Raw genomic sequence first — 56245 nt, forward strand, 5'->3', positions numbered from 1 at the left:
CGAATTTGCGCCATGGTGAATTCTCTCCCTAGGTAAGCTCCTTAATCATACTCGTTATGACTTTGCTCTAGCAAGGCTTGCAGAGGGGGTGGATTCTCAGGTCAGAGCATGGCAGGATAGCACCATCCCTCGCTGCCCTTTCGCTCAGGAGCCAACTTAGCCATGTGGCAACTCCTCCAGGCTTTATGGGGAAAGATCGCCGGCAAGGCTCCTCCCGTACCCCCTGCCGTCAGGACAGGCAAGGCCCCACAAACCTCCCCTGGCAAGAGGCCGCCGCAGTCATCTTTCACCTGCCCAGCAGAAGCCTCTCAGCCCACGCTGGAACCTTCCACTCCAGCGGTAGCCCGGCAGGGTGGGGAAGCGGCGGTGTTGATCGCTTCCCAGGAGAAATCCCCCGACTCTGAGACAGTAGAATCTCCCCTGGGCACCTCTACGGCCAAAAGCATCGGCAGCTTCTGGGCCATGGCCGATACAGGATCCCGGATTTCCCGCATTGCTTCCGCCACCGACAGTGGCCGCGCGGTCAGTTCTATTTCAAGAAAACGCGCGGGATTCCCCATCGTCTGTACGGTGGGGAGGGATAGCGCCTAATATAACCTGCATGACCCAAGTCCTGACTGTCTTCTGCAAGCTCAAGGTATCTGCCTCGCAAGCCACAAAGCTGGATGCAACTTTGGATGCCTTTGCCCAGGCCTGCCAACCAAAACACGCCAGAGAAGATAACCAACGCTCTTCAGCTTCAGTCTCTGAGCGACCGCGAAATCCATGCACGGTTTGGGCTGTCCAGCAACTTGGCTGTGCAGGTATGTAGGTCCATCCCCCCGTATACGGGGGGTGTGGGGGCGGGGGATCCAGAAGCGTGTCAACCAACAGCGGCGCAACCAGACAGATCCGAAGCAAGCAGAACTTTGAGGTTATGCCTCAAAAGACTGTCTGGGGGCGTCTTGACAGCGCCTTTACGAGTTCATTTTGGGCTGCGTAAGAATCCCCTGGGTGGGAGTGTCAAACAAAAGCTCGGTAAGCAAATGCTCAAGCTTGCTTCCGGGGCAGCAGTAGAGACCTTTGGGCCCTGCCCGTCCAAGACCCTGTCTTAGGAGGCACTTGTGGCGGCCAGGGATCGTTGCACGATCCGAGACAAACGCGCCTTCCGACGGGCGGCTGTGTTTTTGTGGAGAACCCCTGTTTTGGCCGCTTTGTCGATGCGGCTAAAGGCAGCGCTCATCGCCGCTTGAATCTCCTGCAGGGTTTCCGGTTGGGGGTTGGCGGCGTAAGCAGAGGAGAGAGAAATGACTTTTTTCATCAGCGCGCGCACCATGGCTTTGGTAGCTTTGTTGCGCAGGCGATTTCGCTCCGCAATCTTGACGCGCTTGATGGCAGATTTGATGCGTGGCATGGTTGAAAGGGAAGCGACAGCGAGGATCTAGCATACCATTAGAGTCTGGAGCCCCACCAGTTCCTGCCTCTCCTACGACGGGATCCCCATGTTCCAAGATTGCAGCTCCCTCATCCAGTTCAACCCGCCTGCTTTTTCCTATGGAGTTGCCATTTGCGATGTGGATCGGGACGGGGCTTTTGAGCTGTTTGTGTGCGGCTTCCGCGGCCCGAATCGGGTTTTGAAGTGGAACGGCCAGGCGCTGGTGGATTTGGTGGACGATACTCTGGCCGATGCAGGGCGGATGGCCATTGGGGTGGCTGCCGGCGACTTCGACGGCGACGGGCAAGAAGAACTCTACGTCTTGAATACTGATACCTTCGGCGGGCGCAAGCGCTTTGGGGATCGCCTCTTCGACTGGCAGGGATCCCGTTGGGTGGATCTGTTCTCTCTGCCCCACAACCAAGATGCCCTCAACTTGACGGCAGGTCGCTCGGTGGCCTGCGTGGATCGCTTTGGCCAGGGGCGGTACGGGTTTTTCGTGGCCAACTATGGCGGCCCCATGCGCCTTTACGAGCTGTCCGCCGGCCAGATGATCGCCGATGTGGCGCCAGAGGCGGGGGTAAACCGGGTAACGGGAGGGCGGGGGCTGGTGGCCGTGCCCCTGGTTTCCCAGCGGATGGACATTTTTGCCGTCAACGAGCAGGGGCCCAACTTTTTGTTTCGCAACCGCGGGGATGGCACCTTTGAGGAAATTGCCGCCGAGGTGGGGTTGGCGGATCCCGGCGAGCACGGACGGGGGGTGGCAGCGGTGGATCTGGATGGGGACGGGCGGTTGGACCTGGTGTACGGCAACTGGGAAGGGCCGCATCGCCTCTGGATCCAAACTTCCAGCGGCGTCTTCAAAAATGTGGCCCCTCCCGAGCTGGCCAGGCCCTCCCGCATCCGCACGGTGATCGCTGCCGACTTCGACAACGACGGTTACCCAGAGCTGTTTTTTAACAACATCGGCGAGCCCAACCGGCTGTTTGGCTGGCGCTCCGGCTGCTGGCAGGCTATCGACATGGGAGATGCTGTCGAGCCGCAGGGACTGGGGACGGGAGCGGCGGTGGCGGATGTGGATGGGGACGGTTGCCTAGAGCTGCTCGTTGCCCACGGAGAATCGGGCGCCCAGCCCCTGAGCTTCTACCGTCCGCTGGCCCCTGGCAACAACTGGCTGAGAGTTCTGCCCCTCACCCGCCAGGGATCCCCAGCCCGCGGCGCCTTGGTACGCCTGGTTACCTCTACCCGCACGCAGATCCGACCCATCGACGCCGGCAGCGGCTACCTCTGCCAGATGGAGCCGGTGGCCCATTTTGGCCTGGGATCCGAGTCGGCAGTAGAAGCCATCCAGATCCAGTGGCCGGACGGCAAACAGGTGCAGGTGGCTCACCCACCGGTCAACCAGCTCCTGCGGATCCCCTATCCTGGTTAGCTCCCCTGAGAGGGGTTTTGTCTCTATCTACTCAGCCGAGCCCGAGATCCCTGCCCATTCCGGCTGTACAGGGCGCTGCCAGTGCTCCCACCAGGCGGTCGCAGGCTCGGGTGGGCCGCTGTCGCGGCTGCCGTTGGCATGGCCGAGGAGCGGCGGGGATGGGGGCTGCGCCGGCCAGCTCACGGGGGTGGGGATCAGACAACTGGGGTAAGGAGGGCGCAAATCGCGGTAGTGGCTGCTGCGGATGGCCAGAATCTCCTGCTGGATGACCTCCAGGGGCTCGTCCAGCTTCAGCAGCACATGGCTGCACAAGCCCAGGCTGGCCTCAAATTCCGGGTGGACGACTTCCCTGGCCCCCAACTGATAGAGCTGTTCGATGTCCTCTTCATGGGTGGCCCGCACCACCACATCCAGGTGGGGCGCCAGTTCCAGCGCCCGTTTCAGGCAAAGGCGCATGCTCAGGCGATCCGGCAGGGCGATCACCAGGGCGCGGGCGCGGGGCAGGCCAGCTTTCTCCAGCACCGGGGCGCTGGCGGCATTGCCGTAGAGATAGGGGATCCCACGGGAGCGCAGGTGTTGGATGACCCGTTCCGACTGGTCGATCACCAAGACGGGATGGCGACGGGCTTCCAGGATGCGCACGATGTCCTGCCCCACCTGTCCATAGCCGCACACCACCACGTGATCCTGTTGGGGAGCGTCGGGGGACAGGGCGCGGGGCCGCTCGCTCGCTTCCAGCCAACGGGCAAAGAAAGGGATCCCTTGTAATTTTGCCAGCAGCCGCGGCGCGCCCCTGAGCAGAAGGGGAGTGACCAGCAGGGTAACGGCGGTGGTGCTGACGACGAGCAAATACAGTTGCCGCGACACCAGCCCCAGCGCTTGCCCTTCGCTGGCCAGGACAAAGGAGAACTCGCCGATCTGCGAGAGGCCCAGCCCCACCAACACCGCTGAGGGGAGCGGGTAGCCGAACAGACCGGCCAAAGGGGCCACCAGGCAAAACTTGCCCACCATCACCAGCCCCACTAACCCTAAGATTAAGGGCAGGTGGGCAGCGATAAAGCTGGGATCGATGAGCATGCCGATGGCGGCAAAAAAGAGGGCGGCAAACACATCCCGCAGCGGCTCCACATAGGCCAGGGTCTGGTCGGCGTATTCCACTTCTGAGATCATCAGCCCGGCCAGGAAGGCCCCGATCTCGCTGGAAATGCCCAGCCGCTCTGTCAACAGGGCAATCCCCACGCAGAGGCTGATCACCCCCAACAAAAACACCTCCTTGCTCTCCTGCTGCGCCAAAAGGCGCAGGAAAGCGGGCACCAGCCACATCCCGCCCACCACCGCCCCCAGCCCCACCAGGCCAATCTCCGCCAGCGCCTTGGCCAGGGATCCCGCCAGCTCCGGCAAAGGACAATCCAAAGCCGGCAACACCGCTAGCATCAGCCCCACCGCCAGATCCTGCACAATCAAGATCCCCAGCATGGCGTGAGCCTGGGGCGTGCCCATCTGGTTGGTCTCGGTGAGGCTTTTGAGCACCACCGCTGTGGAAGACAAAGAGAGCACTGCCCCCAGGAAGATCCCCTGCACCGGCGTCAGCCAGCCGCTGGCCACTGCCAGCGCCGCCGTGATCGCGATGGTCAGGCCGATCTGCAAAGCGCCGCCGCCAATGGCGATCCCCCGCACCTGGCGCAACTCTTTGAGGGAAAACTCCACTCCCAGGCTGAACAGCAAAAAGGTCACCCCAAACTGGGCCAGGGTTTCCACCTGCACCAACTCCTTGATCCACCCCAGCCCCGTTGGTCCCACCAGGATCCCTGCCAGCAGGTACCCAAGCAACACCGGCTGCCTCAGCAGCGCTGCCAGAAAACCACCCGCCGCCGCTGCCGCCAACACTGTCACGATGTCCAGAATCAGGCGAAAGTCTTCCTGCACAGAGACACCCCACCAGGAGTATGAACTTTTGTAGCCAATCCTGAGGATTCTTCCACGATAATGCTTTCTTCGGCCCTGCGGACAGAGTGGAAGGCTGGGCCCAACCCAAAGCGCTGCAAACCGGCTCCCGCAGGGGATCCCGCCTCATTCAGGCTGGGTTCTTGGCCAGCCAAAGGGAGGATCAGTGGAAATTTTCGTTAAAAGTTGGTGGCAATACCTCAAAACCGTAGCTTATAATACAAAATGTAGAAAGAAATCGTTCATCCTCTCGCCTGCTGTTTGGCTTATCGTGGAGCAAGACGGCAGCCGGAGGACGGAAGTAGGGAGCTATCCCGAAGGAACGCGCCTTAACCCTTGGGACTGTCCACGGGACATCTCGGGTCACTCCTCAGGAAGTGAAGTGGATACAGACCATATACGTTTGGAGGCGAAGATGAAGATCATGGAACTCTCTTACCGTGGCGTTGGTTACACCCACTCGCCGGCGACGGTGACTGTTTCTCCGGGCAAAGTGGGGGGTCGCTATCGGGGGCTGGACTGGCGATTTCGCCACCTGAGCAAGCCGGTGGTTTTGCCCACCAAGCTTGACCTGCTCTATCGGGGCGCGGCCTATCGTTCCGAAGCTGCTGCAGCGCCGGCTCAAACCGTTCAGACAGCCGAGGCACCTGCTCCTGGCCGTTCTCACGTTCTGGATGAGCTGGCTCGCCGCCTGATGATGGGCCACCAACGGGCGATTCGGGTTCGTCAGCAAGCCATGTTGGTGCGTGGCACGGAGCGGGTTGGCCTGCAGGCCAATGTGCGCAACTTCTGGAACCGCATCCAAGGAAAGGTGCATCCCACCTTCCGTCTCACCTATGACCGCAGCCGGGTCAGCATGAGCTAGTTTGCTTTGCCCACCCCAGTTCATCTTCTGGTATGGCGGGAGAGGGATCCCTTTGGATCTGGATGGGGGGTCAGGGGAGGAGAAAAGGCGCGGCTACTTCATCGAATTCAGGTGACGGAGGGCGAGTGCCGAGAGAGCGCCGAGAGCAATTGACACTCCCTCCGCCGGAAGGCGGGGGATGCTTAACGTAGTTCACAAACGGGCTCGTAAAGGCGCTGCCAAAGCGCCTCTAGCTAGACAGTTCCTTGAGGCAAGGCCCCAAGGTTCTGCTGACTTTTCTGATCGCGTCAGGGGGCAGAGTCCTTGCAGGTTGGCTGAGACGTTGGCATCTCCCAGACGCTGGCCACCGGTCGAGTTTTTCATCGTGATGAGGTGCTTGCCTGGGAACGGCACGCCTCGGTAACAACGATACCATTATGAGCAACTCAAGTTGCCTACGGGCTTTTCCGCCCCGCCCTAAAGTACGAGGCTACCGAGCTATCCTTTTGTGTTTGCAGGTTGGCCAGCGGTTGCGGGGTCACTCTTGCACGTGGGCGGGAAGGGGATGCGAGCTCCAACGCTGCCCCCCGCGTTAGTGGGCCGTAGGCCTATGTTATTTGAGGCTGCCCTTATCAACCAGCCCAGGGATCCGCGGCTGGCTTGCCGGCTACAGGATTTCCCAAAGCCCCCGGCTACCGCTTCGCGGAAGCAAGCTATAGCCATGGGGTAGTTTACTGTATTGGATGGGTTGGTTCTGTATGCGTTCATTTTGGGCTATTGTCGTTGCGGAGGAAGCCTGGCCATGAGTCAGCATTTGCCGGAACCCACTGCCCCGGAGGAGGATCCCAGCCTGTTGATGGGCCGGCTGCAGCGCAAAGAGGGGGGGTGGCTGGATTGGGCAAAGGCCTGCCAAAGCTTGCAACGACAGAAAATGACTCCCCAGGCCATCTTCGAGGCGACCGGGTTTGAGCCCGCCCACCAAAACCAGATCGTTGTCGCCGCCCAGGTTTACGAAGGAATGGCGAAAGCAGGAGCCAGCTCAGCCGTTTTGGAGCACTTTGCCCACAAAGGCAGCGATATTCTCTACGAGTTGCGCATCCTCTCGCCTCAGGATCGCGTCCGGGTGGCGGAGCTGGTTGTCAGCCGCAACCTGGGTGCCGATGAGGCCCACGAGATCGCCCGGGCTGTGAAAAACTATGCCCAACTGCGGCAGCTCCCGGAAGGGTTCACGGATCACCCCGGCGATGCGGTGGCTTACCAAGCCTGGAAAACTGCCCAGGAAACCCGCGATCTCCAGGAGCGAACCCGGGCCATTGGCCGCGCCTTTCAGTATGCCCACAGCGAAACAGCCCGCCAACAGGTTGAGCGGCTCTTGTCGACGTTGGCTCCCGGCTCCCAACCCCAGCGCAAGCCGTTGCCCAGGCTTTCGGTGTTTCGCCCGGAAGAGGATCTGCCCCGTCTGCTGCCGGTGGCCGGATCCCTGCCTCTTTCTACCGCCACCTGGGAGCAGATCCCTGCCGTTGAGCCTCAAGGCCTTTTTGGTTGGGTCACCAGCGTGGCTGGGCAGACGTGGATGGCCTTGCCCGCTTGGCCGGCCATTCAAAGGGCCGCCGACCCAGTCGCCCTGCAGGTGGACAATGGTTTGCTGGGATCCCTGTTGGGCTGGCCGGTGGCCCCTGAAGAAGAACAGGATCCGATTTTGCTGGTGGCGGATCGCGCCGTTCGCACCTGGGAAGGGAGGGCAGGGGTTTTCCTGGTGGATCGAGGGGGAGCTGTGGCGGTGGAGTGGATAGAGGATTCGCCCCCCTCTCCCCTGCTGGGCCAAGTGCTGATGGCGGTGCGTCCCCCCCGCATCTTCGACGAGGAGTTGGCGCAGGATCCCTGGCAAATAGAGGAGTAACTCCGGCCAGCCAGACGCACCGCCGCAAGCCCCCGGCCAGGAGCAGGTGGCAAAGCGGCTTCTGGCTTTGCTTCCCAACTGCTCTCTTATGCCGGCATAAGGGTTGGGGGCGGGAGAACCAATCCTCACAGTTGTGGAGGCCGTCTCTCAAGAACCGGTGTAGAGCCACAGGGGCAGGCCTGAGGTGCTTACCTCAAATTGCAGACGCGCCAATGCCTCTGCCGCCGGTAGCAAGCGGGCCCAACCCCTGCGCCGTGGGAGCAGATCGCAGAACTTCGCATCGGGCGGCAACCCTGACAGCTCCGCGGCCCAGAGGCGGGCATCCTCTTCTGTGCCCAGGCGATCCACCACGCCCAGGTGCAGAGCTTGTTCGCCGCTGAAAATGCGGCCATCGGCAAAGGTTTTGACCACATTCACGCTTAGCCGGCGAGCGGCAGCAACGGTTTGCACAAATTGGCCGTAGGTGATGTCGATCAACTCTTGGAGGATGTTGCGCTCTTCTGGGGTCAGCTCGCGGTCAAAGGAAAGGATATCCTTGTAGGGGCCGGACTTGATGACCTTAAAGGAAATCCCTATCTTGTCCAGCAGCCGTTCGAGATTGTTGCCGCGGATAATGACGCCGATGCTGCCGGTGATGGTGCCGGGGTTGCTGACAATTTTCTCGGCTCCCATGGCAATGTAAACCCCTCCAGAGGCAGCGATGTTGCCAAAGCTGGCCACAATGCGCGTGCCCTTGCGTTCCCGCAGACGCGAGAGGGCATTGTAGATTTCCTGGGAGTCTGCCACTGTCCCACCGGGGCTGTCGATGCGCAACACCACGGCAGGGATCTGTCTTTCTTCCACCTCTTGCAAGGCTTTGAGAACCCGCTCTCGGGTTCTGCCATCGATCACCCCTGTTACCTCAATGCGGCCAATTTGCTGACGCCAGCCCCCCAAGAACCATCGCTTCAGCATAGGAAAACGGCACGAAAATAAGCCTCTACCCTCGTATCATGAAGGCCGTCTGGGGGCGCGGTCAACCAAGCAGCTCAGACATTGCCGTACACCGGGATCGCCGCCCCTCTCAGATCCCGCGCCGCTTCCGAGACCAAAAAGGCGATCACCTGCCCGATCGACTCGGGCTTTACCCACAGCTCCGCCTGCTCGGAGCCCATGGCAGCCCGGTTGGCCGGCGTGTCGATGATGCTGGGCAGGATGACGTTGGCGGTGATGTCGGTGCCTTTGGTTTCGGCGGCAATGGTGCGGGTCAGGGCCACCACCCCCGCTTTGGAAGCACAGTAGGCGGCCAGTTGGGATCCCGGCTCTACCGCCCCTCGGGAGGCCACCGTCACGATCCGTCCATAACCCTGTTGCCACATCTTGCGCAGGCTGTGCTTACAGGCCAGGAAGGTGGTGGTGAGGTTGAGGTCAAAATCGCGCCGCCAATCTTCTAGGCTGTACTCGTGAGTGGGGCCCATGGCAAAGCCGCCCACCAGGTGCACCAAACCATCGACGCGGGGCAGATCGTCGATGAGCCGTGCCACAGCGGCTTCGTTCAGCAAATCCACCTGCACAAAGCGCACCTGATCCAGGCTATTGGCCGGCAGGCGCTGCCGCAAAACAGCCAACTCCTCCTCTTGGCGGTAGGTCAAGGTCAACTCTGCCCCTGTGTCCAGGAGCACGGGGGTTACTCCCAACCCGAGCCCACCGGTACCGCCAGTTACAAGGATCTGTCTGCCTTGGTTGTTGAGCATAGGTTGTTTTGGGGTCTGGTGAAAAACCCTTGAGGACTTCCTCTCACCCTACCGCGGTTTTCCCTCGCCGGAAACGGCAGCCATCCTAGGTGTCTGCTCCAGCAGCAGATCGCTCAGGGCCAGCCAATCGGGCAGATCCAGCTCTTCGGCACGGGCCGTGGGGCTGAGGCGGAGCTGAGCCAGAGCGGCGGCCACGGTCTGGCGATCCACGAGGCCTCCCAGAGCATTGACAAGTTGCTTGCGGCGGGCGGAGAAGCCCTGGCAAACCAGTTGGGAGAACCAGCGGGGATCGCGGGCGGGGGTGGGGGCGGGGCGGGGAGTGAGGCGAACCACTGCCGATTCCACTTGGGGAGGAGGCCGGAAGGCGCTGGGGGGCACGCGGCAGATGAGCTCGCACTCGGCCAAGTAGCGCACCCGTACACTCAGAGCGCCGTAGGCTTTGCTGCCAGGGCCGGCCTGCAGGCGCTCGGCCAGCTCTTTTTGCACCATCAAGACGATGCGCTCAAACTGCCTCACCGGCTGGGCCGGGGATCCCAACACTTTCTCCAAAATTGGGCCAGTGAGGTTATAGGGGATATTGGCCACCAGCAGGCGGGGCTGAGGCGGCAGCGGCAGGCGAAGAAAATCTCCTTCCACCAAGTGAAAGCGGGGTTGGTCGGCGAAGCGCTTTTGCAGCAGCCGACACAGATCCCGATCGATCTCTACCGCCACCACATGTACGCCCTGGGCCAGCAACCGCTGCGTCAACTGCCCGGTGCCGGGGCCGATCTCCAGAACCCACGCAGGATCCCTCTGAGGAGGCGGCAACTGGGCGGCCCGCACAATCGCCTCATGAACCGCGGGATCCTTAAGCCAATGCTGGCCAAACCGTTTGCGGGGATAGGGCATCGGTGGATCAGCACTGGGCCGGATAGGGCATTAGGTTGGGATTCGTAGCCTCTGGGGGGCCTTCTTGAGCTGGGCTCGCCTCCCCCCCTGGGAGCGGCTGGCGGTAGAGGGGCACGGTAAAAGTGACGGTGGATCCCAGCCCTTCGCCCAGGCTATAGAAGTTGATCTCTCCCCCCATTGCCTCCACCAGCCGTTGGCTGATGGCTAGGCCCAAGCCGGTGCCGCCGTACTGGCGGGTGGTGGAGCCATCCACCTGGGTGAAGGCCTGAAACAGCTTCTGCTGCTTTTCCAGCGACACGCCGATCCCGGTATCGATGACGCGGATGCGGGCCATCCCCGGGTCGCCGGGAAGGAGGTCGGCTCGTACCGTCACCGAGCCTTTGGGGGTGAACTTGATGGCATTGCCCACCAGATTGAGCATCACCTGCAGCAGGCGTTGGTAATCTCCGTACAGCCAAATCCGATCCGGCGTGGGGGGCAGGTGGAAGCTAAGTTGCAATCCCTTCTGTTTGGCCTGCAGGCCGGTTTTGGCCTCCACATCCTTGAACAAGGCGCGCAGGTCGCAGGGCTCAAACTGCAACTGCATTTTGCCCGCCTCGATCTTGGCGATGTCCAGCACGTCGTTGATCAAGGCCAACAGGTGCAGGGCCGAGCGGTAGGCCTCCTGCAAAAAGTCCAGCTCCTCTTCTCGGCTTTCGGCCATCCCGTCCAGCACCAGCCTAATAAAGCCGATGATCCCGTTGAGAGGGGTGCGCAGCTCATGGGAAGTATTCGCCAAGAATTGACTTTTCAGTTGGTTGGCCGATTCTGCTTGGGCGCGGGCCTGCTCCAGCTCTTTGTTTTTCTGGCGCAGTGTCTGGTTGGCCAACTGCAGGCGAGTGGCCAGTTGGCGACTTTGATCCAGCAAAATGGCGTGGGCAATGGCGGTGCCCAGGTAGGTGGCGATGCTCTGCAGCACCTGAAGGTGGCCGGCCTGCCAGAGGGGGGCTTCGTTGGGGGGCAACACTTCCAGCCAGAGCAGGCTGTTGGCATAGCCCCGGTAAGACATGGCGATGGCCAGATGGCGTCCCATCACCACCGGCTCTTCTTGACGAAGGGCTTGCAGCAGAGGCGGGTGATCCGCCAGACGCAAGGTCTGGTTCAACAGCGAGGGATCCCCCGGGTTGCGGCGGTACTCAGCATTGACTGTGAGGGAGTCCTGCCCCATTTCGTAGAGGGCCAGCAGGCAGCGATCCGCCCCGAACAACTGGCCCAACTGCTCCACCGTCTGCTGGCACAGCTCGCGGATGCCGAGGGAGTGGCCGATGTTGCGCAGCAACTGCGCCGTGATCCCCGGCACCGGCTCGGTCAGGAGGGGATGGCGCTGGGCAGGGGGGCTGCCGGCTCCGCCGGCCAAGTTGAAAGGCGTCGCCCCCAACACCTTGCCCACTACCGACACGGCCACCACCTCCCCCTCCATGTCCCGCACCGGGTTGAGGCAAAGATGCAAGTGCAACTTGTAGCGGGGAGAAATCACCTGACACTGATGCTGCAAGGGATCCCCGCTCGCAAACACCTGCCTGAGCTTGGCTTCGTACTCCTCCGCATTGGCCACCTCCCAGCTTTGCTGTCCGCTCAGGATCTGCTGCGGGTAGATGGCGTAGTTCTCAGCACCCTCCCAATAAAAACTCCAGAAACGCTGCTGGCGATCCTGGGTGTAGAAAATCAGATCCGGTTGGAGGACGCCCATTGGGGGAGAGGCCATCATTGCGTCGGGAAAACAAAGCTCTTCGGCCTGAAGCCTCAGGTTTTCGCAGAGGAAGCTGGGCTGGAGTCCTTGTTGAGGCGGGCGAAGAGCATCCGGCCCGCCGAGGTTTGAATGGCGCTGGTCACCACAACCGAGCGAGTCTTGCCCAGAGAGCGCTGTCCCTCTTCCACCACCACCATCGTGCCATCCTCCAGATAGCCAACCCCCTGGCCCGGCTCCTTCCCTTCGCGGGTGATCTTGATATCGAAGCTGTCGCCGGCAATGTAGATGGGCCGCAAGGCTTCGGCCAGCTCGTTCACGTTGAGCACCTTGATCCCCTGCAGTGTGGCCACCTTCTTCAGGTTGTAATCGGTGGTCACCAGCGTTCCCCCCACATTCTGGGCCAGGCGCACCAGCTTCTCGTCCACGGTGGCCAGATCCGGGTAGTTGGCTTCGTGAATCACAAAGCGGTCGGGATAGGCCTGGCGCAGGGCTTGCAGCGTATCCAACCCTCTGCGGCCTCGCTCCCGTTTTTGCGGATCGGCTTTGTCGGCGATGGTTTGCAGCTCCGCGATAACAAAGCGAGGGATCACCAGCGTTCCCTCCAAAAAGCCTGTCTCGATCAACTGGGCCACGCGCCCGTCGATGATGGAGCTGGTGTCCAAAACCTTGGGGCTGGCCGCCACCACACTGCCCTCTGCGGCCGCCTGCAGGGCGTAGTTGGGGTTGAACAGGCGCAAGAGCGCAGGGCCATGGGTATCGGCCAAACTCACCCCCAAGTAGGCAAAGGACAAGCTAAAAAAGACGGAGGCCAGCGGCTCGATAAAGCTATTGAGCTGCTGAGGCAGGGGCAACAAATAGACAGGAGCCATGGCCAAGTTGGCAATCACCAGGCCGATCACCAACCCCACCGAGCGGCTGATCAACACATCCGGCGGCAGCGAGCGTACATTGGCCTCGAAGCGGCGGTAGCCCCAGCGCACCAAGGATCCAAAAGCCAAACCCGCTAGGACACCAAAGCCGCTGGTAACCACGCGCGCCCCCTCCACATTGGCCCCCTGAATGGCGGCAGGAGGGAGCAGATCCAGGCCGTAGAATCCAAGACCCGCCCCGGCCAACATGAAGATCACAATCAGTAAGACATCTAACATGGCGAAGAAAGCGCCCCTGCTCAGAATAGGCTTGGGTCTGCTGCTCGCAACAGGCAAATCTGAGTCCTATTCTAGTCTTCTGGCTGAAGAGAGGGATCTCATCCCCCACCCCGAAAGAAGGAGACTATGCTGAAGAAGGGCGATCCCTCCCTGGCTTGAGGGGTCTGGCGAGAAATCGCTACAATCAACATCTCGACATCCCAGGCAAGGTCTCAGCAGAGCTGGAAGCAACTATGGCACAAGCACTGGAACTAACGGCCGAAAATGTGGAAAAAGTCCTCAACGAGCTGCGCCCCTACCTGCAAGCCGATGGCGGCAACGTAGAGCTGGTGGAAATCGACGGCCCGGTGGTGAAGCTGCGCCTACAGGGGGCCTGTGGCGCCTGCCCCAGCTCCACCCTGACCTTAAAAATGGGCATCGAGCGCAAGTTGCGGGAGAGCATTCCCGACATCCTGGAAGTAGAACAAGTGTTCTGAGGGCTCTGCCGCTTCTGGTCTGTTATCTTGGTTCCTTAAGGCGGCAGGTGCAGCCGTCGCTGTGGCTCTCTGCCTCTTGCTCTTTTTTTCCTTCTCTCCTTCAAGCCAGCCCATGCCTGTTCTCCTCTCCATCGCCATTCTCGCCCTGCTGATCCTGGTGCATGAGGCGGGACACTTCGCCGCAGCCAAACTCCAAGGGATCCACGTCAACCGCTTTTCGCTGGGATTTGGCCCGGTGCTGTGGCGCTACCAGGGCAAGGAGACGGAGTACGCCATTCGCGCCCTGCCGTTGGGGGGCTACGTGGGCTTTCCCGACGATGACGAGCGCTCTCCCTACCCGCCCGACGACCCGGATCTGCTGAAGAATCGCCCTGTCGCGGATCGCCTGGTGGTGATGAGCGCGGGGGTGATGGCCAACCTGGCCTTCGCCTATCTGGTGCTGGTGCTGATGTTTGCCACGCTGGGGATCCCATCGGTGACGCGCATCCATCCCGGCATTCTCATCGCCCAGGTGATGCCGGATAGCCCGGCGGAGCGGGCCGGCTTGCAGGCGGAAGATGTGGTGTTGCGGGCAGCCGACCACGATTACAGCACGGTTGCCGACGAGGCCTCGGCCTTGGCAGCTCTCAATGATTTTCAGGCGTTGATCCGCCGCCGCCAAAACCGGCCCGTCCCCCTGCAGGTGCAGCGAGGGGAGGGGGATCCCATTCTGGAGATCACGGTGACTCCCGAGATGCGGGGAGAGGTGGTGGCCATTGGGGTCAACCTGGCCCCCAACCAAGAGGTGACACTGCGCCCGGCTCAGAGCCCGGCAGAGATCTTTGCCGAAGCCGGGAACGCCTACCAGCGCTTGGTGATGATGAACCTCAGTGGCCTGCAGCAGCTCCTGCAGAACTTCCAAAACACCGCCACCCAGGTATCCGGCCCGGTGGGGATTGTCAAGCTCGGCGCGGATCTGGCGCGGGACGATGCTGCCAGCTTGTTTAATTTCACCGCCTTGATCAGCATCAACCTGGCTATTCTCAACCTGTTGCCCCTGCCCGCCTTGGATGGGGGACACATCGCCTTTTTGATCTTGGAAGCGATCCGCGGCAAGCGGCTGCCCAAAGAACTGGAGGAACGGGTGATGCAGACGGGCTTGGTGCTGCTGCTGGGGCTGGGGGTAGTGCTGATCTTCAAGGACACCCTTGCCATCGTCACCGGGTCGGGCTAGTTGCAGATGAGCGGCAAGCGGGCTTTGCGCCAGCGGGCTTTGGAGATCCTGATCCGGCTGAAGCGCCATTACCCCAACTCTACCTGTGCCCTCCACTACGAAACGCCGCTGCAACTGCTGGTGGCCACCATTTTGTCTGCACAGTGCACCGACGAGCGAGTCAACCAAGTTACGCCGGAGCTGTTTCGCCGCTTTCCCGATGCCCAGGCGCTGGCGGCGGCGCCGCGGGAGGAGATCGAGGCCCTGATCCGTCCCACCGGCTTCTACCGCAACAAGGCTAAACACATCCAAGAGGCCTGCCGCAAGATCGTGACGGACTTCGGCGGCCAGGTGCCCCGCACCATGCCGGAGCTGCTCACTCTGCCGGGGGTGGCCCGCAAGACGGCCAATGTGGTCCTGGCCCATGCCTTTGGCATCAACGCTGGCGTGACTGTCGATACCCACGTCAAGCGCCTCAGCCGTCGCCTCGGCCTCACCGAGCACGAGGATCCCGTGCGCATCGAGCGGGATCTGATGCAGTTGTTGCCGCAAGCCGACTGGGAAAATTGGTCCATTCGCCTGATCGAGCATGGGCGGGCCATTTGCACCGCCCGCAAGCCCCTTTGCGAACAGTGTTTTCTGGCCGATCTCTGCCCCAGCGCCCCCCTCCCGGGGCCGGCGGAGAAAACGGACAGAGAAGCCGCAACAGCCTCCCAGACTTGAGCGCCTGGCATCCGGTTTTTCGGCTCCCCCTCGCCCTAGAATAGGCTGCATGGACGATCAAGCGACTAGACCGACCGCCGCGACCTCGCCTGTTCTCGTTATTGCCGGGCTGACGGGATCCGGGAAAACCCTGGCCATCCAGCAATTGGAACAACTGGGCTACACCGGCTTGGAAGGGATCCCGCCTGACCAGGCCGTTTATTTAATCGAGGCAATCCGGCCTCGCCACCCTGCTCTAGCGGTGAGCCTAAACCTCCACACCCCGGAATATCGGGAGCAGTTCCTTGCCTTTGACCGCTGGCGGCAAGCGCAAGGGATCCCTTTCCTCTTTCTGGAGGCTCGTCCCCTGGTATTGCTCAACCGTCTCAGCGCCCACCGCCGCCCCCACCCTCACCGCCCTGGCCTTGGCCTGTTGGAGGCCATTGAGCAGGAAGTGCGCGATCTGGCCCCCGTGCGGGAGCGCTGCACCCACCTCCTGGATACGTCTGAGCTGAACAGCCAGCAACTGCGGCAGCAATTACAAGCCCTGGTCCACGGGATCCCACAGCCGCTCAACCTGAGGCTGGTCAGCTTCGGCTTCAAGTACGGTGCCCCCCCCGATGCCAACTTGCTGTTCGACGTGCGCTTTTTGCCCAATCCCTTCTTTCAGCCCCATCTGCGCCACTTGACCGGCCAGGATCCGCCTCTGCAGGAGTTCCTCTTTGCGGATCCAGTTACCCAATCCACCTACCGGCAGATCTTTTCTCTGGTGCAGGCGTTCTGGCCCCACTACCGAGCAGAACGACGGCCTCACCTGACCGTGGCCATCGGCTGCACCGGCGGGCAACACCGCTCTGTGGCTCTGGTGGAGCGCCTGGCTGAAGATCTGCGGCCCTGGGCTGTCCCCACCGACAACCCTGCCCTGCCTGCCCTGAACATCCAGGTGCAGCACCGCCATTTGCTGGATTCGCAGCGGGAGCTGGAGGCCCGCTTTGGCCCGCCACCCCCTGCCGCTGGCGTAGAACAGCAACAGGTTAGGATCCCTTTGGCCGGCGTTCCTGCACCTCCCCATGACTAAGCCCGCGCCCAGCAACAAGTCCACTGTGTGGGGGCCTCGCCGTCGCCAGGCCACTTGGCCGGGAAATGGCTGGAAATGGCTCTTCCCTGGTCTGGCGGTCAAGCGCTGGCTCACCCTAGCCGTGGGGGGCGTGCTGCTGATGGTGCTGGGCATCGCCATCTGGACAGAGCTGACCCCCATCTTTCGCCTCAAGCGATTAATCGACATCACCCTGCGCCTGATCACCACCTGGATCCCCAACAACATCAGCGGCCCCTTGGTGACCGGGATCGGCTTGGTGATGGTGGTGCTGGGCTTTCGCAGCGCCATGCGCTCCATCGAAGATGTGCTGATCCCAGAAGGAGACGAGGCGCTGGTGGATAAGCTCCTGTCGCGGCGACGTCTGAGTCGTGGCCCTCGCATCGTGGTGCTGGGGGGCGGCACCGGCCTTTCCAACCTGCTGCGGGGGTTGAAGCACTACAGCTCCAACATCACCGCCATTGTCACCGTGGCCGATGACGGCGGCTCCTCAGGGCGCTTGCGGCGGGAGATCGGCGTGTTGCCCCCTGGAGATATCCGCAACTGTCTCACCGCCTTGGCCAACGAAGAAAAGCTGCTCACGGAGCTGTTTCAATACCGCTTCCAGGCTGGGGAAGGTCTGAGCGGGCACAGCTTCGGCAACCTGTTCATCACCGCCCTCACCGCCGTAACCGGGGGCGACCTGATTCGGGCCATCACCGCCACCTCGCAGGTCTTGGCCATTCAGGGACGGGTGCTGCCGGCCACCCTGGCGGACGTCACCCTCTGGGCGGAGTTGAGCGATGGCCGCCGCGTGGTGGGCGAGTCCAACATCGCTAAAGCCAGGGGGCGCATTTGCCGCATTGGCTGCGACCCGCCCAACCCTCCTGCCTTGCCCGAGGCGATCGAGGCCATCGAGGCGGCAGAGTTTGTGGTGCTGGGGCCGGGTAGCCTCTACACCAGCATCATCCCTAACCTGTTGATCCCGGAGATTGTGGAAGCTCTGGCCAAGAACATGGCGCCCCACATCTACGTGTGCAACATTATGACCGAGCCAGGGGAAACCGACGGCTACACCGTTGGGGATCACGTCATGGCCCTGGATCGGGTGGCGGGCGTGCGCTTGTTCGATGGTGTCCTGGTACAGCGGGAGCCCCCTTCTCTCCGCGCCTTGGAGCATTACCGCCGCAATGGCTCTGAGTTTGTGGTGCTGGATCCGGATAAGCTGGCCTACCTAGGTTGCCGGGCAGTTCTGGCCAACGTCATGCAAGAGGATCCTGAGACCGGCTTGGTGCGTCACAACCCTGAGCGCCTAGCGGCGATGCTGATGCGCTGGTTTGACAGACACCGCTAAACCACCCCACGGCCCCACCTTGCTAAGGGCTAGCTGTAGCCGGTAGATCCTTGCGGCTAAGTCGTGCACAAGAGGAGTTTCCATCCCCTTGCGGGAAGGGGTAGGGGAAAAAGCCTGATTAAAGCTGGAAGTCTTTTGGAAAGTAGGCCAGGATCGAGTTGAGGGATCCCAAGTGACGGCGCAGCGTTCCCGGAAAATCCCGGCAAGCTGTTAGCTTTGGAGGTTGTGCGCCAATGGTAAAGTTGTTCTCGTCTCTTTTTAAGAGGACTTCTGACTCCTTGGCTGGGATCCCGGCTGCCGAGTTGGGCGCTCCTCAGTCCTGTGCCGGCGATAGTGGCATGGATCCCTGGGCTGGCCAACGGGAGCGGATGGTGAGGGAGCAGATCTTGCAGCGAGGGATCCGCGATCCCCGGGTGCTGGAGGCAATGCGCAAGGTGCCGCGCCACCTTTTCGTTCCCCCGGAGCTGCGGGAGCGCGCCTACAGGGATTGCCCGCTGCCCATTGGCTACGGCCAGACGATTTCTCAGCCCTATATTGTCGCCTTTATGACTGAGGCGGCCCGCCTCACCCCTGAGTCGGTGGTGCTGGAAATCGGCACCGGATCCGGCTATCAGGCGGCCATTTTGGCCGAGCTGGCCCGGCAAGTATATAGCCTGGAGCGGCTGGCTCCCTTGGCCGCCCGCGCTCAGCAAACCCTGGCCTCCTTGGGCTACCGCAACGTGGAGGTGCGCCAGGGAGATGGCTATCAGGGTTGGCCGGAACACGCCCCCTACGACGCCATCGTGGTGACGGCAGCCCCCCCAACCCTGCCGACGCTGCTGCTGGATCAACTGGCGGTGGGAGGTACCCTGGTGGTGCCGGTGGGCGAAAGCCAGGGATTCCAATCCTTGCTGATCCTCCACAAAACCCCGGAGGGGGTGGTGCAAAAGGGGGCCTTCCCAGTGCAATTTGTGCCCATGGTTTAGTCTTCTGCGGCCAGCCAGAGCTGGCGGCGAATTTGCAGCGCCAACTGAGGGTGGTCGGTGATCAGCCCCCGCACCGGCGGCTCCTCCCCAGACGGGCGCAAACAGAAGGCCATGATCTCCGGATCGTTGACCGTCCAGACGTAGAGCGGGATCCTGGCTTGGGCCGCCGCCGCCAAAAACGGCAGGTCCAGCCAAGAGTAATGGGGGGCGAGAAAATCCGCTCCCACCTCGCGGCAGTAGGTCAAGAGGGATCCCTTCTCTCCCTCCGGCTGCGCCTCCACCAACAGGCCAACCTGGGGGGCAGCCCCTCCCAGAAGGGCTTTCACCCGTTGCGCCACCTGGGGCAAAAAAGAGGTGATCACACACTCTGCAGGGGTCAAGAGCTTGCCGATGAGGGCGAGGATCTGTTCTTCGTAGCCCGCCTCTTTCAGCTCGATATCGAGGGCAATCCTGCCCCTGACGTGGAGCAGCGCTTCTTCCAAGCTGGGGATCGTGGGCTTGCGGGCGCGGATCTCCGCCCAAGTGAGCGCCGCCAGCGGCTGCCCCTCCAGCTCGGCATCGTGAAAAACCAGCGGGATCCCGTCGCGGCTGCGGCGCACGTCCAGCTCGATCCCGTCGGCCCCGCCTTCGATGGCCGCCGCAAAAGCGGCCAGGGTATTCTCCTCGGCGTGGGTGTGATCCCCGCGGTGGGCGACAATCCGGGTGGGAAAGCGATAGTCTGGAGGAGTTGAAATAATCTCTCTAGCCATGGACACAGCTGCAATTGCCGCCTTCAAAGAGCGCATCAAGCGCATTCGCGAGCGCCGGCCCACCTTGGTCAAGCTTTTGGAAAAGCCAGACCTGGGCAGCTTGCGGGTCGATGTCAATCAAGCCTTGGAGGAGATCGACGAGCTGCTGCAGGAGTTCGAGCAGACCTTTGGCCCCCAGGACTAGCCAGCCTGGGCGAGCTCTTGCAGTTGGGCCAAGACCTCGGCACTGTGCCGAGAGGGGTTGACAATCGGGTCGATGGCCCGCAGGATCCCCTCAGGATCGATCAAAAAAGTGTTGCGCAGGGCCATCTCCCCCGTCCAGGAGCCGTAGGCGCGGCTAACCGTGCCCTCAGGATCCGAAAGCAGAGGAAATTGCAGCCCCTCTGCCGAGCAAAACCGTCGGTGCGAGTCCACCGAGTCGGCGCTCACGCCCACAATCTCCGCTCCCAGCGTCCGAAACTTGGGCAGATCCTGCTGGAAGCGGCGCGCCTCGATGGTACACCCGGCAGTGAAGTCGCGGGGATAGAAGTAGAGCACCACCCACTTGCCGCGAAAATCCGCCAGCCGCCGCACCTGGCCCGACTGATCCGGCAGCTCAAATTCCGGCGCCGGCGCCCCGATCTGCGGCAGGGGGGTGGTGCCCCACTGGGCCAAAGCGGGCTGAACCCCTGCCCAGCTCACCAGCAAAGCCGTAAACAACCCCACAAGGCCCAACCAGCGCCAGCTCCTGCCCCCTTCCTCGATAACCACTGCAACACCTCTCCAGCTTTCTAGCTCTAGTTTACATAACTTCACGGCAGCCACTTGCAGAGCAAAAGCTGGGGTGGGATCCCCAGCCAATGCCAAAGTTGAGAGGTGCGCTGGATGGGAGTGTAGCGCAGTTGGGCGTAGAGCTGCCGGGCGGCCAGATTGTCTTCCACCACGTGCAGATACAACTGGTGATAGCCCCAACCTTGCACCACTCCTTCGGCGCTGAGCAAAAGCTGCCGCGCGATCCCGCGCCGCCGCCAAGGGGGCAACACCGCCAAGTTGGCCAGATAGGGATACTTCCCATGGGCCATCGCCCGCAAGGAGATCTCGGCAGTGGCCACCACCTCGCATCCCACCGCAGCCGCCAGGCAGCAGTAGTGCGGATCCCTGGCCGCCAGCTTGAGGCGCAAATCCTCGCGGATGCCCAACTTGTGAATCGGGTGGAGCCAGCGCTGCAGACCCAAGGGCGGGTAAAAGACCTGGGCAAGAACCTCGGCCACGGGCTCCAAATCACCTAGCGTGACGGGATAGACCACGAGGGAGGGCAACACAGAGGAAAACAGGGCGTTCAAGCATCTGTTGCAAGCGTCCTTGCTATTTTCGCAGAGAAGCGGCAAGCAGCTCGCAGCCAACAAGAAGTGGCGGCAACCCCACCGGCACCGCCACTGAACCGACAAAACTTGAGTGGAGGGGAAACCACCCACCCCCATGCACGTCACCTGCATCCAAACTTAGCTGTCTCTTCACTTATTCGATTGTTCTGAGCTCACCCCCCTCTGCTCAATTGACGGGGAGAGTAGAACAGCCACCTGACGAACCAACTTTTGAAGCTCTGCTCCCGAGGGTTGAAGTGCCAAAACCTGACCCGCTCTCGCACTGTGCCCTACAGCTCCCCAGCATAGCGAGCTGAGCCTTTGGCGCGATAGACATCATCGGTAATGGGCTGGTAACCTACTTCAACCAGATCAGACTTGGCAGGCGTGAACACGCGGATAACTGCTCTAGCAATTTTCGAGAGAAAGGCAAGCATAAAAACCTCCTCCAAGCGAGCGTGAAACTATGAACTGGGCGAACCCAAAATTGCTAAAGCCCGCAGCCCTTACTCTACTGAGCAGAGTCCTGATTCGCCAGAGTCTGCAGGGGGGAGCACCTGAACCCGACCGAGCATCGGTTTTCCACCTCTTCCTTGATCCTAAACGGAGACTCGAAATAGCAGGCCGGCATCCCTTAAACGGGTAAGACCGCTCGCCATCTTGCCATCTCACCAGAGGTAAACGACCCCTTATCGTTGCAGCGGCTGACCTCAACAGACCCGACCGCTATTTGATTTAGCTCCCATGTCCCTTCTTCGGAAGAAAACCTGTCGTAGGTGCCAGGTGCTCCTCTGGGCAAGACAACCGCTTGCTATAGAAACCTGCCGGCGCAACGGATCGGAAGTTTGCACGAGATTGGATCAAAACGTTGACCGACAGGAAGCTTTGAGCTTGGGCAGATTGCAGGCTGGTGTCTCGCCTTTGAGATGAAGCTGAGATATTATCCTCCTTGCTTGAATCACTACATTTCTAATCTAGCTTGGGTCAAATCCCTCTACAATGGCTGGCAACTGTTCTTAACAGTCTAGGTCATTTCTTTAATCGTTCTTCCCATATTTCTTCAACATAGGTCTCCAGTAGATCTTGCAGTCGGATCCTCTGCCCTTTTCCAGAAGAAAGGTCTACTTTTTAGAAACTTTCCAGAAAGCAGGGGGGCTGGATCCCCAGCTCAGCCGAGGATTTGACCGAGACCACTCGACCCGGCCTCGGTGGGCCTCCCCCTTCAGGCGGGTGTCGGGGAGAACTTCAATTCCGGGGCCGAGAGCGCAGGATCAGCAGGGAAAAGTAGGGGGGGCGATAGTCGGCCAATCCTTCTAGGGTGGGGAAGAGAGCTTGCTGGGGCCAACCGGCCCAAACCACCAAGCTGGCCTGCTGTAGCCAACCTCTTGCCGCTAGCCACTGCCAAACCTGAGGATAGACGGGGGCCACTTTCATCAGCACAACCACGTCGGCCCAGGTGCAGGCCTTCTCCAGCTCCGTCAGGGCAAAAAGAGCAGGCAAAATCGCCAATTTCTCGGAGCCGAGCGCCAAAGGGGATCCCAGAGCGGCAGCGGCGGCAAGAGGAGAGCACACCCCCGGTATGGCCTGGATGGGCAAGTCGGGGATCCGCTGCCGCAGGGCTTGGGACAGGTAGGCAAAGGTGCTGTAGAGGCCCACATCCCCTTCGCAGACAAAGGCCACATCTTCTCCTCGCTCCAGAGGCGGGGCCAGTTGCTCGGCAGCCGCTTGCCAGGCCGCCTGCAGCAGCTCGACTTGGGTAACAAAGGGCAGATGCAGCGGCAACAGGGTTTGTTCCGGTCGCAGCCAAGGGCGCACGATTTGGTAAGCTAGGCCCGGCTGGCCGGCGGCGTTCTGGGGGCAGGCCACCCACCTGACGGCGCCGAGGATGCGGGCTGCTTTGAGGGTGAGCCACTCGGGATCCCCGGCCCCGGCGCTAATGCCCCAAAAAGTCCCCAGGCCCATGGTGGAGCTTGTCCGCCAGCTCAGGAAGCTTGGCCGTCTGGCCCCTCAGGCCTTGCCTCGGCGGCGTCGGGGCGAGTGTCAGGCTCTGGACGTCCCCCACCTTCTGCGGCCAGATGATCGAGGGCCTCTTGGAGCGAGTTGCGCAAGGACAAAAACTTCTCTAGCCGCACCAGTTTCACCGTTTGGGTGATGCGGGGGTTGCTCACCACCTGAAAGATGCCCCCACGGCTCTGGGCCAGCTTGGCCAATTGCACCAGGGCACCGACGCCAGAGCTATCGATGAAGTCGATCCCCGTCAAATCCAGGATGAGATTGGGGGATCCCTCTTCTAGGTATTTGGTGACCACCTTAACGAAGACCGGCTCAGAAAAGGCATCCAGAAGGCCCGTCAGGTAAAAGACCTGGCAGTTCTCCAGCGCTTCGTGGCTGCCGCGCAAGCTGACCGTCAGAGACAGAGGTTCCGGAATGGCTTTTCTCCTTTTATCTATCTCGACAGAGGGTTGAGGCCCGATCTCGGGCGTGGAGATAGCTTAGCATCCCTACTCCCTTGGCGAGACGGTATTTTTCCGCGGGCAGGGGATTGCGGCTGGGGGCAGGGATCCCTGCTTTTTGGCCCCTCGTGGCAAGGCGGGAGTCCTTGGGTAGGATGGGGGCAGTTTTTGATGTTCCCCAAGGAGGCCGGCCTGCGGGCCAGACAGGGCTTCTCAAGTGGGGTGGTTGGGATCCCTGAGGGGCGAGCGTTGGGAGAGGATCGGCAGGAGCAAGAGGGGCAGCGGCGACGCTTTTCCCTTCCCCCCGGCACCTGGATGGGGGCGGGGCTGGGTTTGGGCTTGACGGCTGCCGCTTTTGGGGCTGCCTGGGGAATCGGGGCCTACTTTCAAGATCGGGTGCTGCCCCAGGTGGAAGCTACCCTCTCGCAGGCGATGCGCCGGCAGGTGGAATTGGGGGAGGTAAGGTTTGTAGCCCCTTGGCAGGTGAGGCTAGGGGAAAGCCACATCGAACATCTGGCCAGCATCGGCTCCATCGACCTCAGCCCCGACTTCTGGACCTGGCTGCAGACGGGGGAGTGGGTGCTCAATATTACCCTGAATCAGCCGCAACTGCTGCTGATGGAGACGCTGGATCGCGGCTGGGCAGACGTGCAGTTTCAACTGCCAGAAGGCGAGGGATCCCTGCCCTTGCAGGGGCTGAACATCCGTTTGCAGGGGGGATCCCTGACGGCTATTCCCTTAGTGGGAGAGCGGCGCCGGTTTGAGCAGTTGCAGGGCCAGGCGCAGGTGTGGCTGAGTGCCCCGCCGGGGGAGGAGGGAGGGGGTCGGGCCAGTTTCCAGCTCTCGGCGGCGCTGCGCTCTCTGGAGGGGGAAGGGGGCTACCCCCTGCAGCTCCGGGGGGTGGCGGATTTCGCCCAGGCTTCTGGCTCGGTGACGCTGGCCGCTCGGCGCCTGCCTTTGGAGCTGCTGCCCAGCGTCTTGCCGGCGGCGCCCTTGACTGAGGTGGAAGGGGAAGCCAGTCTGGATCTGCAAGTCCTCTGGGGAGGAGAACGCCCTTGGGAGTTGACGGGGCAAGCCCAGGTTCAGCAGGCGCGGCTGGGGCTGGAGAGGTTGCCCCATCCTTTTGAAGAGGTGAAGGGCTCCGTTCGCTTTACCCTAGAGGAGCTGGAACTGCAGGGGGTGAGCGGTCGTTTTGGCCAGCTTGCTTTTGAAGATCTCAACGGCTCCATTGTCTTCGGCGACAAGGAGGGATTGGATCTGCAAGCCGCTATTGCCCCGGCCAGCCTGCAGCAGATCCAGGAGACTTTCAACGTTGAGCTGCCGGCGGAAGGGGTGGTGGCGGGATCCCTGAGGGTCACCGGGCCGCTGAATGGGCCGCAGATCCAAGGGCAGTTGCGAGGGATCTCGCCGGGGCGGGTGGATCGCCTGCCGGTGCCGGAATATGCTTTTGGCTTCCGCTTGGCCGATCAAACCTTGGCCTTTGAGGAAATCGACCTGAAGGCCGCCGGCGGGCGGATCCAGGGATCCGGACAACTGCAATGGGCTGCCGGCTTAGCAGGCCGGTTCGATCTCCAGGTCACCGGGGCCGATGTAGAGCAGGTGCTGGCTCTCTACGACCTCAACCTGCCGCGGCGGGGCGAGCTGGGGCCGGTAAGTGCCCAGGTGCAGGTGGCGCTGGCGGGATCCCGGCCCCAGGTGGAGGCCACCTGGACAACCCAAGGAGGAGAGATTGCCGGCAGAGGACAGCTGCAGATCTTGCCCGAGGCCGAGGGGTGGGCGGTACAGGTGCCGCAGGCGGTGTTGGAGCTGGGCGGGGGCCGGGCCCAGGTGGCGGGGCGGTGGGCGGGAGGGCAAGTCCAAGCCCAAGTGGCTCCCCAGGATCTGCCGCTGGCCTTTTTTAACCCGCAGTGGCCGGGATCCCTCTCTGGTGAGCTGATGGCGCAGGTGGACACAGGGGAGGCGGCGGAGGTGGGTTTCCTGGCGGCGTTGCGGGCGCAAGGGTCGCTAGCCCTGTCCCAGCCTTTGGGAGAGAGGGGAGTGCAATGGGTTGACGGCATCCGCGGCCAGGTAGCTTGGGAAGGATCTGGCTTGCGTATCCAGCAGGCAGAGATCTTGGCCGACACCGCCCGCTTGGCCAGAGTAGAGGGAGAGATCCCGGTGGATCCCCAGACGCTGCAGGTGGGATCCCTGGACCTGAGCTTTGCCGCTGACGGGATCCCCCTGGCGGAAGTGCCCGGCCTGCCGCCACTGCTGCAGGGGGTGCTGCAGGGATCCGGGCAGATCCGCGGCTCTCCGGACAACCTGCAGGTGGCTGGCGAGGCGCAGTTGCGCGGCTTGCAGGTGGGGGAGGTGGCCTTTGCCGACTTGGCCGGGCCCTTTAGCTGGTCTGCCCAGGGGACGGCGGTGGAGCTAGTGGGGGCGCGGGAGCGGCTGGCGCTGCAGTTGGATCCCCAGTTTCGGCCTGTGCAATTCCAGGTGCGGCGGGGCGAGGCGGAAGTGCGCGGCCAACGCCAGCAAGATGAACTGCAGGTGACGGCAAGCCAGTTGCCGCTGGCTTTGCTGGGAGGGTTGGCTGCCGGGCCCTGGGCTGGCCTGGGCGGAACCCTCAATGGGGAGGTGGCGCTTGACCTGGCCAGTGGCGCCGCTCGAGGTCGAGCTGCGGTCGAGGGGCTGCGGCTAGGCGATCTCGCGGTGCAGGGCCTCTCAGTGGATTTCGATTATCGCCCCAGCGACGACTCCCGCCCCGCTCGCCTGACCCTTGCCCAAGCCCAACTGGAGCTGTTCGAGAGCCTCTACACCGCCAGCGGCACTTTGGAGCTGCCGGCAACCTCTCTCCAGGCTGCTTTGGATCCCACCTCGGAAGTCCCCATTCCCCAAATCGACCTGCAGATCAGCACCCGTCAAGGCCGCTTGGAAGATATCGTCTCTACTTTCAAGTGGCGGGAGTGGAGCGATATCACCAGCCGCGGTTTTCGGCTGCCACCTTTGGGCCCTGCCGCTGTGTTAGAGACAGAGCCGGTCGGCCTGCCCGGCTATCCGCTGCTGCAACAACTGGAGTACTACGCCCAGATCCTGGCCGCCCACCTGGGGGCCCTGACCAGCCGTATGGATCCCCGCATCCCGCCGCCCACCAGCCTGCAGGGGGAATTTCAGGCCAGCGTCAGCCTGGTCGGCAACCTCAACCGGCCCAGCGTCAGCTTTCAGCTCGAGGGCCAGAATTGGCAGGCCCAGGAGTTCAGCATCGAGAGCCTCACCGCCAGCGGCAGCCTGGTCGAAGGGGCGGTGGTGCTGCAGCCGCTGCTGTTGCGCAGTGGCGAACGCCAGGCCCTGTTCTCTGGCAAGGTGGGCCTGGAGGAACAGTCGGGATCCCTGCAAATCCAAGCATTTCCTCTGGCTTTGCTGGATCGCTTCCTGCCGGACGAGCTGGAGCTGCAGGGAGATCTCAACCTGGATGTGGAACTGGCAGGCAACCTGCGGGATCCCCGGGCCCGCGGCTCCCTGACGGTGGTCAACGCCCAGATCAACCAGGTGCCGCTGCGGGAGGTGGGGGGACAATTTGACTACAACCAGGGTCAACTGCGCCTGGAGGGCGCCCTGCTGGCCAACGGCGACGAGCCGATCCGCCTTTCCGGCCTGGTGCCCTACACCCTGCCCTTTGCGGAGGTGCGGGCCGCATCGGATCAGATCGACCTCACCCTGCAAGCCGAGAATGGCGGCCTGCGCCTGATCAACCTCCTCACCGACCAGGTGCGCTGGGAAGGCGGCCAAAGCCAACTGGAGCTGGCCATCCGCGGCAGCTTGCGAGAGCCCAGCCTGCAGGGGAACCTCAGCCTTAGCTCCGGGATCCTCAAGTTGGCCGCCCTGCCGGAGCCCATCACCGACCTGACCGGCCAAATTTTCTTTAACCTCAACCAATTGGAGGTGCGGGAGCTGCAGGGCCAGTTGGGGGGCGGATCCCTCTTGGCCAACGGCTTTTTGCCCGTCAACTCCCGCGGCGCCCTGCAGATGGACGAGACCTCGCCACCCCTAACGCTGCAACTGCAAGGGATCCAGCTCACCCTGCCCAACCTCTACACAGGCCGCCTGCAGGGGGAGGTGGTGGTGGGCGGCCTGCTGCTGCGGCCTTTGCTCGAGGGGCGCCTGGAGGTCTCCCAAGGGATCGTAGATGCCAGCCCCCGCCCTGAAAAAGGGGAAGCGGCGGCAGCTCCCGCAGACTCGACTCAGGCGGATCCCTTTTGGCAGCCGCGGCTCAACGGCCTGGAGCTGGTTTTGGGGCCCGGGATCCGCGTGCAGCGGCCCAACCTGTTTGAATTCCACGCCAGCGGCAGCTTGCGTCTGTTCGGCACTCCCCAAGACCTGCGTCCGGCGGGCACCATCGCCCTGGAGCGAGGCCGCGGCAGCCTGCCCATTGCCAACTTTCGCCTGGATCGCTCCCGCCCCAACACCGCCACCTTTGACCTGGACAACCCCTTCGATCCTTTCTTAAACCTGCGCCTGGTGACCCAAGCCTTCGAGGTCTATCGCTTTCCCCAGGATCTGTCCCCCTTCGACACCAACCGCAACCTGCCGGGATCGCAGCAGAGCATCGAGATCTTTGCCAACGTCAACGGGCGGGCCAGCCAGCTTGCGGCTGCGGATCCCCGCAACGGCGTTCTGACCCTTTCCAGCAGCCCCAGCCGCTCCCCCCAAGAGATCGTCGCCCTGTTGGGGGGAACAGCTTTGGCCCAACTCAACCCCGAAGCAGGGGTGGCCGGGCTGGCGGGAACGGCTTTGCTTAACGATGTGTTGGAGACGCTGCGGGACACCCTCGGCTTGGATGAGGTTCGCCTCAGCCCCGTTCCCCAGGTCGATACCCGTGCCCCCAGACGCTCCTCAGTCGGCCTGGCGCTGGAGGTGGCCCGCGATCTGGGGCCGGCTACTTCCATCTCGGTGCAGCGCAACCTGACGGATCCCTTTCAGCCCACCCGCTACAGCGCCCGCTACCGCCTCAACGACCAAACCCTCACCCGTGCCACCACCGACCTCGAGGGCAACAACGTCCTTTCCCTGGAGTTCGAGACCCGCTTCTGACGGGATCCGCTCTGGCCAGACTACGGTTTGTTACATCGTTATTGCTACGCAACGCTGTCGCGAATGCGTCGGCGGCGCAGAGCGCTTGGGTAGTGGCGAGGATCCCTTGGAGAGTGTCTTATATCTGGTTTAAAGTGGCCATAGTTTCTCAACGGCTTTTGGACGGCCAGGGATCCCTTGAACCCGACTTCCTAAAGATAGCTAGAATAAACACCTGCCTGTGTGAGCCTGGAAGATCAAAACAAGCGGCCAACCTGTGTTCCCACTTGGAGAGTTGACAAGTGAATGATCCAATCTGACCAGCCATGAGGAAACAACAAGTATTGCAATTGCTCGGCGAGCAATTTGCCGAGATTCAAAAGCAATTTGGTGTGCGGCGACTGGCCCTGTTTGGCTCAACTGCTCGTGGCGAGGATCAAGCCGGCAGCGACATCGATATCCTAGTTGAATTTATTGGTAAAGCCGACTCCAAGCGTTACTTCGGTCTGCTCTTCTACTTGGAAGACAAACTTGGATGCCCCCTAGACCTTGTGACCGACAAGGCTCTACGCCCCGAACTTCGTCCATTGATAGAAAAAGAAGCAATCTATGTCCCGTGAATGGCGTTTCTACCTAGATGATATGATTGAATTTGCCAAGCGAGTCCTTGAATACACAGAGGGGTACACTCAAGAAGACTTTGAACGGGATCGCCGAACCTATGATGCGACCTTGAGAAACATCGAGTTGATTGGTGAGGCAGCCACTCACATTCCTGCAGAAGTCCGTAACCAGAACGAAAATATTCCTTGGCGACAACTCATTGCCACTCGTAACCGTATCATTCATGCTTATCTTGCTCTAGACAACGACGTTTTGTGGAGTATCATCCAAAGTGACATGCCCCAACTGCTTGACAATTTACAGAAACTAAAGCGTAGTCTCTCCGATTCTCCCTGCTAACCCTAACTTCAGGAGCAACGCCGCCGTTTTCATCCAGTTGGAAACCCCCTCTGACGGGATCCACTCTGGCCAGACTACGGCTTGTTACATCGTTATTGCTACGCAACACTGTCGCGAACGCGCCGGCGGCGCAGAGCGCTTGGGTAGTGGCGAGGATCCCTTGGAGAGTGTCTTATATCTGGTTTAAAGTGGCCATAGTTTCTCAACGGCTTTTGGACGGCCAGGGATCCCTTGAACCCGACTTCCTAAAGATAGCTAGAATAAACACCCGCCGTGTGCGGTGACTGGCCCTGTTTGGCTCAACTGCTCGTGGCGAGGATCAAGCCGGCAGCGACATCGATATCCTAGTTAAATTCATTGGTAAAGTCGACTCCAAGCGTTACTTCAATCTGCTCTTCTACTTGGAAGACAAACTTGGATGCCCCCTCGACCTTGTGGCCGACAAGGCTCTACGCCCCAAACTCCGTCCACTGATGAAAAAAGAAGCAATCTATGTTCCGTGAATACATGTGGAGTATCATCCAAACCGAAAGTCGATCTAGAGGTAGCGGCTGATGTCTTCTCCCTGTTCTGCCAAAAACGACAAAGCCCGGAAGCGCAGCCCTACTACTTGATCGTAGAAGGGGTTGAGCTTGCACATCGGTGGAATGTGCATCAGTTTGTGGCCAAACAACACCACATCTCGCTCGAAAGGACAGCGGGCCGGGATCCACCGACACAAAAAGTGGGCCAAGCGGGGATCCTGAACTTCAATGCTGTCAATTGCCGCTCGAATCGGTTGCAAGGGCGCCTGCAGCCAGTTGCGCAGGCAAGCCGCAGACTTAAGATATGTGACAGTCATGGAATCCATCTGCTCCTGAGGGGCTTTGCGATCACGTTGCCAAGAAATCGTGGTAGAGCCCATGGCCTTTCACCTCAACACCTCAAAGGGTGTTCGCTTTCTCCAGCAGCCACGCCCTTCTGCCCGGGTCTTTGCCCAGGTTTGTATCCAGGGAAACAGAAGAGCCTCTCTCCAGACTCAGTCTGCCTTGGCTGGCCAAAAACTTGCCTGGGTAACCCAAAATCTCTGCTCAAGTTTGTAGAGGTACACATTTTGTATTCAAAAGTTAATCTGTAACGAAAGCTACGGAAATTGGGTTCTTCGCCGGCAAGCTGCCAAGCGGAGTCCAGGGCTGCTGCCCCTATTTCCAGCATGGAACAGGCCTTGAAGTCAGGGTAGAGGGATCCCCGTAATTGTCGCTGTCTTGAAAGGGCCGTTTTGCTTTTGATCGATGATGTTTACAATCGCCGTGGCCGGGAGTTACGGAGGATAACGGCCAAGGGATCCCGGCTGCCGGGCGTTCTACAATGCCAGAAGAGATTTGCAGCGGGTGAGAAGTCGGCGGCGGATTGGGATCCCGGCTCTTGCCTCGGTTTTCATTTGAGAGGCTGTCCATGAAATTGGCCTATTGGATGTACGCTGGCCCCGCCCACATCGGCACGCTGCGGGTGGCCAGTTCTTTCAAAAACGTTCACAGCATCATGCACGCTCCCCTGGGGGACGACTATTTCAACGTGATGCGTTCCATGCTGGAGCGGGAGCGGGACTTTACCCCGGTAACCACCAGCGTCGTTGATCGGCAGGTGTTGGCGCGGGGATCGGACGAGAAGGTGATTCGCAACATCGTCCGTAAAGACGGCGAGGAGCAGCCTGATCTCATTGTGGTTACCCCCACCTGCACCTCCAGCATTTTGCAGGAGGATCTGCATCACTTTGTGCGGCAGGCGCAGTTGTCCAGCCGCTGTGACGTGCTGCTGGCCGATGTCAACCACTATCGGGTCAACGAGTTGCAGGCCGCCGAGCGCACCCTGCACCAGATTGTGGAGTTCTATATCAACAAAGCCCGCAAAAGTGGGGAGTTGAGCGGCCCGCCCCGGAGGACGGAGCGTCCTTCCTGCAACATCCTCGGCATCTCCAGCCTGGGCTTTCACCATGCCCACGATCTGCGGGAGTTGAAAAAGCTGCTCCAGGATCTGGGGATCGAGCTCAATTTGGTGATCCCGCAGGGGGCCAGCGTCCACGATCTCAAGCACCTGGGGCGGGCCTGGTTTAACGTGGTGCCCTACCGGGAACTGGGGCCGATGACGGCTCGCTACCTGCAGGAGCAGTTTGGCACACCTTATGTGGAGATCACCCCCATGGGGGTGGTGGAAACAGCCCGCTTCATCCGCCAGATCCAGCAGGTTCTCAACGAGCAAGGGATCCCGGTGGACTACGAGCCCTACATCCAGGAGCAGACCCTCTACGTTTCCCAGGCGGCTTGGTTCTCCCGCTCCATCGATTGCCAAAATCTGACCGGCAAAAAAGCCGTGGTCTTTGGGGATTGCACCCATGCGGCAGCCATCACCAAGATCCTGGCCCGCGAGATGGGGGTTCATGTGGTCTGGGCGGGCAGCTATTGCACCTACGATGGCGAGTGGTTCCAGGCAGAGGTGGGCGGGTATTGCGATCAGGTGCTGCTGACCGAAGATCACACCCGCGTAGCCGATGCCATTGCCCAGGTGGAGCCTGCCGCCATCTTCGGCACCCAGATGGAGCGGCATGTGGGCAAGCGGCTGCGGATCCCTTGTGGGGTAATCTCGGCGCCCATGCACGTGCAAGATTTTCCCATCGGCTACCGGCCCTTTTTGGGGTATGAGGGCGCCAACCAAATTGTGGACCTAATCTACAACTCCTTTACCCTGGGCATGGAGGATCACCTGCTGGAGGTCTTCGGCGGCCACGACACCAAAGAAGTGATCCACAAGAGCCTGAGCGCCGATTCCGATCTCATCTGGACGCGAGAAGCCCAGGCGGAGCTGAACAAAGTGCCCGGCTTTGTGCGCGGCAAGGTGAAACGCAACACCGAAAAATTTGCCCGCGAGCGTGGCCTGACCGAGATCACCCTAGAGGTTATGTATGCGGCCAAGGAGGCTCTCGGGGCTTGACGGGATCCATCCCAGGGGATGGCAGGTCTGGCCAGCCGATCCACAAATGGAACTCCTGTACAACGCCGCGCACCTGCCAGGATCCCCAGGGATCCACCTGCCAGGTTAGCCGAGCTTGGCCGGGCCGCCACTCCAAAAAAGGCTGGGATCCCCACCCATGCAGGCTGATCAGGGCCACTTCTTCGGGGCGGGTGAGCACCTGCCGCTCAGCTCCGGCACAGGTGAGGCTGAGGCCGGAATGGTTGGGAAAGGCGTTGCACTGGATCCAAAACCAGCGGCGAGGGAAGCTTTGTCCCCAATTTTTTTCGGCGTAGGCGGGAGCCTGCTGAAATGCATAGCGCCTGCCTCTCCACTCCACCCAGCCGCTGGCCAAGCCATGGCTCATGAGGATCTGCCAGCCCGGCTCAAAGATGGGCAGATAAGACCAGGCTCCCATGGTGGCTCGGGGTGGGAGCCCATAGGCAAAACGAGGTTGAATGCGGTAGAGCCAGCGAATGGGCTCAGAGCCCAAGGGATCCGGCAAAATCCCCTGGTTGAGGTGGGCGGTGTATTGGTAGCCGCTGGCGGTGCGCTGGAAGAAGGTGAAGGGATCCTGAAGGCCGCGACAGCCGGGGCCTGGGATCCCTGAGTGCCCCAAGGCCAGATGGGTTGAGCTGGCCCAAAAGCGGCGGGGATTGGGGAAGGTGCGCCAATGCAACTCCTCCTCCGGCCCCAACACCTGAGCCATGCCCCCACGCTTGGGATCGATGGCGTACATGAAGGCAAAGCTAATGGGCGGATCCCCGGGCAAGGTGACGCGGCTGTACCAGCCCTCAAAAAACCGCTCTGTGCAGCCATCCCAGTGATAGCCGGCATGGGGCAGGGATCCCCAATCTGTTGAGTTGTTTTGCCCAGAGCAAGCCGCCGTTGGAGGAAACGCCATTGAGACCTAAGCCATCGCAACAATGATAAACGGAAGTCTATGCTTACCAAAATAATAATTGTATTGTTTCTATATTTATTTGCCCTTAGGATATCAACCAAGCTGAGATTTAAGGATTTCTTGAGATTTCACGAAGGAAATCCGTGGGTCAGGCGACTTGAACTGGAAAGCTTCCTTCTTGCCTTCACATATCCTTTCGATGAGGTGAGCATGACGTCACGTCGTAACTTTTTGCTGTCTGCGGGTGCGGCCACCGTGGGTGGACTCGTGAGTGGCAGCTTAGCACGGGCCAGCACAGGCTACTGGGTTGCCCAGGCCAGCGGCCCAGAAACCCCCAATCTCAGGTTAGGCTTTATACCGATTGTGGAGTCTGCCCCCCTGATCATCGCCAAGGAGAAGGGCTTTTTCGACAAACATGGCATGACCGGTGTAGAGGTGTTGAAGCAGGCCAGTTGGCCGGCAGCCCGGGACAACGTGGTCATCGGCTCAGCGGGTGGGGGAATCGACGGTGGCCAGTGGCAGATGCCGATGCCTCACATGATCCACATTGGCGCCATCACCAACAACCAGCCGGTGCGCATGGCGGTTCTGTGCCAGTTGATCACCCAAGGCAACGGGATTGCCATTGCCGGAATGCACACTGGCAAAGGCTTGGGGCTGGACATCTCTGGAGCCGCAGACTACATCAAAAATTTCAGCGCCAGCAACGGGCGCAAATTCAAGGCTGCCTACACCTTCCCCAACGCCAATCAAGATTTTTGGATCCGCTACTGGCTGGCCGCCGGGGGTGTGGATCCGGATCAAGACATTGAGCTGCTGACGGTGCCCTCTGCCGAGACGGTGCAGGGGATGCGCAACGGCACCATGGATGCTTTTAGCACCGGGGATCCCTGGCCCTACCGGATTGTGGCCGATGGGATCGGCTTTATGGCGGCCCTCACCCAGCAGATCTGGCCTTTTCACCCCGAAGAATACTTGGCCATTCGCGCCGATTGGGTAGAGCAAAACCCCAGGGCCACACAAGCCACTTTGATGGCGGTGATGGAAGCGCAGCAATGGTGCGACGATCCGGCCAACCGTGAAGAGCTGGCGCGCATCCTTTCGGGGCGCGCTTATCTGAATGTGCCGGTCGAGGTTCTCACGCCTCCCTTCCAGGGCAAGTACGAATTGGGAGATGGCAAGCCGGCTGTTCAAGATTTCAACGCCGGGCCTCTGTACTGGGAAGATGGGCGGGGCAGCGTCTCTTATCCCTACAAGAGCCATGACCTGTGGTTCTTGACCGAATCGCTGCGTTGGGGCTTTCACGCTCGCTTCCTTCCCGATCTGGATACTGCCCGTCGTCTGGTGGATGAAGTGAACCGTGAAGATCTCTGGCGTGAGGCCGCCCAGGCACTGGGGGTGAAGAACATCCCCAACAACACCTCGCGGGGAACAGAGCGTTTCTTTGACGGTGTGGTGTTTGACCCCCAGGATCCCCAGGCCTACTTGAACAGCCTGAAAATCAAGAGGGCCTAGTCTCGGCTCAGGTCAACACAGACGTGTTTCTTGTGTAGCAGAAATCCTGCCCATTCGCGGGATCCCATCGAGTTAAAAAAGGCTGGGCCGAGCTTTCTGCTCACATCGGGTTGATAGAGACTGTCAGCCTTGCGCCTTTTGAATGGTTCTGAACACTATGTTGAGGATCGGCCATGTTAGCTCTGCTGCACGTTCCGCGAGAACACTCCAGGGATCCCTGCTTCGAGAGACCAGCCAAGCTTTACTGGGACAGGCTCATCCTTTCAATGGCAATGGGGGCGCTGATTTTGCTGATTGCTGTGAGAGTTTTGTCGAGTTTGCAGTCCCTGTGCTTGCCCGTCCAAGGAAAAGGCAAAGCTGATCCAAGTTCATGCTCTGATTCCAGAACTTTGTAGAACCCCTCAGTCGAGGTGTTTCGAAGGCGCAGAAACAGAGAACTTTGTAAAACTCTATCCTCTCTAGGAGCCATGACGACGACACTTTCTTCTCCGGCAAAGCCCTCGACAACCAAGTTCGACTTTGCCAAGTATCGAGATCAGATCCTCCCTCCCGTGGTTGGCATTGTGGGATTTTTGTTGATTTGGCAACTTTTGTCCGGCGCCAACCTGATTCGGCTGCCGGGGCCCTGGGATGTGTGGATGGATGAGCGCAGCCGCTACCTAATCCTGCATCCTCTGTACCGCAATAGCGACCTCGACCAAGGGCTGCTGCGCCAAACTTTGGCCAGCCTGCAAAGGGTGGTCATCGGCTACTGCAGTGCCGCTTTGGTGGGCATTGCCCTAGGGATCTTGGTGGGCAGCAGCATGTGGATCAACCGCGCTTTGGATCCCATCTTCCAGTTTTTGCGCATGGTGGCTCCCTTGGCTTGGGTGCCCATCTCCTTGGCTGCTTTGCAGCGCAATGAGCCGGCTGCTTTGTTTGTTATTTTCATCACCTCTATCTGGCCCATTTTGATCAACACGGCGGTGGGGGTGAGGCAGATCCCGGAAGACTACATCAACGTTTCTAGAGTGCTGAGGCTTTCTAAAGTTGACTTCTTTTTTAAGGTGCTGCTGCCCTCTGCTTTGCCCTACATGTTCACAGGTTTGCGGGTTGGCATTGGCCTATCCTGGCTGGCGATTATTGCTGCAGAAATTGTCATGTCCGGCGTGCCAGGGATCGGCTTTTTCATCTGGGATGCGTACCAGCAGAACTACGTGACTGAGATCATCGTTGCTGTCATCTACATTGGGGCGGTGGGCTTGCTTTTGGATCGACTGGTGGCTGCCCTGCAAAACAAAATAGCCAATCGCTAGCCTCGTTTGCAGATCTTTTCACTGCATGTCCATCCAATTGAGTTGGGATCCCTCTTACATTGTCTTTGAGTGTTAGCCCCAATCAGCTCTTCAAAAAGAGTAGAACTGAGGTCTGGGATCCGAGTTGCTGAGCAATATCTACAGGTGGGGAGGTCTTCTGTGTCTGTATTGGTCAGTGTAGAGCAAGTGGAAAAAGCGTTTGGTCTGCCTGGAGGCCAAGAATATCTAGCCCTCAAAGGGATCGATCTCCAAATTCACCGCGGGGAGTTTGTCTCCTTAATCGGCCACTCCGGCTGCGGCAAGTCCACCCTACTGAACATGGTGGCGGGGTTGTCTCTGCCTACCGGAGGGATCGTGGCTTTGGATGGACACACCATCACCGTTCCCGGCCCGGATCGCATGGTGGTGTTTCAGCATTACTCGCTTTTGCCTTGGCTAACGGTTCGACAAAACATTGCCCTGGCGGTAGACGCTGTGCTGAAAAACTACTCCCCGGCAGAGCGTCAGCAGATTGTCGAAGAACATATCGATCTGGTCGGCTTGCGGCAGGCGGCGGATAAGTTCCCGGCTCAACTGTCAGGGGGCATGAAGCAGCGGGTAGCCATCGCTCGCGCTTTGGCTGTGAGGCCCAAGGTGTTGTTGTTGGACGAGCCCTTTGGCGCTTTGGATGCCCTCACGCGCGGGAATTTGCAGGAGCAGTTGATGCGCATCTGCGAAGAACACCAGATGACCACCCTCATGGTCACCCACGACGTGGACGAAGCCGTCCTGCTCTCGGATCGGGTGGTGATGCTGACCAACGGGCCGGGATCCCGAATTGGCAACATTTTAACCATCGATATTCCCCGCCCCCGCCGCCGGTTGGAGGTAGTCAATCACCCCAGCTACTACAGCTATCGCAGCGAGATCATCTACTTTTTGAACCAGCAAAAACGGATCAAACAGTGGCGGGCCCGCCGCAGCACCGTGGTGGCCAGGCACGGTTTAGAAAAGATCAACTTGGAGATCGGCTTTGTGCCCCTGACCGCCTGCGCCCCGTTGGCGGTGGCCAAAGAAAAGGGGTTTTTTGCCAAACACGGCCTGGAAGAAGTCAATCTGGTGCGGGAAACCAGTTGGCGAGGGATCCAAGACGGCATCCAGGGAGGTTACTTGGATGCGGCCCAAATGCCCGCCGGCATGCCGGTGTGGATGTCTCTGGGCGGCGGGGACAACCCACCCCAGCCGGTGGTGACTGCCCTCACCTTGACCCGCAACGGCAATGCCATTACCCTGCACAGGCGCTTCTACGAGCAAGGGATCCACACCCTCAGCCAGTTGAAGGCTTACATCCTGGATAGTCCCAGCCGTCGGCTCACCTTTGGGGTGGTGCATCCCAGCTCCATGCACAATTTGCTGTTGCGCTATTGGCTGGCAGCCGGCGGGATCCACCCGGATCACGATGTGGTACTGAAAACGCTGCCCCCGGCTCAGATGGTGGCCAACCTAACAGCCGGCAACATCGATGGCTACTGTGTGGGAGAGCCCTGGAATTTGCGGGCAGCCTTAGAGGGCAGTGGCTTTACGGTGGCTACAGACCTGGAGATTTGGCCGGGCCATCCCGGCAAGGTGTTGGGGGTGCGTGAAGATTGGGCCAGGGCCTATCCCAACACCCACATTGCCTTGGTGAAAGCGCTGCTGGAAGCCTGTCGCTACTGCGAAGATCCGGCCCACCACGACGAGATTCGCGAGCTGCTCAGCCGCCGCGCCTACCTGAGCACCGACCTATCCTACATTCACCTGGGGGATCCCCAGCGCCTGATCTGTGACCTAGACATGCCGATGCGGGAATATGCCCACCATCAGTTCTTTCTGGGAGCCGGCAACCGTCCCAGCCGCACCGAGCATCTGTGGATGATGACGCAAATGGCCCGCTGGGGGGATCTGCCCTTCCCCCGCAACTGGGTGGAGATCGTGGAGCGGGTGTGTCAGGTGGGGGTGTTCAGCACGGCAGCCCGCGAGCTGGGGCTGGATGTGTCTTACCAACGGCAGCCCATTCAATTGTTCGACGGGATCCCTTTCAATGGCGAGGATCCCTTGGCTTACCTCAACAGTTTGGCGATTAAGCACGACATTTACATAGCCGAGGTTGCTTTGGATCGTCGTCCTGTGTTGCTCTAGAGGTTCCCTTTGCAAAAGCACATTCCCAGTTGTGAGAAAACGATGAATTGGAGCACCCTACGATGACTGCCCTCTTGACAACCTCTACCCCAGCGAACGTAGCCGCAGAACCCTACCTAAGCCTTGAGAATGTCAGCAAGACCTACTCAACTCCCAAGGGGGAGTATCCCGTCTTGCGAGATATCAATCTTAGGGTCGATGCAGGAGAATTTGTCTGCATAGTTGGACATTCCGGCTGTGGCAAAACCACGCTGCTGAATATGGTTTCTGGCTTTACCCAGCCCACCAGCGGCTCGGTGAAGCTGAAAGGCCAGCCGATTACAGCTCCTGGCCCAGATCGCATGGTGGTGTTTCAGGGATATGCCTTGTTACCCTGGCTCACGGTCTATGAAAATGTTTACCTGGCCGTCCAGTCGGTCTTCCCTCAAAAGAGCCAGTCGGAAAAGCATCAAATTGTAGAGGAACACCTGAATTTGGTGGGGCTGGGGGAAGCTGCTCAGAAATATCCCTCGCAAATTTCCGGAGGGATGAAACAACGAGTAGCCATTGCTCGTGCGTTGGCCATCCGTCCAGAAGTGCTGATTTTGGATGAACCCTTCGGGGCCTTGGATGCCATTACCAAAGAGGAGCTGCAAGAGGAGCTGTTGCGCATTTGGGATGAACATCGCTGCACGGTTTTGATGATTACCCACGACATTGATGAGGCGCTGTTTTTGGCCGACCGCCTGGTGCTGATCGCGCCAGCGGGACGGAGTCCTTTGACCAATGGCCCTGCAGCCACCATCGGGCAGATCGTGACCATCCCCTTCCCGCGCCCTCGGGATCGCGAGCGGATTCTTGAAGATCCGCAGTACTATCGCCTGCGCAACTCTGTCCTCAGCTACCTCTACGGGCATGAGGCTAACCCTGAAGCGGTTAACTAAAAATCTCATCCGGCACGCCGCCGAAAGCTCCCTGCCATTATCCTGCCGAGCCGACCAAGCCGCGCACCACCCGCACCAGCTCGGCAGGCAGCGGAGAGCCGGGATCCCAGCACAGCTCCAGTTGGTTGGGATCCCTGGGTAGATCTTCCGGGCAGGGGCCGGTGTGCAGGACGGCCACACACCGCAAGTTGCCCCGATCCCGACAAAACTCATGCCAGAGGGGGATGGCCGCCGGATCCTGGCTGACCAAGAGATAATGGGAGCAGGCTTCCAGGATCGGCTGCTTGTGGGGATCCACCTTGCCGCCCACATCCACAATCACCAAACTCTTTTGCCGGCGCAAAGCCAGAATGGCCTGGGCATGGAAGCTGAAAAATTCGGGGGTAAAAGAGCCCCGGTACTGGTGCTTGAGGATCTTCGCCTCTTCTGGTGGCAAGTCTAAAGTCCAATTGCCTTCCCCATCCCAATGGGCCCGTTGCAGATAAATATCGGGATGCTCCGGCAGCAGAGCTTCGAAGAGGGCGCGGGCAAGACGGCTTTTGCCACTGTCGGGGGGGCCCACCACCATCACCGCCGCTGCCAATTCTGTTCGCGTCAGCGGGCCGTAGGCCTTGCCCGGCCTGCCCTGCACCCAGGGAATGATCTCGCCCACCTGCACGTCTGGGCTATGGCTGGAGACCACCACTGCCCCCAAGCGCGGGTCGTAGCAGGCCACCCAGCGGGTAAAGTGGCACTCGTGCACCAACCAGCCGTAGAGCCAGATGGGGGCGCGCCCGCTCAGCACCACTCCCAAGCGGGGGTCGATCCCCCCAGGCAGGCGCAGTTGGGCCAGATCTTCCGGGAAAACCAGCCGATCCGGTCGGGTCAGCTCGATTTCAATCACCTGAAACGGTAGCCCCCCAAGATGGGGTTTCTGCGGCCAATGGGCCAGATAGCCAGACCGCAACTGCAGCGCCACAGCAGACATGGAAATTGGGACAGAAAGACAACAGCCTGGCCCCAGTATGGGGAAGATTGGAAGCAAGATCTTCCAATTGTTGGCAGAGTAGGGGCGAAGGGATCCGACCTTGGTCTGTGCCTTGCCCTGGAGGGGGAGATGAACGGAGGGGAGTTGCCTTTGACGGTGGAGGTGTTGCGCTGGCTGGCAGGCGGGCAGTTGGCAGAGCGCCTGGAGCGGGCGGTGCGTCTCTGGGTGTTGCTCCAGGGTTTGTACAGCGAAAACCGTTGGCCGGATCTGCCAGAGACCTTTGGCTACACCCACATCCGCGATCGCCTCTTCTCGCCCAGCCACCCCCGGCAGGATTTGCCCCATGGGATCTCCTGCCCGGATCCCAGTTGCATTTGCCAGAAGCCTCTGAGCTTTTGGCTGGAGCATCCCGACCTGCTGGCCGCCTTAAAAGCCGAAGTTCCCCATCTGGAGACGCGGCTGGCCAGCCGGCCCTTTTTGAAGACCCACCGCACCCTGCGCAAAGAGCTGGACTACCTGGCCGCTCAGGGCTGGCTGCAGCCAATCGAGGCCAACTCCAGGCGAAGAGATAACTTTCGCTGCCGTGCCGCCGGGGATCGCCCCCCCTTGCCGACGCCCGCCTCGGCCTTGACGTTGTCGGGTAGCCAGCTTGAGCAGATCTACCACGTCCTCAGCGACGTGGCCTTTGTGCATCCCGATGTGCAGGTGTTGCTGGACGATATCTGGGGGGGGCATCAACACTCGCAGCGGCGGCTCTTTGTCTGGTTTGAGTACATCCTCTCCGACGAACAGCAGGAGCGGGTGGACGAATACCAAAACCAGCTAGAGGCTTTCTGGACAAAACCGGCAGCAGGGCTGATCCGCTTTGATTACGAAACTCGCCAGCACGGGATCCAAAAGGTCCTCACCTACCCGGTTTGCCTGTTTTATGCCCGCCGCGCCAAGTACTTGGCCGCCTTCGGCCAGCTCCCGCACGCTGCCAGATCCCTGGGCTGGCACAACTTTCGCCTGGATCGCATTCGCTCGCCTCGCCTGACGGTGGTGCCCTGGTCTGACCCTGCGGTGCCGGCGGAGCTCTTGGCCCGCCAGAGGCAGGGGAATCTGCCCACTCCTGAGGAGGTGCAAGCGGCCTGGGAAGAGGCCTGGGGATCCGATTTCTATCTGCCCAAGGCGCTCTTGATCCTGCGCTTTGCGCCGCAGTTTGCCCGCCGCTACGTGGACAACACAGTACGCCACCCCACCTTCCAGCCCATTGCCTACGAGCGGATCCCGGCTTTGGTGCAACGGGCAGTGGCGGATGCGCGGGAGCGCGAACAGATTTTGAACACTGTCCGGCAAAGACCAGCCAGCGACCGGTACTTCCGCGCCTGGGTACGGGTGGGAGATACCAATTTCACCATGCGCCTGCGGGATTGGCGGCCCAACGGCGAGGTGATCGCTCCCCTGGCCTACCGGGAACAGATGGCTCGGGAAGCCCAGGCAGAGCTGCAGTTTTATCGCCCCGACCTGAAGCTTTCTTGACCTTCCTGCCCATGACCACCCTCTACCTAACCGAGCCGGGGACTGTGGTTCACTGCCAAAACCAAACCCTGCTCATTCGCCGCCGTGGTCAAGAGCAGCTTTGCCGCCTTGCGGAGGTGGAGCTGGTGGTGGTGTTGCCCGGGATCCAATTGACCAGCGCAGCTTTGGCCCAACTGCTGGATCGAGGCATCGAAACCATTTTTTTGCGTGCGGATGGCGGTTTTCGCGGTCGCCTGCAGGGATCCTTCTCCACCAACTCTGAGATCCGTCTGGCCCAGTATCAGCGGGCCTACTCCCCCTGGGGGCTGAGGTGGGCCAAGGTGATTGTGCGCGGCAAGATTCGCAACCAACGGGCAATTCTACAACTGCACAACCGGGCTACCCGCGGCCAAATTGCCCCCTTACAGGAGGGTATTGATGTTATCGCCGCCTACCTGCAACAGTTGGATCGCTCCACCACTCCTCCGGATCGAGAAGCGGTAAACTACCCGGCTCCGACCGCTAAGCGGTACGGAGCGGGCTTTCAGTAGCCCTGAGCCTGCTCTGCTCTACCAGAGAACAAAACAGGCCCGAACCTCTAGGCTGGTTTACGACAGCCCCCAAAAGCGCAATCACATTCGCACCATTCAAATCCGCATCCCCTTCCCATCCACAGTGCCCACACTTGAACGACTTACCACTGCGATAGGATTGCGTAGGGTCGGGATGGATGTGCAAACACCGGTGGCAGGTCTGCGACGTGTAGGCAGGCGGCACAAGAACCAGAGAAACCCCTGCAACCCTCGCCTTGTATTCCAGAAACTGGCCTAGCTGGTAGAACGCCCAACTGTTGGCCCTGCGCCTTTCGGTTTTGCTGCGGGGTTGTTGATTGACTCTTTCCCGGATCCCTGTCAGGTCTTCCAGGGCGATAGCGCTGTTGGTAGCCTTTGCCCTAGAGACAATAGCTTTAGAGATGCGATGATTGACCCACGCCTGAAAGCGCCTCTCCTTGCCAGACAGCCGTTGCAACAGTTCTCTGCATCTGCGCCGCGAACTGCGGGTGCCCTTACTGGCTTTGCGTTGGAGTGCCGCCCTCAGCTTGGAGTAGTGGTCTCGGACTTTGTTCAACTGCTGTCCATTCCAGTTATCCCCTTCTGACGTATGGGCAATATCCGTCCTGCCCAAATCCACGCCTAGCACTCTATCCGTGCGTTGCGGTGGGCACGGTTCCGTTTCCACACAGATTTGAATGGAGTAGGAGCCGTCTTTGCGCTTGACCAGAGTGGCAGATTTGGGATTGGAGCCCGCCAGCCGTTCTCTCTGGTAGCGGCCAATCGCCAGCTCAAAGCGCTCTCGACCCTCCACCGTGGTCAGCGACACCGTCCAGTCTTTCTCGCGAAACGAAAAGATACGGGCATCGTAGGTCGCAAAGCCTCTCTTGAACGCTTTGACCGGACGGTTTTTCTGTTGGGCAACTTTACGGGCGCCGGCCAGCCGTCTGCAGACCTGCTGAGCCAAGTTACTGGATAAGCCGAACCGGGCACGGATTTCGCGGTAGCACAGAGACTGGAGCTTAACGGCGTTGGCGATTTTCTCCGGCGTGTTCTGGTTGACCCAATTCAAGGCTTGGCCAAAAGCCTCCAAAGTCGCGTCTAATTTGGCGGCTTGCGACTGGGACGCCTTGAGCTTGCAGGAGACGGTCAGGACTTGGGTCATGGTTCTATCATAACTTCCGCATTCCTCCCGACACTGACCCTACGGGTACAGTGCGGGGCTCCTGCGATTTCTAGCTGAGTGGAACTTCACTGGCCGCAACCGACAGCCGCCGCTCGACCCGATCAACGCTCTGCTCAGTTGGGGCTACGGGGTGCTGCTGGCCCGCGTGTTCTCGGCGGCCGTGATGGCCGGCTTGGATCCCTACCTGGGCTTTTTCCACGCCAATTTGCCCTATCGCCCCAACCTGGTGCTGGATTTGATGGAAGAGTTTCGGCCCTTGGTGGTGGATTGGGCCGTGCTCCAACTCATCAAGGCCGGCTTGCTCACCCCGGAAGACTTTGAGCCGTCGCCGGATGGAACAGGCGTATGGCTGGGATCCCTGGCCAAAAAGTTGTTTTTGGGTGAGCTGGAGCGCCGCTTCCGCGAGCCGTTGCTCTATCCTCCCCAGTCGCGTCGCCTGGCTCTGAGCCAAATCGTGCTGGAGCAAGCCCGCTGGCTGGGCCGTTGCCTGGTGAGCGGCAACCTGGAGTACGAAGCAATGGAGCTGCGCTGATGCTGTGGTTGGTTTGCTACGACGTGGTGGACGATAAGCGGCGACAACAGTTGGCCAAGCAGTTGGAACAGTGTTGCCAGCGGGTGCAATACTCCGTGTTCGAATGCCCACTGGACACTGCAGAGTTGGAAAACAAGCTGGAACAGTCGTGGTTGCCCCTGCTGAATCTCAAGGAAGACAGTCTGCGGGCCTACCCTTTGGATGCCGCGGCCAAGAAGCAGGCCAAAGTCTTCGGGGGGCCTCCCCCCTATGAGCCGCCGGACTACCTGATCTTCTGAGGCTCTCCACCGGGCCGAAATTGTAAAGTTTTGTGCGCGATCTGTCGGGGCGAGCCATCACCAGCCTGACTCTGCCGGCACAAGATTTTAAGGGAAACTTTAGATCTTTTGCCCCGATTGGCCCAAAAACGTGACATAATGGCCGTAGCAAGCTCAATTTCCCCGCTTGCGCTTGGCCGCGAGGACAATGTTAATATCTGTGTCGAGGAATCTCCGTACTCCCTCGCGAACGCACCTTGAAAACCTCATGAATTCAGGCTTTTCCGAGGGTAGGGTTGATCCCTACCTTTTCCCCGCAAGGGGACGGAAACTTGCAGATGAGAACTTCGATGTCTTGATAGACAACTACGTTGATCCCTACCTTTTCCCCGCAAGGGGACGGAAACGAAGTACATACTTGGCTCGAAAAATAACATAGCTGTTGATCCCTACCTTTTCCCCGCAAGGGGACGGAAACGGGCAGTCTAGCTGGTGCTCCCAGGACTTGCAAGTCCCCTTCGGTTGATCCCTACCTTTTCCCCGCAAGGGGACGGAAACCTCCGAACCTTGTCACCCTCTCGCCGGTTGAGCAAGTATTTAGCGTTGATCCCTACCTTTTCCCCGCAAGGGGACGGAAACTTCCAATGCTTGTTGCTGTTTGTTCTGGCGTAGAGTCTTGTTGATCCCTACCTTTTCCCCGCAAGGGGACGGAAACCGAGCTTTGTCGTGTGGAAACTCTCTCCAAAGATCCAGGTTGATCCCTACCTTTTCCCCGCAAGGGGACGGAAACAATCTGCCCCAAGTATACGGACAGCCTCCCAGTCGTCCACAGCGTTGATCCCTACCTTTTCCCCGCAAGGGGACGGAAACTCGATGACACATGATGGGTTGATCGTGCAGTCACGGATGTGTTGATCCCTACCTTTTCCCCGCAAGGGGACGGAAACTACCAGTCTGGATCTGGTACATAGAACGAGACGCTGATGAAGTTGATCCCTACCTTTTCCCCGCAAGGGGACGGAAACAACCTCCGCCCTTGGGGACTGTAACTGGCCTTACAGTTGATCCCTACCTTTTCCCCGCAAGGGGACGGAAACGAGCAAATGGGGTCGTCCACTTGCTCCCAGTCAATAGGAGCAGTTGATCCCTACCTTTTCCCCGCAAGGGGACGGAAACGCTGGGCGGTTCCGGGTAACCGGAGTCACCGAAGGAAAGTTGATCCCTACCTTTTCCCCGCAAGGGGACGGAAACCGCTCGGAGTCGACCTCCACATTGGTTAGAGAGTGTAGAAGTTGATCCCTACCTTTTCCCCGCAAGGGGACGGAAACTCCCCATCGAAATCACCGCCCATCTGGAGGACATCCATCGGGTGTTGATCCCTACCTTTTCCCCGCAAGGGGACGGAAACTGTTATTAATCCAGCCTCGGAAGCAAAGGCGAGGGCAATCGTTGATCCCTACCTTTTCCCCGCAAGGGGACGGAAACTAGAGAGAAGCGAGTAATGAGCAAAGAGAAGTGAGGTTGATCTCTACCTTCTCCCTGCAAGAGCATGCCTCTAACCCCCAAAACCCTGAACTTTGCTGAATTTACTGAGCTTTAGGCGGTTTGGCAAAAGTCATTGAGAGGGATATAGTAGACCAAGTTTCCCCCTGATCCTTGAGTCCACCGCAACGGTTGCCGGGAAGTGAAGGGGGAAAGCGCTCGGGGGGTATTCCTCAGGGCTTTGCGGGATACCGCCTTCCTGCTCAGAGATAGGCAGGATGCGATCGCTTCTTTCCTGAACCATGTTCAGGAGAGTTCAGCGTGAATGTATCAGGCTCAACAAAGTACCTCAAGTCATCTAGGGAAGACTGCTCGACGAGTAGTCCTGGGATCCAGACTGGAGAGAGCGGCGGGCCAGCTTGGCATAGGTCTTCACCGTCTCGTAGGGCATCTCCAAATCAGCGGCGATCTGTTGTAAGCTCTCTCCACCTTCGCGGCGGGCCAGGATCGTCGCCCACAGTTGGGCAGTTTTTTCGGCGCGGGATCCCCCTTGTCGTTGCCGCTGGCTGAGAAAGAGGGCGCTCAGCTCCTCGATGCGCCGGGCCAGTTGCTCTTCCCGGCAAAGGACGGGGGTGGCGGGCAGCTCTTCGGCCAGCCAACCCAGGCGGGTTTGCCCTAGCCCAAAGGGGGTTTTGTGGCCGGTGCCGCAGTAGGGGGCGAAGTGGATCAGGGCCTGGAGCTGCTGCTGCAACAGTTCAGACGCGCGGGTGGAGACCGCCAACTGTACACAGCCAACGAAGCCCGTCACGGATCCCTGGCGGCCGGCGGTGGTTTTGACCGATTCCAGCCGGTGCCGCTGGATGACCACTTCCCCATCCACCCAATCCAGAAAAGGTTCTACCTCGATGGGCAGGCCGGAAAAATCGTTCCAACGGCGCAAATAGCTGTGGAACAGGTTGCGAGGCACCGGCAGCGGCAAATGGTGGCCGCGGTGGCGAAAGCTGGTGGGCGAGATGAAAGAGAGGCTCCAGGAGCGACGGACAAGGGGCTGCTCCAGCAGTTGACGATAGGTGCGCGGGGGGGCTGAGACCTTCCATCCCAGAATCTGCAGCGGGGATCCGCGCAACTCCAGCCAGGGGGGCAGCCGTCGGCACCATTCCCGCAGCCACTCCACCACTTGGGGGTTGAGGGCGGTGATCGACCAGCGGAAGGGGATCTGGGGCGGGATCAGCAGTCGCCCCCCCTGCTCGCGGAAGGGCCCCATCAGCCGGGAGAGGGTAAAGGGTTTTTCCGATTCTCCGTCGTGCAAATAGGCAGATAGCTGCGGATCCATCTGCTGCACCTCGCCCAAAAACCAGGCGTGCAGCCCCTTAGCATAGTGGGGATCCAACAGGTAGGGCTGAGGGGCCTGCACTTCCAGGGCGATCCCCACCAGCTCGGATCCCGCCGGCCACTTGCTGTTTTCTGCTCCGGCGACGGGTGGCTCTGAAAAACTCAACTTGGTCAGCATAGGCCCATCCCATTTCTGCTCATCCCCAGTCAATAGCAGCCCCTATCCAAAATCAACCTAGAGCCACTTTTCCTTTGAGAGGATTTGAGAAGGGATCCCTTCCAATTTGCTTTACCTTTAAATCGCTGGCTGGGCCAACCGAAAAAAGTCTTGAATCTGTTGGCAATGAATCCAAATCGGCCTATACTGTCTCCCAGTCTGGAACTGCAAAATGCAACCATCAGTCACTGCCATGGCCTCTCTCTGTCGGCTGCGATTCTCTGCCCGCGTGGCTGCTATTGCCGACGCCGTCTTTTTGAAGCGCCTTTGGTTTTGATGAAGGATTTGTGAAGTTCAAGGATCGCTCCAGTCAAAAGTCAGGGCCGGATTTGCCCGCCAGCACAGCAGGTGCGTTCTATATCTTCTTTTTTGCCAGGTGTTGCCCATGACCGCTACCTCCTCTGCCTCCCCCGTGCCCATCGCCTTGGCCTGGTGCCTGGCCTGGGGAGAAGGGCGGGATCCCCAATTTCCCTTGCCGATTCTGCAGCAGATGTGCGCAGCCATCCGCACCGACGACGCAGCCGGGATCCCGGAGGCGCTGCAGCCCCTCTGGGCGCAGGTGCGCCAATTTCAGGAGAGCGTGGCGGCCACAACCTTTCCCAAAACCTTGGCAGAGTTGCAATCGCGCTATCCGGAGCTGTGGCGGCAGACCAGCCGCATCGGCTTGGTTTACGGGGGGGCTACCAAGATCAAGGGCTACGTCTTCGAGTCCGCCAAACTGCCGGAAATTCGCGGCGCCTCGGCCCTGTTGGATCGCATTAACCTGGTGGATCTGCCCGCCTTTTTTGGGGATCCCGAGCAAACCTACTTGGGGTGGAAAGCCTTGGGGAAGGAGTCTCAAGCAGAGCTGGAGGCCTACGTGAACCGGCGGGTTCGGCCCTGGCTGCAGCAGCACTACCCGGCTTTGGCGCAGGCTCTCATTCCGGAGCTCCTCATCTACTCCACCGGCGGCAACCTCTTGGCCTTCTGTCCGGCGGCCTATGTGGACGACCTCTGCGAGGCCATCGAGCGCCGCTACACCGAAGAAACCCTCACCGCCAACGCCTGTGCCGTGGGATCCGCCTTTCGGCTGCTGGAGCTGCGCTACGGCCTGCTGCGGGATCCCATCGAGCGCACCCCCTGGCTGGACTGGCTGGCCCAACACCAGGCCCACCCTCTGGTGAGGGCCTACTTTGGAGATTGCAGCGAAGCCAGCTTCCAGGCCCGCAAAAGTTTCAACGAGCTGGTGGGCCACCTGGCTGCCCGCTTCCAGCACCGCCGCAACGGCAATCCGGATCCCGGTCGTCCCAGCCGCGCCCATCCCGCCTGTTTTGAAACCCACCCCTACCTGCGCCGCGACAGCACCGACCGCCGCCCGGCCCTGGCCAAAGCCGACCTGCCAGGTCAGCCCTGGCTATCGGAGGCCACAGCCCGCAAAGCGCTGGTGGGCCGCCAGGTCAAGCGCCTGGAGACAGGCCAGCAGGGGTGGTTCCGCAAATTCCCCGCCTGGGATCCCGGCTTTGTGGAAAGCTGGGTAACGCGATTTGCCCGCTTCCTCGACTCTCCCGCCGGCGAGCCCTACCGGGAGCGCTATTTGCAGCCCTGCGCGGGATCCGGCCAGGGGATCGGCGAGGCGCAATCGCTGCGGGAAGTGGCCAACGCCAGCCTGGGCAGCCAGGGCTTTGTGGCTTACCTTTACGCCGATGGCAACGACATGGGGGGCTATGTGCAGCAGATCCAAACCCCAGAAGCCTACCGACAATTTAGCCGGGATGTTTCCGAGGCAACGGAAAAAGCCGTTTACCACGCCCTCGCCCAGCACCTGCAGGCGCACCGGCTGCGGGGCCTGCCGCCGGATCCGGAAAGCGGCAGAGACCGCAACGGCGAGTGGATCCACCCCTTCGAGATCCTGACCATCGGCGGGGACGATGTGCTGATGGTGGTGCCAGCCCACAAGGCCCTGGACATTGCCGCCACCTTTTGTGAGCAGTTCGAGCAGATCCTGCTGGCCAAATCGGCCACCTACGCCGCCCGCTCCCTCGGCCAGGTGCCGCACCGCTACCCGGCCGACAGCCCAGACCAGCTCTGTCGGCTCTCCACCTCGGCAGGCGTGCTGTTTGCCTCGGAAGACACCCCCATCTACTATGCCGAAAGGCTGACCGAACAACTGTTGAAATCTGCCAAAAGCCGCGCCAAAAAGCTGAAGCCCCGCGATCAAGACTTTTCGGTGGCCACCATCGACTTTCTCTCTTTGAAATCGGTGACTTTGATCGCCTCCAGCATCCAGGATTTTCGCCAGCAGGCCCTGGAGAATCGCCAGAACGGCCACCTCCTCAAGCTCTACGCCGGCCCCTACACCGTCCCGGAGATCCGTGGGCTGCTGAGAACGGTGCAAGCTTTGCAGGCGGCGGATTTTCCCCGCTCCCAGCTCTACCAAATCCGCGGCTTTTTGGAAAAAGGCAAGCGCACCGCCACCCTCAACTACCTCTACTTCCGCACCCGGCTGGGCCAAAAAGGGCAGCCGCTGATCGAGGCCTTTGAACGCACCTGGTGCAAGGCCAAAACCAACGACGGCCACCTTCCCCCCTGGATGTACGTGGCGGCGGAGGGGGAACCCACCTACGAGACCATCTGGCGGGATCTGGTGGATCTGTACGCTTTTGTCCAAAAACAGCCCCAGGCCGAGGGCCGGCCCGTTCCTGTGGAGGTGAAGTGATGGTTCGGCTGGCAGAGCTGCCCCAAACGAGCACCTCTATCCCTTTGAAGGCCACCCTCGCCTCGGCTCTGGCGGTGGGATCCGGCGGCTCCAGCGGCTCCCTGGCGGACAAGCCCCTGCTCAAGGATGCCTACGGCAGGCTGCTCATCCCCGGCTCCCAGTTGAAGGGAAGGCTGCGCCACGAGTGCGAAAAGCTGGCCCGCGGCCTCGGCTGGGCCATTTGCCGCTCCCCCGACCCGGAGCGCATGTGTCCCAAGCGGGAGGGGATCGACGGCCACTTCGACCGCCCCGAATACCAGGTCGAGGGCTACGCCGGATCCCATTGCCTGGTCTGCCAGATCTTCGGCAATCCGGCCCTGCCTTCCCGCCTGTGGGTGGCGGATCTCGTCTGTGAGGTGCCGCCGGCAGCGCTGGAAGCGACCCTCCGCCCAGGAGTCACCCTCAACCGCCGCCGCCGCACCGCCGAGGATCAGCGGCTCTACCTCATCGAGACCTCTCCCGCGGCTGAGCTGACTTTTTCCGGATCCCTGCAGCTTTTGCCCGACTGCCCTCCCTGGGGCAAGGCCCTGCTGCGGGTGGCCCTGCACCACATTGGGGCGCTGGGAGGCAGCAAATCTGCAGGCTTGGGTTGGTTGCAATGGGATCCCCAGTCTCTAGCTGCCCTGCAGCCGAATGACGCAGATTGGGCCTTTTTGGCCGGAGGAGGGAGCTGATGGAGGCCATTGAACTCACGCTCACTGCCGAGTCTCCCCTGGCCATCGGTCGGCAAAAGCCGGGCGGCTCCATCAGCGAGGCCCAGGACTTCATTCCCGGCAGCGTGATCCGGGGGGCCTTGGCCGACCTCCTGCTCCGCCAAAGCCGGCACCGCCCCGGCGAGGCCCTGACAGGAGATCTGGCCGCCCTGTTCACGGAGGCCCGTGCGGCGGTGTTTACCCACGCCTATCCGGGATCCGGCAGTAAGGTCTTGCCGGCCACGGCCTTCAGCTCCAAAAACAACCCCGGCTTCCGCTCAGAGGCGGGCAAAACGGGGGTGTTCGACACACTGCTGGATCGCTTCTGCTCGCAGCGGCTGGGGATCCCCTTTGATCCGGCAGAGCCGGATGGCTCCGGGGGCAGGGTGGAGCCCTTCGGCGGCTTTTACAGCCAGGAGGAGGGATCCCGCTACCGAAGGGTGGCCGTGTCCAAGCGCCTGCTCACGCGGGTGGGGATCAACCGCCGCCGCGCCACCGCCGCCGACCAGATCCTCTACAGCCTGGAGGTGATCAACGAGGGCCGGGCCGGGCGAGATGGGAGCTTGCAGCCTTCCCTCTTCAGCGGCCACATCTATCTGCAGGATCGCGAGCTGGCGGCAGCCCTCGCCGGCTACCTCAACACCCACGCCCGCCGCTTGTCCTTGGGAGGGGGGGTGTCGCGGGGGCTGGGCCGGGTCAGCCTTGCCGCTCGACACCTGAGGGCCCCGAAGCCCTCCCTGGCTGAGCGGGTGGCAGCCTTTAACCAAAAGCTGCGGCAGCGCTGGCAACAATGGCAGGTGTTTGGGGATCCCTGGCAGCCCTTGCCGCCGGAGCGGCAGTACTTCTCCATCGGGCTGCAGTCGGGGGCCATCCTCAAGGAGCGCTGGCAACGCACCACGGTGCTCACGCCGCCGATGCTCCAGGAGGAGGCCAACTGCGAGGACGGATCCCTGGTCTTGGAGCTGGCCTGTAGCAGCTACGCCTATGTTTCCGGCTGGAACGCCGCCTGGGGGCTTTTTAAAGATGTAGAGCTGGTTACAACCCAGGGCAGCGTCTTCCTGCTGAGCACCACGCAAATGGAGCGCTGGATCCCGATTTTGGCGGAGATGGAATACTGGGGCATCGGCGAGCGAACCGCGGAGGGATTTGGCCAAATTGAGGTCTGTAGTCTGTTCCATCATCATTTCTGGGAGAACCCGCTATGACCTTCGCCACCAGCGAGAGCAAACTGGAGCAAAAACAGGAACTTGAGATCCAGCGGCACATTCGGCTGGCCGAAGATGAGCTGGTTGCCAGAATCCAAACCGCCTTGGATAACTTTAAAGGTCTGAGCAAATTGGAAGAGGCCCAGTACCGCAACTTGTTGCATGTGGCAGCTTCCACCGAAAGCTCAGAGGTAATCAAGAACTTCTTGCGCTACCAGATGGGGCGAGATGAAAAGTGGGGTCGGGGCAAGAACTCCTTGGCAGAAGCCATCATCCAAGACATCGACAACTGGATCCATCAAAAGGCCCTCGCCATTGCCCAAAAGGCCGGCGTTGAAGAAAGATCCCCCAAAGTCAACGAGATCAAAATTGACTTGATCCGGCGTTACCTGGGCTATGGGGCGCGCTATCTCAAGTACAAGCGAGAAGGGGGAGGATCTTAAAGCATGACCAGTTGTGCCCTTGAGGGTGTCGTCTCGACCTTCCGGCTCAGCCAGTTGAAAATCATCCCCATCCTGTTTGCCGAAGCCGTAGTGGATGGAGGATATCTGTGGAGCGTTAACTTCAACCTTAACCTGATTTGAGGGAACGATGTTCGACGTTTTCAAAAACCGCTTGGAAATCACCGGCACGCTCACCACCGTGACCGCTCTGCACATCGGGGTGGGCCGCTCCACCGAGCCCATCGGCTCCGATTTGCCGGTTCTCAAGGACGCGCTGGGCCGCCCGCTCATCCCTGGTTCCAGCCTCAAGGGGGCGCTGCGCTCCCGCCTGGAGAGTTTTTTGCGCGGCATCGATCCGGCGCTGGCCAGGGATCCCAGCGAGTTGACCGGCAGCGAGCAAGTCCGGGTGGTCAACCAAATTAAGAACACCTACAAAGACGACGACGCAACCCTGACGCAAAAGCTGATCGAGGCCACCGACTGGGTCTCGCAGGTGTTTGGATCCCCTTGGCTGGCGGGCAAGGTGCAGATTCGCGATTTGCCCGTGGTGCGGGAAGCCTGGTTTGGCCAATACCAAGAGCGGGATGGTGTGGCCATCGATCGGGATACGGAGACGGCGGCAGAGGGCAAGCTCTACGACTTTCAAGTGGTGCCGGCCAACACCCCCTTTCAGTTCCACGCCGTTGTCGAAAATGCCGAAGCATGGGAGCTGGGCCTGCTGGCCATCGGCTTGCACCAATTGGAAACGGAGCAGATCCCCTTGGGAGGGGGGCGCTCCCGCGGCTTGGGGGTCGTCCGCCTGGAGATCGGGGCGGTCTATTGGTTTGACTCAGAAGGGGATCCGCGGCGGCTGCTGACCTATCTGCAAGAGCTGGTGGCCGGATCCCGGCAACCCCTTAGCCCGGAAGAGGCTGCCGCCTTGCGCCAAGACTGGGTGGAAGCCCTGGTTGCCAAACTAACCGCTGTCGCTCCCGTCGGCCCCCGCAGCTAGCGCAAGGGTTGGGCGAAAACCCTCTTGTTCCTCTTCAGTGAAGGATCCCAGGCCATGCACAAGCGCTACGTTAACCACTGCACCCTCTGCCTCACCCTCAAGCCAGATGGCCCTGTGCTCATCAAAGCTGGCAAACAAGGGGCAGATCCGACAAAGCCCGACATGGAGTTTGTGGAAACCTATCGCGGCGGCGGGCGGACAGTCTATTTTCCCGGCAGCTCCCTCAAAGGGGCCATTCGCGCCCACGCGGAGCGCATCGTCCGAACGGTGGGCGGCGACAGACGGCCTGAGGGGAACAAGTTGCAACTCTGGGCCAGCGATCCCCTCGACCAAAAGGCCAACCAGTGGCTGGAAAAAATTGCAGAGCCCCACCAGGTTTACGCCCTTTCTTCCTTTACGGATCAGATGTTCGGCAACACAGCCATCGCCAGCCGGCTGCGCATCGAAGATGCCTATCCCAAGCCGGGAACCCCTCTGCGCCTGGAGGAACGTAATGGGGTGGCCATCGACCGCGTCTTCGGCTCAGTGGCGGTGGGGCTGGGGCCGTTCAGCTATCAAGTGTGCGTAGAGGGATCCTTTCAAACCAAGATCCACCTGAAAAACTTTACCCTGGCCCAACTGGGCCTGCTGGGGCTGGTGCTGCGGGATCTGGACGAAGGATGGTTTGGTATTGGCTTTGCCAAATCCCGCGGCATGGGCCGCGTTCGGGTGGAGTACGAGTGGGCGACGGTGGACTACCCGGGCTGCCTGGTGGAGGAGGGGAGCCAGGAGCTACGGCTGCTGGGATCCCAGCTTGCCTGGCCAAGGGGATCCCTGCTGGGGGCGAGCGAGTTTCTCAGTCCAGAAGAGGCGGGCAAATACGGCTTTGCCAAACCCGATCGCCAGTTAGTGCCGGTGGGGGCGGAGCCGATGCCCTTGGGCTTTGGGGCGCGGCTGACCTGGGAGCAAAGGTCTGAGGCCAAGGTGGAGCACCTGCTGGCCGCCGCCGTTAAAAGTTGGGCCCAGCTCTTGCAAACGGAGACCAAAGCGGTATGAAACCAGCCTACGTAGCCTCCCACAAGGTTCCGGATCTGGCCGCCGGCGACAGCGGGACGGCGTCCTTGTTGTTCCAAGTTCTCTCGGCCTGTTTTGCCCCTGCCGAGGAAACCTACACCTTTTTGCGCTGGCCCCACCGCGTCAGCGGCATTCAGGCGGGGATCCCACCAGATCTGGTCTGTCAAGAGGGGCAGGTTTTCTGCCAACAACGGGAGTTGCGCTGGAAAAGCACCCCCCGCGGCTGGGATCTGCTGTATCTGGGGATCCAACCTCCTCCCGACTTCTTTGTGCCGCTGGCCGGGGAGTGGCAGTGGGAGGATCGCGAGGCCGACCTGTACGGATCCCAAAGCCTGGAAACCCGCTTTCCCCAAGGTCTTAGCTATCCGAGGCATCTCAAGCTGGGCCAGCGCTACTTTCGCGATGGACGCACCGCCCGCGTTCACTTTGTTGCTCTCATCCCGAGGTCAAGATGACTCCCCAAGGCCCCCGACCCTTGCCCGCCGGCAACCCAGCTCGGGGCAGAGGTGAGCCAGCCGTCGCTCGCAAACCCTACGAGCTGATCCCCTTTCCCCAACAGCCTCCCAAGCTGGAGCATCCCGCCGGCCACGCCAAGTTCCATCCCGACAAGTTGCACGGCACCCTCTTTCTCACCCTGACGGTGCAGACCGCCCTCCACATTTCCACCGGCCACCTGGCCTTGGGCAGCGACGTCGGCGTCAACGGGATCCCGGTGCTCAAAACCATGACCACCACCCCCGACGGGCGGCTCAAGATCCAGGGCAGCTCCCTCAAGGGGGCCATCCGGGCCATGTACGAGGCGATCACCAACAGCACCCTGGCGGTGATGATGAGCCAGTACCGAAATCGGATCCCCCCAGAGCGGCACCCCTGCCGCAACAAAGAGCAGCTTTGTCCGGCCAGCCGCGTTTTTGGTGCTCTCAACTGGCAGGGATTGGTGGAGTTCAGGGATGCCATTGCCACCGGCACCGGATCGGGTGGCGGATCCCTGCCCCCGCTGTACCGTCCCCGACCCGACCAGCGCAGAGCCTACTTTGAAAACGGCAAGGCGGTTGGGCGCAAGTTTTATTACACGCACCGCAGGGCTTTGCAGGGCCATCAAAAGGGGACACCCACCCAGCAGGCGGCGCAAAATACGGTTTTCAAAACCCAGATCCACTTCAAAAACCTCACCCCTGCCGAGCTGGGCACCTTGTTCACGGTTTTGGGTCAGGATCCCGCGCATCCGCTGCTGCTGAAGGTGGGGGGCGGCAAGCCTGTAGGACTGGGATCCCTGCAGGTCACCCTGGACAAGATCGAGCAGCCCCGCAACCTGAAAGAGCGCTATAGCCGCTACGATCCCCCACAAGCCGATACCCTAGAAGGAGAAGCCCTCAAAGCCTTTGTGCAAAAGCAGATCCAAGCTGCCCAGGGCTACATCCTGCCCGATCAGCTTCGGCAGTTGGCCGCCATCCTGAGCCCCACCCATCTGCGCGAACCGCCCACCACCGCCTACTGAGGGTGCTCCGATGCTGTCAGACCCCGTCGATCTCAGCCCCCAATCTTGGGATCTCGCCCACGGCATCGCCATGACTTTGGCGAAGGAAGAGGTGGATGTCAACGAATTGAGCAAGTGCTTCGCCTACCTCCGCTCGGTGGTCCATCTCCCCGACGCGGGATCCCGTTTCTTCCGATTCACCGGCGAGCTGGTGCGAGAAACTGGCCTCCACCGCAGCAACGAAACCCCACGCTACTACCGGCTCATCGACCAAACCTGTAAAAAGTACTTGCAATCTCTGCAGGATAGGCCGGCTGAGATGCTGCAGATCCTGGGCTGGGCCGCCCGCCTGGCCCGCTACTACAAAGATGGGGGAGTGCCGATCGGCGAGATCCCGTCCCCTCCCGATCCCAATGGCGGTCGTCCGACCCATTCCCGCGGCGGCGAGGCCAAGCCCCAGCCAGAGGCACTGCGGCCCAAAGAGCAACCTGAAC

The 56245-nt window shown here is 60.7% G+C and carries 53 protein-coding genes, 1 pseudogene, 1 CRISPR repeat array and 1 riboswitch (2 of these 56 cut by a window edge); of the genes and pseudogenes, 34 read left to right on the top strand and 20 right to left on the bottom strand.

The genetic code is table 11. The features are described 5' to 3' along the window. Positions 1 to 14: the start of a sulfiredoxin gene (locus GG26_RS00275; protein ID WP_011429811.1), read on the bottom strand. It extends 250 nt beyond the left edge of the window; the window shows 14 of its 264 coding nt (coding positions 1-14); the start codon lies at positions 12 to 14; its stop codon lies beyond the left edge, outside the window. A 294-nt stretch (positions 15 to 308) separates the two neighbouring features. Further along, positions 309 to 560 (bottom strand): hypothetical protein, encoded by a 252-nt coding sequence (locus GG26_RS00280; protein ID WP_143597298.1) that lies wholly within the window; start codon positions 558 to 560, stop codon positions 309 to 311. Between the two features lie 41 nt (positions 561 to 601). Here GG26_RS00280 and GG26_RS00285 point away from each other — a divergent pair. Beyond that, a pseudogene (locus GG26_RS00285) lies at positions 602 to 818 on the top strand (RNA-guided endonuclease TnpB family protein); the annotation flags it as partial. Between the two features lie 272 nt (positions 819 to 1090). On the opposite strand, the gene rpsT reads toward GG26_RS00285, so the two are convergent. After that, entirely contained in the window at positions 1091 to 1393 is a 303-nt protein-coding gene (gene rpsT / locus GG26_RS00290; RefSeq protein WP_099812302.1) for a 30S ribosomal protein S20, read from the bottom strand. A gap of 88 nt (positions 1394 to 1481) precedes the next feature. Between rpsT and GG26_RS00295 the strand changes: the two genes are divergently transcribed. Then, positions 1482 to 2846 (top strand): CRTAC1 family protein, encoded by a 1365-nt coding sequence (locus tag GG26_RS00295; protein ID WP_011429809.1) that lies wholly within the window; start codon positions 1482 to 1484, stop codon positions 2844 to 2846. Between the two features lie 27 nt (positions 2847 to 2873). Here the strand turns inward: GG26_RS00295 and GG26_RS00300 are convergent, their stop codons facing one another. After that, positions 2874 to 4772: a cation:proton antiporter gene (locus GG26_RS00300; protein WP_099812303.1), complete on the bottom strand. Its 1899-nt coding sequence runs from the start codon at positions 4770 to 4772 to the stop codon at positions 2874 to 2876. A 255-nt stretch (positions 4773 to 5027) separates the two neighbouring features. Further along, a riboswitch (Glutamine riboswitch) is annotated at positions 5028 to 5119 on the top strand. Positions 5120 to 5205: 86 nt separating this feature from the next. On the opposite strand from GG26_RS00300, the gene GG26_RS00305 reads away from it, so the two are divergent. Both GG26_RS00305 and raf1 read left to right on the top strand, forming a co-directional pair. Continuing rightward, a complete protein-coding gene (locus GG26_RS00305) occupies positions 5206 to 5655 on the top strand; it encodes a DUF4278 domain-containing protein (protein WP_414388299.1) in 450 nt (149 codons plus the stop codon). Between the two features lie 781 nt (positions 5656 to 6436). Next, positions 6437 to 7534: a RuBisCO accumulation factor 1 gene (gene raf1 / locus GG26_RS00310; RefSeq protein WP_041438181.1), complete on the top strand. Its 1098-nt coding sequence runs from the start codon at positions 6437 to 6439 to the stop codon at positions 7532 to 7534. 147 nt (positions 7535 to 7681) lie between these two features. Here the strand turns inward: raf1 and sppA are convergent, their stop codons facing one another. The 5 genes from sppA to GG26_RS00335 form a co-directional block, all read right to left on the bottom strand. Beyond that, on the bottom strand, positions 7682 to 8488 hold the full coding sequence (sppA, locus tag GG26_RS00315) for a signal peptide peptidase SppA (RefSeq protein ID WP_011429804.1): 807 nt from the start codon (positions 8486 to 8488) through the stop codon (positions 7682 to 7684). Positions 8489 to 8562: 74 nt separating this feature from the next. Next, a complete protein-coding gene (fabG, locus tag GG26_RS00320; protein ID WP_240527266.1) occupies positions 8563 to 9195 on the bottom strand; it encodes a 3-oxoacyl-ACP reductase FabG in 633 nt (210 codons plus the stop codon). Between the two features lie 120 nt (positions 9196 to 9315). Continuing rightward, on the bottom strand, positions 9316 to 10155 hold the full coding sequence (gene rsmA, locus GG26_RS00325) for a 16S rRNA (adenine(1518)-N(6)/adenine(1519)-N(6))-dimethyltransferase RsmA (protein ID WP_011429802.1): 840 nt from the start codon (positions 10153 to 10155) through the stop codon (positions 9316 to 9318). A gap of 7 nt (positions 10156 to 10162) precedes the next feature. Beyond that, complete coding sequence (locus tag GG26_RS00330) at positions 10163 to 11884, bottom strand: sensor histidine kinase (RefSeq protein ID WP_011429801.1); 1722 nt, start codon at positions 11882 to 11884, stop codon at positions 10163 to 10165. Between the two features lie 53 nt (positions 11885 to 11937). After that, positions 11938 to 13032 (bottom strand): PIN/TRAM domain-containing protein, encoded by a 1095-nt coding sequence (locus GG26_RS00335; RefSeq protein ID WP_011429800.1) that lies wholly within the window; start codon positions 13030 to 13032, stop codon positions 11938 to 11940. Between the two features lie 233 nt (positions 13033 to 13265). Between GG26_RS00335 and GG26_RS00340 the strand changes: the two genes are divergently transcribed. The 6 genes from GG26_RS00340 to GG26_RS00365 all read left to right on the top strand — a co-directional run bounded on the left by GG26_RS00340 (position 13266) and on the right by GG26_RS00365 (position 18796). Then, entirely contained in the window at positions 13266 to 13508 is a 243-nt protein-coding gene (locus GG26_RS00340; protein WP_011429799.1) for a NifU family protein, read from the top strand. Positions 13509 to 13620: 112 nt separating this feature from the next. Further along, complete coding sequence (gene rseP / locus GG26_RS00345; protein WP_414388305.1) at positions 13621 to 14721, top strand: RIP metalloprotease RseP; 1101 nt, start codon at positions 13621 to 13623, stop codon at positions 14719 to 14721. Positions 14722 to 14727: 6 nt separating this feature from the next. Next, positions 14728 to 15423 carry an endonuclease III gene (nth, locus tag GG26_RS00350; RefSeq protein WP_011429797.1) on the top strand — a complete coding sequence of 232 codons (696 nt, stop codon included), beginning with the start codon at positions 14728 to 14730 and terminating at the stop codon, positions 15421 to 15423. A 49-nt stretch (positions 15424 to 15472) separates the two neighbouring features. Further along, a complete protein-coding gene (gene rapZ / locus GG26_RS00355) occupies positions 15473 to 16480 on the top strand; it encodes an RNase adapter RapZ (RefSeq protein WP_011429796.1) in 1008 nt (335 codons plus the stop codon). After that, positions 16473 to 17831 carry a gluconeogenesis factor YvcK family protein gene (locus GG26_RS00360; RefSeq protein WP_011429795.1) on the top strand — a complete coding sequence of 453 codons (1359 nt, stop codon included), beginning with the start codon at positions 16473 to 16475 and terminating at the stop codon, positions 17829 to 17831. The genes rapZ and GG26_RS00360 overlap by 8 nt, the downstream gene beginning before the upstream one ends. Positions 17832 to 18064: 233 nt before the next feature. Further along, positions 18065 to 18796, top strand: a complete 732-nt coding sequence (locus GG26_RS00365) for a protein-L-isoaspartate(D-aspartate) O-methyltransferase (protein WP_083759154.1) — start codon at positions 18065 to 18067, stop codon at positions 18794 to 18796. Here the strand turns inward: GG26_RS00365 and GG26_RS00370 are convergent. Further along, positions 18793 to 19545, bottom strand: coding sequence for a glycerophosphodiester phosphodiesterase (locus tag GG26_RS00370; RefSeq protein ID WP_011429793.1), 753 nt, complete (start codon positions 19543 to 19545; stop codon positions 18793 to 18795). The genes GG26_RS00365 and GG26_RS00370 overlap by 4 nt on opposite strands. On the opposite strand from GG26_RS00370, the gene GG26_RS00375 reads away from it, so the two are divergent. After that, positions 19544 to 19729, top strand: a complete 186-nt coding sequence (locus tag GG26_RS00375) for a hypothetical protein (protein ID WP_011429792.1) — start codon at positions 19544 to 19546, stop codon at positions 19727 to 19729. The genes GG26_RS00370 and GG26_RS00375 overlap by 2 nt on opposite strands. Here GG26_RS00375 and GG26_RS00380 read toward each other — a convergent pair. The 5 genes from GG26_RS00380 to GG26_RS00400 form a co-directional block, all read right to left on the bottom strand. Beyond that, positions 19726 to 20295, bottom strand: coding sequence for a peroxiredoxin (locus GG26_RS00380; protein WP_369781487.1), 570 nt, complete (start codon positions 20293 to 20295; stop codon positions 19726 to 19728). The genes GG26_RS00375 and GG26_RS00380 overlap by 4 nt on opposite strands. Before the next feature lie 41 nt (positions 20296 to 20336). After that, entirely contained in the window at positions 20337 to 20846 is a 510-nt protein-coding gene (locus GG26_RS00385; RefSeq protein WP_228375439.1) for a GNAT family N-acetyltransferase, read from the bottom strand. A 332-nt stretch (positions 20847 to 21178) separates the two neighbouring features. Beyond that, on the bottom strand, positions 21179 to 21325 hold the full coding sequence (locus GG26_RS00390; RefSeq protein ID WP_011429789.1) for a hypothetical protein: 147 nt from the start codon (positions 21323 to 21325) through the stop codon (positions 21179 to 21181). 808 nt (positions 21326 to 22133) lie between these two features. Further along, positions 22134 to 22850: a precorrin-2 C(20)-methyltransferase gene (locus GG26_RS00395; protein ID WP_099812307.1), complete on the bottom strand. Its 717-nt coding sequence runs from the start codon at positions 22848 to 22850 to the stop codon at positions 22134 to 22136. 20 nt (positions 22851 to 22870) lie between these two features. Next, positions 22871 to 23287, bottom strand: a complete 417-nt coding sequence (locus GG26_RS00400) for an STAS domain-containing protein (protein WP_255322534.1) — start codon at positions 23285 to 23287, stop codon at positions 22871 to 22873. 225 nt (positions 23288 to 23512) lie between these two features. Between GG26_RS00400 and GG26_RS00405 the strand changes: the two genes are divergently transcribed. The 4 genes from GG26_RS00405 (at position 23513) to GG26_RS00420 (ending at position 29856) form a co-directional block, all read left to right on the top strand. After that, positions 23513 to 28411 (top strand): translocation/assembly module TamB domain-containing protein, encoded by a 4899-nt coding sequence (locus tag GG26_RS00405; RefSeq protein WP_414388312.1) that lies wholly within the window; start codon positions 23513 to 23515, stop codon positions 28409 to 28411. Positions 28412 to 28716: 305 nt separating this feature from the next. Then, positions 28717 to 29010, top strand: coding sequence for a nucleotidyltransferase family protein (locus GG26_RS00410; protein ID WP_011429785.1), 294 nt, complete (start codon positions 28717 to 28719; stop codon positions 29008 to 29010). Continuing rightward, a complete protein-coding gene (locus GG26_RS00415) occupies positions 29000 to 29353 on the top strand; it encodes a DUF86 domain-containing protein (RefSeq protein ID WP_011429784.1) in 354 nt (117 codons plus the stop codon). The genes GG26_RS00410 and GG26_RS00415 overlap by 11 nt, the downstream gene beginning before the upstream one ends. A gap of 290 nt (positions 29354 to 29643) precedes the next feature. Continuing rightward, positions 29644 to 29856, top strand: coding sequence for a nucleotidyltransferase family protein (locus GG26_RS00420; protein ID WP_255322556.1), 213 nt, complete (start codon positions 29644 to 29646; stop codon positions 29854 to 29856). Positions 29857 to 29891: 35 nt separating this feature from the next. Here the strand turns inward: GG26_RS00420 and GG26_RS00425 are convergent, their stop codons facing one another. Then, complete coding sequence (locus tag GG26_RS00425) at positions 29892 to 30203, bottom strand: Mo-dependent nitrogenase C-terminal domain-containing protein (RefSeq protein WP_414388316.1); 312 nt, start codon at positions 30201 to 30203, stop codon at positions 29892 to 29894. A 584-nt stretch (positions 30204 to 30787) separates the two neighbouring features. Between GG26_RS00425 and bchB the strand changes: the two genes are divergently transcribed. Beyond that, on the top strand, positions 30788 to 32320 hold the full coding sequence (gene bchB / locus GG26_RS00430; RefSeq protein WP_099887224.1) for a ferredoxin:protochlorophyllide reductase (ATP-dependent) subunit B: 1533 nt from the start codon (positions 30788 to 30790) through the stop codon (positions 32318 to 32320). On the opposite strand, the gene GG26_RS00435 is transcribed toward bchB, so the two are convergent. Beyond that, on the bottom strand, positions 32286 to 33242 hold the full coding sequence (locus GG26_RS00435; RefSeq protein ID WP_414388319.1) for a tocopherol cyclase family protein: 957 nt from the start codon (positions 33240 to 33242) through the stop codon (positions 32286 to 32288). The genes bchB and GG26_RS00435 overlap by 35 nt on opposite strands. Before the next feature lie 210 nt (positions 33243 to 33452). Here GG26_RS00435 and GG26_RS00440 point away from each other — a divergent pair, with 210 nt between their 5' ends. From GG26_RS00440 to GG26_RS00455, 4 genes are all read left to right on the top strand, one after another. Further along, positions 33453 to 34757, top strand: a complete 1305-nt coding sequence (locus GG26_RS00440; protein WP_414388321.1) for a CmpA/NrtA family ABC transporter substrate-binding protein — start codon at positions 33453 to 33455, stop codon at positions 34755 to 34757. Positions 34758 to 35224: 467 nt separating this feature from the next. Beyond that, positions 35225 to 36052 carry a nitrate ABC transporter permease gene (gene ntrB / locus GG26_RS00445; protein WP_099834626.1) on the top strand — a complete coding sequence of 276 codons (828 nt, stop codon included), beginning with the start codon at positions 35225 to 35227 and terminating at the stop codon, positions 36050 to 36052. A 159-nt stretch (positions 36053 to 36211) separates the two neighbouring features. Then, complete coding sequence (locus tag GG26_RS00450) at positions 36212 to 38209, top strand: nitrate ABC transporter ATP-binding protein (RefSeq protein WP_414388325.1); 1998 nt, start codon at positions 36212 to 36214, stop codon at positions 38207 to 38209. 62 nt (positions 38210 to 38271) lie between these two features. Then, entirely contained in the window at positions 38272 to 39132 is an 861-nt protein-coding gene (locus GG26_RS00455) for an ABC transporter ATP-binding protein (RefSeq protein WP_414388326.1), read from the top strand. 37 nt (positions 39133 to 39169) lie between these two features. Here GG26_RS00455 and crn3 read toward each other — a convergent pair whose 3' ends face one another. Next, positions 39170 to 40099: a CRISPR-associated ring nuclease Crn3/Csx3 gene (crn3, locus tag GG26_RS00460; protein ID WP_414388328.1), complete on the bottom strand. Its 930-nt coding sequence runs from the start codon at positions 40097 to 40099 to the stop codon at positions 39170 to 39172. 129 nt (positions 40100 to 40228) lie between these two features. Here crn3 and GG26_RS00465 point away from each other — a divergent pair, with 129 nt between their 5' ends. Both GG26_RS00465 and cas1 (GG26_RS00470) read left to right on the top strand, forming a co-directional pair. Next, positions 40229 to 41620 (top strand): TIGR03985 family CRISPR-associated protein, encoded by a 1392-nt coding sequence (locus GG26_RS00465; RefSeq protein WP_168174245.1) that lies wholly within the window; start codon positions 40229 to 40231, stop codon positions 41618 to 41620. Continuing rightward, a complete protein-coding gene (cas1, locus tag GG26_RS00470) occupies positions 41617 to 42150 on the top strand; it encodes a CRISPR-associated endonuclease Cas1 (RefSeq protein ID WP_414388332.1) in 534 nt (177 codons plus the stop codon). Before GG26_RS00465 ends, cas1 (GG26_RS00470) begins: the two co-directional genes overlap by 4 nt. On the opposite strand, the gene GG26_RS00475 is transcribed toward cas1 (GG26_RS00470), so the two are convergent. After that, positions 42122 to 43315: an RNA-guided endonuclease InsQ/TnpB family protein gene (locus tag GG26_RS00475; protein WP_414388335.1), complete on the bottom strand. Its 1194-nt coding sequence runs from the start codon at positions 43313 to 43315 to the stop codon at positions 42122 to 42124. The genes cas1 (GG26_RS00470) and GG26_RS00475 overlap by 29 nt on opposite strands. Before the next feature lie 61 nt (positions 43316 to 43376). Between GG26_RS00475 and cas1 (GG26_RS00480) the strand changes: the two genes are divergently transcribed. Next, entirely contained in the window at positions 43377 to 43868 is a 492-nt protein-coding gene (gene cas1 / locus GG26_RS00480) for a CRISPR-associated endonuclease Cas1 (RefSeq protein WP_414388414.1), read from the top strand. Then, positions 43868 to 44146, top strand: coding sequence for a CRISPR-associated endonuclease Cas2 (gene cas2, locus GG26_RS00485; protein WP_414331218.1), 279 nt, complete (start codon positions 43868 to 43870; stop codon positions 44144 to 44146). Before cas1 (GG26_RS00480) ends, cas2 begins: the two co-directional genes overlap by 1 nt. A 274-nt stretch (positions 44147 to 44420) precedes the next feature. Continuing rightward, a CRISPR array of direct repeats spans positions 44421 to 45610; the repeat unit is 37 nt; unit sequence GTTGATCCCTACCTTTTCCCCGCAAGGGGACGGAAAC. 355 nt (positions 45611 to 45965) lie between these two features. On the opposite strand, the gene cas6 is transcribed toward cas2, so the two are convergent. Further along, a complete protein-coding gene (cas6, locus tag GG26_RS00490; protein WP_414388339.1) occupies positions 45966 to 47117 on the bottom strand; it encodes a CRISPR-associated endoribonuclease Cas6 in 1152 nt (383 codons plus the stop codon). 424 nt (positions 47118 to 47541) lie between these two features. Between cas6 and cas10 the strand changes: the two genes are divergently transcribed. The 10 genes in view from cas10 to GG26_RS00540 are tightly spaced (at most 54 nt apart) and all read left to right on the top strand, a layout consistent with a single transcriptional unit that may run on beyond the window. Continuing rightward, positions 47542 to 49851, top strand: a complete 2310-nt coding sequence (gene cas10, locus GG26_RS00495) for a type III-B CRISPR-associated protein Cas10/Cmr2 (RefSeq protein ID WP_414388342.1) — start codon at positions 47542 to 47544, stop codon at positions 49849 to 49851. After that, the gene (locus GG26_RS00500) at positions 49851 to 50564 is read left to right on the top strand and encodes an RAMP superfamily CRISPR-associated protein (protein WP_414388345.1); all 714 of its coding nucleotides are present in this window, start codon (positions 49851 to 49853) and stop codon (positions 50562 to 50564) included. The genes cas10 and GG26_RS00500 overlap by 1 nt, the downstream gene beginning before the upstream one ends. Continuing rightward, complete coding sequence (gene csx10 / locus GG26_RS00505) at positions 50564 to 51787, top strand: CRISPR-associated RAMP protein Csx10 (RefSeq protein WP_414388348.1); 1224 nt, start codon at positions 50564 to 50566, stop codon at positions 51785 to 51787. Before GG26_RS00500 ends, csx10 begins: the two co-directional genes overlap by 1 nt. Then, entirely contained in the window at positions 51784 to 52230 is a 447-nt protein-coding gene (locus tag GG26_RS00510; protein ID WP_011429767.1) for a hypothetical protein, read from the top strand. Before csx10 ends, GG26_RS00510 begins: the two co-directional genes overlap by 4 nt. Positions 52231 to 52233: 3 nt before the next feature. Next, positions 52234 to 52371, top strand: coding sequence for a hypothetical protein (locus GG26_RS00515; protein WP_011429766.1), 138 nt, complete (start codon positions 52234 to 52236; stop codon positions 52369 to 52371). A gap of 7 nt (positions 52372 to 52378) precedes the next feature. Beyond that, positions 52379 to 53221 carry a CRISPR-associated RAMP protein Csx7 gene (gene csx7 / locus GG26_RS00520; protein ID WP_011429765.1) on the top strand — a complete coding sequence of 281 codons (843 nt, stop codon included), beginning with the start codon at positions 52379 to 52381 and terminating at the stop codon, positions 53219 to 53221. A gap of 54 nt (positions 53222 to 53275) precedes the next feature. Next, positions 53276 to 54256: an RAMP superfamily CRISPR-associated protein gene (locus GG26_RS00525; RefSeq protein ID WP_414388352.1), complete on the top strand. Its 981-nt coding sequence runs from the start codon at positions 53276 to 53278 to the stop codon at positions 54254 to 54256. Further along, a complete protein-coding gene (locus GG26_RS00530) occupies positions 54253 to 54729 on the top strand; it encodes a hypothetical protein (protein ID WP_414388355.1) in 477 nt (158 codons plus the stop codon). The genes GG26_RS00525 and GG26_RS00530 overlap by 4 nt, the downstream gene beginning before the upstream one ends. Further along, positions 54726 to 55772 carry an RAMP superfamily CRISPR-associated protein gene (locus GG26_RS00535; protein ID WP_414388358.1) on the top strand — a complete coding sequence of 349 codons (1047 nt, stop codon included), beginning with the start codon at positions 54726 to 54728 and terminating at the stop codon, positions 55770 to 55772. The genes GG26_RS00530 and GG26_RS00535 overlap by 4 nt, the downstream gene beginning before the upstream one ends. Positions 55773 to 55782: 10 nt before the next feature. Next, positions 55783 to 56245, top strand: the 5' portion of a protein-coding gene (locus GG26_RS00540) for a hypothetical protein (protein ID WP_414388361.1). 254 nt of this gene lie beyond the right edge of the window; 463 of the gene's 717 nt are visible here — the first part of the coding sequence; the start codon lies at positions 55783 to 55785; the stop codon falls past the right edge of the window.

Origin of the sequence: Synechococcus sp. 'PEA 65AY6A-5F PE A', from assembly GCF_047462575.1 — a bacterium.
Taxonomy (GTDB): domain Bacteria; phylum Cyanobacteriota; class Cyanobacteriia; order Thermostichales; family Thermostichaceae; genus Thermostichus.

Coding starts and splice junctions, on each gene's coding strand:
- GG26_RS00360 (WP_011429795.1), top strand. CDS start 16,473: ATGACTAAGCCCGCGCCCAGCAACAAGTCCACTGTGTGGGGGCCTCGC.
- cas2 (WP_414331218.1), top strand. CDS start 43,868: ATGCTGTGGTTGGTTTGCTACGACGTGGTGGACGATAAGCGGCGACAA.
- GG26_RS00415 (WP_011429784.1), top strand. CDS start 29,000: ATGTCCCGTGAATGGCGTTTCTACCTAGATGATATGATTGAATTTGCC.
- GG26_RS00390 (WP_011429789.1), bottom strand. CDS start 21,325: ATGCTTGCCTTTCTCTCGAAAATTGCTAGAGCAGTTATCCGCGTGTTC.
- GG26_RS00515 (WP_011429766.1), top strand. CDS start 52,234: ATGACCAGTTGTGCCCTTGAGGGTGTCGTCTCGACCTTCCGGCTCAGC.
- GG26_RS00395 (WP_099812307.1), bottom strand. CDS start 22,850: ATGGGCCTGGGGACTTTTTGGGGCATTAGCGCCGGGGCCGGGGATCCC.
- GG26_RS00330 (WP_011429801.1), bottom strand. CDS start 11,884: ATGGGCGTCCTCCAACCGGATCTGATTTTCTACACCCAGGATCGCCAG.
- raf1 (WP_041438181.1), top strand. CDS start 6,437: ATGAGTCAGCATTTGCCGGAACCCACTGCCCCGGAGGAGGATCCCAGC.
- sppA (WP_011429804.1), bottom strand. CDS start 8,488: ATGCTGAAGCGATGGTTCTTGGGGGGCTGGCGTCAGCAAATTGGCCGC.
- GG26_RS00425 (WP_414388316.1), bottom strand. CDS start 30,203: ATGGATTCCATGACTGTCACATATCTTAAGTCTGCGGCTTGCCTGCGC.
- GG26_RS00435 (WP_414388319.1), bottom strand. CDS start 33,242: ATGGCGTTTCCTCCAACGGCGGCTTGCTCTGGGCAAAACAACTCAACA.
- GG26_RS00465 (WP_168174245.1), top strand. CDS start 40,229: ATGAACGGAGGGGAGTTGCCTTTGACGGTGGAGGTGTTGCGCTGGCTG.
- nth (WP_011429797.1), top strand. CDS start 14,728: ATGAGCGGCAAGCGGGCTTTGCGCCAGCGGGCTTTGGAGATCCTGATC.
- rseP (WP_414388305.1), top strand. CDS start 13,621: ATGCCTGTTCTCCTCTCCATCGCCATTCTCGCCCTGCTGATCCTGGTG.
- GG26_RS00305 (WP_414388299.1), top strand. CDS start 5,206: ATGAAGATCATGGAACTCTCTTACCGTGGCGTTGGTTACACCCACTCG.
- GG26_RS00530 (WP_414388355.1), top strand. CDS start 54,253: ATGAAACCAGCCTACGTAGCCTCCCACAAGGTTCCGGATCTGGCCGCC.
- GG26_RS00370 (WP_011429793.1), bottom strand. CDS start 19,545: ATGGCTAGAGAGATTATTTCAACTCCTCCAGACTATCGCTTTCCCACC.
- GG26_RS00535 (WP_414388358.1), top strand. CDS start 54,726: ATGACTCCCCAAGGCCCCCGACCCTTGCCCGCCGGCAACCCAGCTCGG.
- GG26_RS00405 (WP_414388312.1), top strand. CDS start 23,513: ATGTTCCCCAAGGAGGCCGGCCTGCGGGCCAGACAGGGCTTCTCAAGT.
- bchB (WP_099887224.1), top strand. CDS start 30,788: ATGAAATTGGCCTATTGGATGTACGCTGGCCCCGCCCACATCGGCACG.
- GG26_RS00500 (WP_414388345.1), top strand. CDS start 49,851: ATGGTTCGGCTGGCAGAGCTGCCCCAAACGAGCACCTCTATCCCTTTG.
- ntrB (WP_099834626.1), top strand. CDS start 35,225: ATGACGACGACACTTTCTTCTCCGGCAAAGCCCTCGACAACCAAGTTC.
- GG26_RS00410 (WP_011429785.1), top strand. CDS start 28,717: ATGAGGAAACAACAAGTATTGCAATTGCTCGGCGAGCAATTTGCCGAG.
- GG26_RS00375 (WP_011429792.1), top strand. CDS start 19,544: ATGGACACAGCTGCAATTGCCGCCTTCAAAGAGCGCATCAAGCGCATT.
- GG26_RS00335 (WP_011429800.1), bottom strand. CDS start 13,032: ATGTTAGATGTCTTACTGATTGTGATCTTCATGTTGGCCGGGGCGGGT.
- csx10 (WP_414388348.1), top strand. CDS start 50,564: ATGGAGGCCATTGAACTCACGCTCACTGCCGAGTCTCCCCTGGCCATC.
- rsmA (WP_011429802.1), bottom strand. CDS start 10,155: ATGCCCTATCCCCGCAAACGGTTTGGCCAGCATTGGCTTAAGGATCCC.
- rapZ (WP_011429796.1), top strand. CDS start 15,473: ATGGACGATCAAGCGACTAGACCGACCGCCGCGACCTCGCCTGTTCTC.
- GG26_RS00525 (WP_414388352.1), top strand. CDS start 53,276: ATGCACAAGCGCTACGTTAACCACTGCACCCTCTGCCTCACCCTCAAG.
- csx7 (WP_011429765.1), top strand. CDS start 52,379: ATGTTCGACGTTTTCAAAAACCGCTTGGAAATCACCGGCACGCTCACC.
- GG26_RS00295 (WP_011429809.1), top strand. CDS start 1,482: ATGTTCCAAGATTGCAGCTCCCTCATCCAGTTCAACCCGCCTGCTTTT.
- crn3 (WP_414388328.1), bottom strand. CDS start 40,099: ATGTCTGCTGTGGCGCTGCAGTTGCGGTCTGGCTATCTGGCCCATTGG.
- GG26_RS00510 (WP_011429767.1), top strand. CDS start 51,784: ATGACCTTCGCCACCAGCGAGAGCAAACTGGAGCAAAAACAGGAACTT.
- cas6 (WP_414388339.1), bottom strand. CDS start 47,117: ATGCTGACCAAGTTGAGTTTTTCAGAGCCACCCGTCGCCGGAGCAGAA.
- GG26_RS00455 (WP_414388326.1), top strand. CDS start 38,272: ATGACTGCCCTCTTGACAACCTCTACCCCAGCGAACGTAGCCGCAGAA.
- cas10 (WP_414388342.1), top strand. CDS start 47,542: ATGACCGCTACCTCCTCTGCCTCCCCCGTGCCCATCGCCTTGGCCTGG.
- GG26_RS00365 (WP_083759154.1), top strand. CDS start 18,065: ATGGTAAAGTTGTTCTCGTCTCTTTTTAAGAGGACTTCTGACTCCTTG.
- rpsT (WP_099812302.1), bottom strand. CDS start 1,393: ATGCCACGCATCAAATCTGCCATCAAGCGCGTCAAGATTGCGGAGCGA.
- GG26_RS00340 (WP_011429799.1), top strand. CDS start 13,266: ATGGCACAAGCACTGGAACTAACGGCCGAAAATGTGGAAAAAGTCCTC.
- GG26_RS00475 (WP_414388335.1), bottom strand. CDS start 43,315: ATGACCCAAGTCCTGACCGTCTCCTGCAAGCTCAAGGCGTCCCAGTCG.
- GG26_RS00280 (WP_143597298.1), bottom strand. CDS start 560: ATGGGGAATCCCGCGCGTTTTCTTGAAATAGAACTGACCGCGCGGCCA.
- GG26_RS00440 (WP_414388321.1), top strand. CDS start 33,453: ATGACGTCACGTCGTAACTTTTTGCTGTCTGCGGGTGCGGCCACCGTG.